The 55,697-nt window shown below is 42.0% G+C and carries 63 protein-coding genes, 1 tRNA gene and 1 riboswitch (1 of these 65 running past the window's edge); of the genes, 20 read left to right on the forward strand and 44 right to left on the reverse strand.

All coding sequences use genetic code 11. From position 1 onward, the window contains the following. Positions 1–190: 190 nt before the first annotated feature. The 7 genes from QMG11_RS08565 to QMG11_RS08595 form a co-directional block, all read right to left on the reverse strand. On the reverse strand, positions 191–649 hold the full coding sequence (locus tag QMG11_RS08565) for a hypothetical protein (protein WP_281835160.1): 459 nt from the start codon (positions 647–649) through the stop codon (positions 191–193). 159 nt (positions 650–808) lie between these two features. Beyond that, a complete protein-coding gene (locus QMG11_RS08570) occupies positions 809–1,072 on the reverse strand; it encodes a putative Se/S carrier protein (protein WP_281835162.1) in 264 nt (87 codons plus the stop codon). After that, positions 1,072–1,638 carry a sulfurtransferase-like selenium metabolism protein YedF gene (gene yedF / locus QMG11_RS08575; protein ID WP_281835163.1) on the reverse strand — a complete coding sequence of 189 codons (567 nt, stop codon included), beginning with the start codon at positions 1,636–1,638 and terminating at the stop codon, positions 1,072–1,074. Before yedF ends, QMG11_RS08570 begins: the two co-directional genes overlap by 1 nt. 32 nt (positions 1,639–1,670) lie before the next feature. Beyond that, on the reverse strand, positions 1,671–3,572 hold the full coding sequence (gene selB, locus QMG11_RS08580; RefSeq protein ID WP_281835166.1) for a selenocysteine-specific translation elongation factor: 1,902 nt from the start codon (positions 3,570–3,572) through the stop codon (positions 1,671–1,673). Positions 3,573–3,635: 63 nt separating this feature from the next. Further along, positions 3,636–5,015 (reverse strand): L-seryl-tRNA(Sec) selenium transferase, encoded by a 1,380-nt coding sequence (selA, locus tag QMG11_RS08585; RefSeq protein WP_281835168.1) that lies wholly within the window; start codon positions 5,013–5,015, stop codon positions 3,636–3,638. A 5-nt stretch (positions 5,016–5,020) separates the two neighbouring features. Beyond that, a complete protein-coding gene (gene selD, locus QMG11_RS08590; protein WP_373877222.1) occupies positions 5,021–5,998 on the reverse strand; it encodes a selenide, water dikinase SelD in 978 nt (325 codons plus the stop codon). 194 nt (positions 5,999–6,192) lie between these two features. Next, a complete protein-coding gene (locus QMG11_RS08595; protein ID WP_281835172.1) occupies positions 6,193–6,705 on the reverse strand; it encodes a C-GCAxxG-C-C family (seleno)protein in 513 nt (170 codons plus the stop codon). A 226-nt stretch (positions 6,706–6,931) separates the two neighbouring features. On the opposite strand from QMG11_RS08595, the gene QMG11_RS08600 reads away from it, so the two are divergent. Both QMG11_RS08600 and QMG11_RS08605 read left to right on the forward strand, forming a co-directional pair. Next, on the forward strand, positions 6,932–7,381 hold the full coding sequence (locus QMG11_RS08600) for a GNAT family N-acetyltransferase (protein WP_281835174.1): 450 nt from the start codon (positions 6,932–6,934) through the stop codon (positions 7,379–7,381). Between the two features lie 290 nt (positions 7,382–7,671). Beyond that, entirely contained in the window at positions 7,672–8,331 is a 660-nt protein-coding gene (locus QMG11_RS08605; protein ID WP_281835175.1) for a Crp/Fnr family transcriptional regulator, read from the forward strand. 135 nt (positions 8,332–8,466) lie between these two features. Here QMG11_RS08605 and QMG11_RS08610 read toward each other — a convergent pair whose 3' ends face one another. The 3 genes from QMG11_RS08610 to QMG11_RS08620 all read right to left on the reverse strand — a co-directional run bounded on the left by QMG11_RS08610 (position 8,467) and on the right by QMG11_RS08620 (position 10,360). Next, positions 8,467–9,558 carry an AI-2E family transporter gene (locus QMG11_RS08610; protein ID WP_281835177.1) on the reverse strand — a complete coding sequence of 364 codons (1,092 nt, stop codon included), beginning with the start codon at positions 9,556–9,558 and terminating at the stop codon, positions 8,467–8,469. Positions 9,559–9,634: 76 nt separating this feature from the next. Beyond that, positions 9,635–10,081 carry a hypothetical protein gene (locus QMG11_RS08615; protein WP_281835179.1) on the reverse strand — a complete coding sequence of 149 codons (447 nt, stop codon included), beginning with the start codon at positions 10,079–10,081 and terminating at the stop codon, positions 9,635–9,637. Between the two features lie 63 nt (positions 10,082–10,144). Further along, on the reverse strand, positions 10,145–10,360 hold the full coding sequence (locus QMG11_RS08620; protein WP_281835180.1) for a YgdI/YgdR family lipoprotein: 216 nt from the start codon (positions 10,358–10,360) through the stop codon (positions 10,145–10,147). 207 nt (positions 10,361–10,567) lie between these two features. Here QMG11_RS08620 and QMG11_RS08625 point away from each other — a divergent pair, with 207 nt between their 5' ends. Next, positions 10,568–11,335, forward strand: a complete 768-nt coding sequence (locus QMG11_RS08625; RefSeq protein WP_281835181.1) for a MipA/OmpV family protein — start codon at positions 10,568–10,570, stop codon at positions 11,333–11,335. 210 nt (positions 11,336–11,545) lie between these two features. Here the strand turns inward: QMG11_RS08625 and QMG11_RS08630 are convergent, their stop codons facing one another. From QMG11_RS08630 to QMG11_RS08645, 4 genes are all read right to left on the reverse strand, one after another. Beyond that, entirely contained in the window at positions 11,546–12,172 is a 627-nt protein-coding gene (locus tag QMG11_RS08630; protein WP_281835183.1) for an OmpA family protein, read from the reverse strand. Between the two features lie 12 nt (positions 12,173–12,184). Then, positions 12,185–12,418: a hypothetical protein gene (locus QMG11_RS08635; RefSeq protein WP_281835186.1), complete on the reverse strand. Its 234-nt coding sequence runs from the start codon at positions 12,416–12,418 to the stop codon at positions 12,185–12,187. Between the two features lie 152 nt (positions 12,419–12,570). After that, the gene (locus QMG11_RS08640) at positions 12,571–13,074 is read right to left on the reverse strand and encodes a GNAT family N-acetyltransferase (RefSeq protein ID WP_281835188.1); all 504 of its coding nucleotides are present in this window, start codon (positions 13,072–13,074) and stop codon (positions 12,571–12,573) included. Positions 13,075–13,093: 19 nt separating this feature from the next. After that, on the reverse strand, positions 13,094–14,497 hold the full coding sequence (locus QMG11_RS08645) for an MATE family efflux transporter (RefSeq protein ID WP_281835190.1): 1,404 nt from the start codon (positions 14,495–14,497) through the stop codon (positions 13,094–13,096). Between the two features lie 152 nt (positions 14,498–14,649). Next, positions 14,650–14,747: riboswitch (SAM riboswitch) on the forward strand. Between the two features lie 94 nt (positions 14,748–14,841). On the opposite strand from QMG11_RS08645, the gene QMG11_RS08650 reads away from it, so the two are divergent. The 8 genes from QMG11_RS08650 to QMG11_RS08685 all read left to right on the forward strand — a co-directional run bounded on the left by QMG11_RS08650 (position 14,842) and on the right by QMG11_RS08685 (position 21,350). Further along, a complete protein-coding gene (locus QMG11_RS08650) occupies positions 14,842–15,384 on the forward strand; it encodes an ECF-type riboflavin transporter substrate-binding protein (protein WP_281835192.1) in 543 nt (180 codons plus the stop codon). Positions 15,385–15,387: 3 nt separating this feature from the next. Continuing rightward, on the forward strand, positions 15,388–17,076 hold the full coding sequence (locus QMG11_RS08655) for an ABC transporter ATP-binding protein (RefSeq protein WP_281835194.1): 1,689 nt from the start codon (positions 15,388–15,390) through the stop codon (positions 17,074–17,076). Then, positions 17,069–17,899 (forward strand): energy-coupling factor transporter transmembrane component T family protein, encoded by an 831-nt coding sequence (locus QMG11_RS08660; protein ID WP_281835196.1) that lies wholly within the window; start codon positions 17,069–17,071, stop codon positions 17,897–17,899. The genes QMG11_RS08655 and QMG11_RS08660 overlap by 8 nt, the downstream gene beginning before the upstream one ends. 72 nt (positions 17,900–17,971) lie before the next feature. Then, a complete protein-coding gene (gene pfkA, locus QMG11_RS08665; RefSeq protein ID WP_281835197.1) occupies positions 17,972–18,934 on the forward strand; it encodes a 6-phosphofructokinase in 963 nt (320 codons plus the stop codon). Positions 18,935–19,055: 121 nt separating this feature from the next. Beyond that, positions 19,056–19,370 carry a PadR family transcriptional regulator gene (locus QMG11_RS08670; protein WP_281835198.1) on the forward strand — a complete coding sequence of 105 codons (315 nt, stop codon included), beginning with the start codon at positions 19,056–19,058 and terminating at the stop codon, positions 19,368–19,370. Beyond that, complete coding sequence (locus QMG11_RS08675) at positions 19,363–19,971, forward strand: ABC transporter ATP-binding protein (RefSeq protein WP_281835199.1); 609 nt, start codon at positions 19,363–19,365, stop codon at positions 19,969–19,971. The genes QMG11_RS08670 and QMG11_RS08675 overlap by 8 nt, the downstream gene beginning before the upstream one ends. 1 nt (position 19,972) lies before the next feature. Further along, the gene (locus QMG11_RS08680; protein WP_281835201.1) at positions 19,973–20,761 is read left to right on the forward strand and encodes an ABC transporter permease; all 789 of its coding nucleotides are present in this window, start codon (positions 19,973–19,975) and stop codon (positions 20,759–20,761) included. Positions 20,762–20,831: 70 nt separating this feature from the next. Continuing rightward, the gene (locus QMG11_RS08685) at positions 20,832–21,350 is read left to right on the forward strand and encodes a TDE2712 family protein (RefSeq protein ID WP_281835203.1); all 519 of its coding nucleotides are present in this window, start codon (positions 20,832–20,834) and stop codon (positions 21,348–21,350) included. Positions 21,351–21,393: 43 nt separating this feature from the next. Here the strand turns inward: QMG11_RS08685 and epsC are convergent, their stop codons facing one another. Both epsC and cysK read right to left on the reverse strand, forming a co-directional pair. Beyond that, positions 21,394–21,948, reverse strand: coding sequence for a serine O-acetyltransferase EpsC (epsC, locus tag QMG11_RS08690; protein ID WP_281835205.1), 555 nt, complete (start codon positions 21,946–21,948; stop codon positions 21,394–21,396). A gap of 135 nt (positions 21,949–22,083) precedes the next feature. Next, a complete protein-coding gene (cysK, locus tag QMG11_RS08695; protein ID WP_281835207.1) occupies positions 22,084–22,995 on the reverse strand; it encodes a cysteine synthase A in 912 nt (303 codons plus the stop codon). A 217-nt stretch (positions 22,996–23,212) separates the two neighbouring features. Between cysK and QMG11_RS08700 the strand changes: the two genes are divergently transcribed. Continuing rightward, complete coding sequence (locus tag QMG11_RS08700) at positions 23,213–23,629, forward strand: META domain-containing protein (RefSeq protein WP_281835209.1); 417 nt, start codon at positions 23,213–23,215, stop codon at positions 23,627–23,629. A 39-nt stretch (positions 23,630–23,668) separates the two neighbouring features. Here the strand turns inward: QMG11_RS08700 and QMG11_RS08705 are convergent, their stop codons facing one another. The 10 genes from QMG11_RS08705 to QMG11_RS08750 form a co-directional block, all read right to left on the reverse strand. Next, positions 23,669–24,100, reverse strand: coding sequence for a hypothetical protein (locus QMG11_RS08705; protein WP_281835211.1), 432 nt, complete (start codon positions 24,098–24,100; stop codon positions 23,669–23,671). Positions 24,101–24,184: 84 nt separating this feature from the next. After that, a complete protein-coding gene (locus QMG11_RS08710) occupies positions 24,185–25,009 on the reverse strand; it encodes a mechanosensitive ion channel family protein (protein ID WP_281835213.1) in 825 nt (274 codons plus the stop codon). Positions 25,010–25,131: 122 nt separating this feature from the next. Continuing rightward, positions 25,132–25,767: a flavodoxin family protein gene (locus tag QMG11_RS08715; protein WP_281835215.1), complete on the reverse strand. Its 636-nt coding sequence runs from the start codon at positions 25,765–25,767 to the stop codon at positions 25,132–25,134. 26 nt (positions 25,768–25,793) lie between these two features. Next, positions 25,794–26,369 (reverse strand): rubrerythrin, encoded by a 576-nt coding sequence (rbr, locus tag QMG11_RS08720; RefSeq protein ID WP_281835219.1) that lies wholly within the window; start codon positions 26,367–26,369, stop codon positions 25,794–25,796. A 30-nt stretch (positions 26,370–26,399) separates the two neighbouring features. Beyond that, entirely contained in the window at positions 26,400–27,041 is a 642-nt protein-coding gene (locus tag QMG11_RS08725) for a DUF3298 and DUF4163 domain-containing protein (RefSeq protein WP_281835221.1), read from the reverse strand. Positions 27,042–27,079: 38 nt separating this feature from the next. Continuing rightward, positions 27,080–27,628, reverse strand: coding sequence for a DJ-1 family glyoxalase III (locus QMG11_RS08730; RefSeq protein ID WP_281835223.1), 549 nt, complete (start codon positions 27,626–27,628; stop codon positions 27,080–27,082). A 217-nt stretch (positions 27,629–27,845) separates the two neighbouring features. Then, positions 27,846–28,250: a hypothetical protein gene (locus QMG11_RS08735; protein ID WP_281835225.1), complete on the reverse strand. Its 405-nt coding sequence runs from the start codon at positions 28,248–28,250 to the stop codon at positions 27,846–27,848. An 84-nt stretch (positions 28,251–28,334) separates the two neighbouring features. Continuing rightward, the gene (locus QMG11_RS08740) at positions 28,335–28,775 is read right to left on the reverse strand and encodes a DUF1499 domain-containing protein (RefSeq protein ID WP_281835227.1); all 441 of its coding nucleotides are present in this window, start codon (positions 28,773–28,775) and stop codon (positions 28,335–28,337) included. Between the two features lie 22 nt (positions 28,776–28,797). Beyond that, positions 28,798–29,226 carry a threonine/serine exporter family protein gene (locus QMG11_RS08745; protein WP_281835229.1) on the reverse strand — a complete coding sequence of 143 codons (429 nt, stop codon included), beginning with the start codon at positions 29,224–29,226 and terminating at the stop codon, positions 28,798–28,800. Between the two features lie 13 nt (positions 29,227–29,239). After that, positions 29,240–29,983 carry a threonine/serine exporter family protein gene (locus QMG11_RS08750; RefSeq protein WP_281835231.1) on the reverse strand — a complete coding sequence of 248 codons (744 nt, stop codon included), beginning with the start codon at positions 29,981–29,983 and terminating at the stop codon, positions 29,240–29,242. A 539-nt stretch (positions 29,984–30,522) separates the two neighbouring features. Between QMG11_RS08750 and QMG11_RS08755 the strand changes: the two genes are divergently transcribed. Further along, positions 30,523–32,040 carry an ABC transporter substrate-binding protein gene (locus QMG11_RS08755; protein WP_281835233.1) on the forward strand — a complete coding sequence of 506 codons (1,518 nt, stop codon included), beginning with the start codon at positions 30,523–30,525 and terminating at the stop codon, positions 32,038–32,040. A gap of 169 nt (positions 32,041–32,209) precedes the next feature. Here QMG11_RS08755 and QMG11_RS08760 read toward each other — a convergent pair whose 3' ends face one another. Further along, positions 32,210–32,614: a winged helix DNA-binding protein gene (locus QMG11_RS08760; RefSeq protein WP_281835235.1), complete on the reverse strand. Its 405-nt coding sequence runs from the start codon at positions 32,612–32,614 to the stop codon at positions 32,210–32,212. 549 nt (positions 32,615–33,163) lie between these two features. Between QMG11_RS08760 and yjeM the strand changes: the two genes are divergently transcribed. Beyond that, positions 33,164–34,684, forward strand: a complete 1,521-nt coding sequence (yjeM, locus tag QMG11_RS08765) for a glutamate/gamma-aminobutyrate family transporter YjeM (RefSeq protein WP_281835237.1) — start codon at positions 33,164–33,166, stop codon at positions 34,682–34,684. 417 nt (positions 34,685–35,101) lie between these two features. Here the strand turns inward: yjeM and QMG11_RS08770 are convergent, their stop codons facing one another. From QMG11_RS08770 to QMG11_RS08780, 3 genes are all read right to left on the reverse strand, one after another. Further along, positions 35,102–36,424 carry an MATE family efflux transporter gene (locus QMG11_RS08770; protein ID WP_281835240.1) on the reverse strand — a complete coding sequence of 441 codons (1,323 nt, stop codon included), beginning with the start codon at positions 36,422–36,424 and terminating at the stop codon, positions 35,102–35,104. Further along, positions 36,411–36,863: a MarR family winged helix-turn-helix transcriptional regulator gene (locus QMG11_RS08775; RefSeq protein WP_281835242.1), complete on the reverse strand. Its 453-nt coding sequence runs from the start codon at positions 36,861–36,863 to the stop codon at positions 36,411–36,413. Before QMG11_RS08775 ends, QMG11_RS08770 begins: the two co-directional genes overlap by 14 nt. 101 nt (positions 36,864–36,964) lie before the next feature. Next, positions 36,965–37,120 (reverse strand): nucleotidyl cyclase domain-containing protein, encoded by a 156-nt coding sequence (locus QMG11_RS08780; RefSeq protein ID WP_281835243.1) that lies wholly within the window; start codon positions 37,118–37,120, stop codon positions 36,965–36,967. 183 nt (positions 37,121–37,303) lie between these two features. Here QMG11_RS08780 and QMG11_RS08785 point away from each other — a divergent pair, with 183 nt between their 5' ends. From QMG11_RS08785 to QMG11_RS08795, 3 genes are read left to right on the forward strand one after another with little or no spacing between them, the layout of a single operon-like run. Further along, positions 37,304–38,977 carry a LytS/YhcK type 5TM receptor domain-containing protein gene (locus QMG11_RS08785; protein WP_281835244.1) on the forward strand — a complete coding sequence of 558 codons (1,674 nt, stop codon included), beginning with the start codon at positions 37,304–37,306 and terminating at the stop codon, positions 38,975–38,977. Further along, positions 38,977–39,702 carry a LytR/AlgR family response regulator transcription factor gene (locus tag QMG11_RS08790; protein WP_281835246.1) on the forward strand — a complete coding sequence of 242 codons (726 nt, stop codon included), beginning with the start codon at positions 38,977–38,979 and terminating at the stop codon, positions 39,700–39,702. Before QMG11_RS08785 ends, QMG11_RS08790 begins: the two co-directional genes overlap by 1 nt. Before the next feature lie 26 nt (positions 39,703–39,728). Then, a complete protein-coding gene (locus QMG11_RS08795; protein WP_281835248.1) occupies positions 39,729–39,887 on the forward strand; it encodes a hypothetical protein in 159 nt (52 codons plus the stop codon). Positions 39,888–39,911: 24 nt separating this feature from the next. Here QMG11_RS08795 and QMG11_RS08800 read toward each other — a convergent pair whose 3' ends face one another. From QMG11_RS08800 to QMG11_RS08810, 3 genes are all read right to left on the reverse strand, one after another. After that, entirely contained in the window at positions 39,912–41,576 is a 1,665-nt protein-coding gene (locus QMG11_RS08800) for an FAD-binding protein (RefSeq protein WP_281835249.1), read from the reverse strand. 218 nt (positions 41,577–41,794) lie between these two features. Further along, positions 41,795–42,358 carry a chromate transporter gene (locus QMG11_RS08805; RefSeq protein WP_281835250.1) on the reverse strand — a complete coding sequence of 188 codons (564 nt, stop codon included), beginning with the start codon at positions 42,356–42,358 and terminating at the stop codon, positions 41,795–41,797. Next, a complete protein-coding gene (locus tag QMG11_RS08810; protein ID WP_281835251.1) occupies positions 42,358–42,924 on the reverse strand; it encodes a chromate transporter in 567 nt (188 codons plus the stop codon). Before QMG11_RS08810 ends, QMG11_RS08805 begins: the two co-directional genes overlap by 1 nt. A 192-nt stretch (positions 42,925–43,116) precedes the next feature. On the opposite strand from QMG11_RS08810, the gene QMG11_RS08815 reads away from it, so the two are divergent. Then, entirely contained in the window at positions 43,117–43,893 is a 777-nt protein-coding gene (locus tag QMG11_RS08815; protein ID WP_281835252.1) for an HAD family hydrolase, read from the forward strand. A 204-nt stretch (positions 43,894–44,097) separates the two neighbouring features. After that, positions 44,098–44,487: a hemerythrin domain-containing protein gene (locus tag QMG11_RS08820; protein ID WP_281835255.1), complete on the forward strand. Its 390-nt coding sequence runs from the start codon at positions 44,098–44,100 to the stop codon at positions 44,485–44,487. A gap of 28 nt (positions 44,488–44,515) precedes the next feature. Here QMG11_RS08820 and mgtE read toward each other — a convergent pair whose 3' ends face one another. Further along, entirely contained in the window at positions 44,516–45,844 is a 1,329-nt protein-coding gene (gene mgtE, locus QMG11_RS08825; RefSeq protein ID WP_281835257.1) for a magnesium transporter, read from the reverse strand. Positions 45,845–46,258: 414 nt separating this feature from the next. Here mgtE and QMG11_RS08830 point away from each other — a divergent pair. Further along, positions 46,259–46,352: transfer RNA gene (locus QMG11_RS08830), tRNA-Sec, on the forward strand. Positions 46,353–46,614: 262 nt separating this feature from the next. On the opposite strand, the gene QMG11_RS08835 is transcribed toward QMG11_RS08830, so the two are convergent. The 10 genes from QMG11_RS08835 to dapA form a co-directional block, all read right to left on the reverse strand. Beyond that, a complete protein-coding gene (locus tag QMG11_RS08835; protein WP_281835259.1) occupies positions 46,615–47,358 on the reverse strand; it encodes a basic amino acid ABC transporter substrate-binding protein in 744 nt (247 codons plus the stop codon). Positions 47,359–47,457: 99 nt separating this feature from the next. Then, complete coding sequence (locus tag QMG11_RS08840; protein ID WP_281835261.1) at positions 47,458–48,684, reverse strand: argininosuccinate synthase; 1,227 nt, start codon at positions 48,682–48,684, stop codon at positions 47,458–47,460. Positions 48,685–48,688: 4 nt separating this feature from the next. Next, positions 48,689–50,071, reverse strand: coding sequence for an argininosuccinate lyase (gene argH / locus QMG11_RS08845; RefSeq protein WP_281835263.1), 1,383 nt, complete (start codon positions 50,069–50,071; stop codon positions 48,689–48,691). A gap of 21 nt (positions 50,072–50,092) precedes the next feature. Beyond that, positions 50,093–50,233, reverse strand: a complete 141-nt coding sequence (locus tag QMG11_RS08850) for a hypothetical protein (protein ID WP_281835265.1) — start codon at positions 50,231–50,233, stop codon at positions 50,093–50,095. Between the two features lie 219 nt (positions 50,234–50,452). Then, positions 50,453–51,181 (reverse strand): amino acid ABC transporter ATP-binding protein, encoded by a 729-nt coding sequence (locus tag QMG11_RS08855; RefSeq protein ID WP_281835267.1) that lies wholly within the window; start codon positions 51,179–51,181, stop codon positions 50,453–50,455. Then, entirely contained in the window at positions 51,174–51,881 is a 708-nt protein-coding gene (locus QMG11_RS08860) for an amino acid ABC transporter permease (protein WP_281835269.1), read from the reverse strand. The genes QMG11_RS08855 and QMG11_RS08860 overlap by 8 nt, the downstream gene beginning before the upstream one ends. Positions 51,882–52,646: 765 nt before the next feature. Next, positions 52,647–53,786 (reverse strand): pyridoxal phosphate-dependent aminotransferase, encoded by a 1,140-nt coding sequence (locus QMG11_RS08865; RefSeq protein ID WP_281835271.1) that lies wholly within the window; start codon positions 53,784–53,786, stop codon positions 52,647–52,649. Positions 53,787–53,795: 9 nt separating this feature from the next. Continuing rightward, positions 53,796–54,503 (reverse strand): 2,3,4,5-tetrahydropyridine-2,6-dicarboxylate N-acetyltransferase, encoded by a 708-nt coding sequence (gene dapD, locus QMG11_RS08870; protein ID WP_281835273.1) that lies wholly within the window; start codon positions 54,501–54,503, stop codon positions 53,796–53,798. Positions 54,504–54,583: 80 nt separating this feature from the next. Further along, entirely contained in the window at positions 54,584–55,321 is a 738-nt protein-coding gene (gene dapB, locus QMG11_RS08875) for a 4-hydroxy-tetrahydrodipicolinate reductase (protein WP_281835275.1), read from the reverse strand. 28 nt (positions 55,322–55,349) lie between these two features. After that, on the reverse strand, positions 55,350–55,697 hold the 3' end of the coding sequence (dapA, locus tag QMG11_RS08880; RefSeq protein ID WP_281835277.1) for a 4-hydroxy-tetrahydrodipicolinate synthase. Its footprint extends 540 nt past the window's final position; the window shows 348 of its 888 coding nt (coding positions 541–888); the start codon falls outside the window, past its right edge — the gene reads right to left on this strand; its stop codon occupies positions 55,350–55,352.

Consider the following 55,697-nt stretch of genomic DNA (forward strand, 5'->3'; position numbering starts at 1 on the left):
TAGTAGTTTGAGGTATATACATTACTGGTCATATCCTTTCGAGTAGAATTTTGTGTGGTAACTCAATTATTACTCTATATTGGATATGATTTTTAATTTTTTGTGAATTACTTTTGCAACACTCTATTTCCTTAATAATAAAAAAGGTGTAGAAGCTGGGGAAGGATTCCCTAGCTTCTACACCTTTTCATTACTTTGCCCTTGCCTGGGCAATAAGCTCCTCTAAGATTGATACATAGTAGTTGACCTTCATACTGGCTCCTGCGATGGCATCAGTTGTCTTGTCCTCATTTACCTCAAAGGATATCCCCTGATTTTCAACCACGTGAGCAGCAATGGCATCTGCCTGCTCATTCCACTCCCTTCCTATGCCAGAAGCGGCCTTCATCCCATAGCTCTCTCCCATGAGCTGTTTTGTGGTAAACCCTTTGTTAAGGTCCCTGGCATCCACAGGAAAGGTGGCATCTATAATCACCTGATCTATCCTTCCCTCCTCACCTACTATCATAGTTATGAAGTTGGTGTAGGAAAACCCTCTCTTGTGAGTTGACTCCTGAGCCCCCCTATAGGTTCCCGGAATATACTCCCCTGCCATAGTCATTGAACTAACCAGTGCAAATAATGCCATTAGTTTAGATATCTTCTTCATAATTCCCCCCTTATTTTCCTACGAAGGATATTACCATATTTTTTTCACATATTATCTTAAGTTTAGCTTAATTAAAAATCACTGATAGAGGCTTGCCTCCAAGAAAAAAAGAAGCAGATAGATCCCTTGATCCTCTGCTTCTTTGGGTATTACACGTATTTACTGTATCTTCTCAACTTCCTTTTTGAGGCCCTTCTTAGTTATCCTAAAAAACTCTCCTCTGAGGTTTTCACTATCCATGTGAATTTTTATCTTTTCTCTGTCTTCCAGATCAAACTTCAGGGACAGTCCGCAGTTGGCTGTAACCTCCTTGGGAACAGGTATTATCCTTATATTGAGTCCCATCTCTAAAAATTCCTTTTCAAGCTTCATCACCACATTAGTAGACTCCAGGGCAAGAAGACCAAAAACTTCTGTTCTCATTATACTCTTATAATCCTTTCTGCTGTCATCTGCTTTTCTATTATAGAATACATATTGGTTACACTTCCCACTCCCACCTGGAGCTCATAGAAGTTTAAGCATGCTCCGCAGGTAAGTATCTCTACCCCTCTGCTCTCAAGCTCCTTAAGATCCTCTATGGAAACCGACCCCTCTGCTGTCACCTTAGCTCCGGCGTTGTAGAAAAGTATCATCTTAGGAAGGAGCTCCATCTCTGTAAGGGTATAGATAAATCCCTTTAGAAGAGTTTTCCCAAGCTCCTCATCTCCCTCTCCCATCTTGTCTGAAGCGATGACTATTACAGTGGACTTTTCTGCTGTTTTTTCCTCTACAGCCTCACTCTTGTCGATAGTCACCTTCCATATATCTCCGTCTTTTGTAGTTTCAAAGGAAAGGCCCATCTCAGATGCCATCTTTTCTAGGTTTTCCTTGGAGGTATCGTTATCCACAGCTACCTCTACCTTACCGCTCTCTACTCCCTTTAGGGCTTTCTTAGTCTTTATTATAGGCATGGGACAAGTCAGTCCTATTGCATCAACTCTTATCATCTTCTCTCCTTTCTCCTTCCGTTTCCAAGCTCCTACTTAATAACTCTGTAATCTTCCACTCTCTTGGTTACTCCCAGGGAATCCAGCTTTTCCAAGAATGCCAGAGCAAACTTTCTGCTGGTTTCCAGAGCCTCCCTCGTTTCAGCCAGGGTAATCTTCCCGCTGGATTCAGCTCTCTCTCTTATCCTCTTCTCTCCCTCATTGAAGAATCCCTTCATAAAGCAGATATCCTTTTCCAGAGGTATAAGAAGTCCGTTGTCTATAAGGAGGGTGTGCATCTCCTTAAGAGCCACCTTATCCTCTACCAGATCCTCCAGCTCACTGTACTTAGGCGGTTTGAATCCCATCTCCTTATACTTCACCAGGATGATGTCCTTTACCTTCTTCTGCTTCTTAGTGAGCTTTACCTTGAAGTCTGCAAGGGATACAAGGTTTTCATTGGCCTTTACTACCCCTCTAGCCTCCATTATCTCAAATATCTCATTGTAGTTTTTAACCTTCAGCTTCTTGGCAAAACACTTATTTTTTACCTCTGATTTATTGGCTCCAGACTTCAGCGGATTCCTCTCGTGGTACTCCTTGAGGAACTCTACAACCTTAGCCTCTGCTTCTTGTAGGTAGTTTATGTGGAAGTATCTCTTGAGCTCTATGCTTGAAAGGCAGAATACCTTTCCCTCCTCCATAAGCTTCTCTATAACCTCCACAGCAATCTCACTACCAGTTCCTATGGCGATATCCTTCATTGTAGGGAAGGCGCTGCTGTTCTCATCCAGCCACTTCTCCACCTTGTAGTCGGAACCTCCGCTCAGGAGGTTTGTAAGGGACTCGATATACTCGGTATTTTTTCTCTTTACCCTCTCACCCTTCATATTAAGGATCTTAACGCTTCCTATGGTATCCATAGGTGAGTAGTTTCTCACTACCCCTATATCTCCCGGAAGACCTACTATGGAATCCTCCAGCATAAGCTGGGCAAGACTTTCCTCTCCTCCAGCCAGTTCATCTACTCCAAATAATCTTATCCTTCCGATTACCTCTGTAGTTCCCAGGTGAAGTCTTATCCTGTGGTTGTTCTTTATCTTCTTCTTCCCCTCAAGGATGCTGAGGTTTACATCTATCCTGTCGGACATAGAGAGGCTGTCTGGAGTAGCCAGGATATCTCCTCTTGTGATCTCCTTTACATCCACTCCCCCTAAGTTCAGGGCACATCTGTTCCCAGGCTCAAGGCTCTCTACACTAACACCGTGGTTTTGTATCCCCCTTACCCTTACACTCTTCATGCTTGGGTAGAGGGTAAGGTTATCTCCCTCATAGATCTTTGTTCCGGTAGAGGTTCCAGTTACCACCGTTCCAAATCCCTTTACATTAAATACCCTGTCCACAGATAGTCTGAAGTTATTTTTCCCCTCGTCCTCATCCTCTATCTTCTCTATCTCGCTGTTCAGGAGCTCCTTCAGTGGCTTATAGCTGTCTAAATTCCCTGAATTTACCTCAAGTATCTCACACCTGTCTACAAAGCTCCCCCTGAACTCCTCTCTGATCTCTTCCCTTACCTCGGCAACTCTCTCTGGGCTTACAAGGTCTGTCTTGGTTACTACCACTACTCCCCTCTTTATTCCCAGAAGCCTGATTACATTCAAGTGCTCCCTTGTCTGGGGCATTACACCGTCATCAGCAGCTACCACAAGCATCATAAAGTCTATTCCGCTTACTCCGGCCACCATGTTCTTTATGAACTTCTCGTGTCCCGGTACATCTACCAGTCCCACTCTCTTTCCAGATTCCAGAGTAAGGTAGGTGAAGCCCAGGTTTATCGTCATTCCCCTCTTTTTTTCCTCTGGAAGAGTATCTGTATCTACACCGGTAAGATTTCTGATAAGTGTTGTTTTACCGTGGTCTATATGACCAGCTGTTCCTATTACAATATTTCTCATATCTTCCCCTTTTTTATTAAATATCTATTTCTTCCAAGCAGATTCCCCTAAATCAGAGAAGGATTACTTCATCTTCCCTGTTATCTCTGCTGCTCTCTCTGCCACTACTTCCATCTCATTCTCCTGAATAGCCTTTACATCCAGGATAAATCTGTCGTTCCTTATCATTCCCACTATATTTGGAGTTCCCAGTCTGAAGGCCTTCTCAAGCTCCACAGAGTTCCCCTCTATGGCCACCCCGTAGCTTTCAACTGTTTCACCAGGCATAGATCCGCCACCTATGGTAGCCTCTGTTTCCATTGCTTCACACGCCACTCCCCTGTCTGTCAGAAGTTTATGGAGTCTTTCAGCCCTTGCCTCTACCTTTTCAGGAGCTTCCAGTATCATTCTCAGGGTAGGTATCTCAGCCACAGCTTCCCTCTCATCCAGGTAATATCTAAGGGTAGGCTCCAGGGCTGCAATGGTCATCTTACTTACCCTCAGGGCTCTTAGAAGCTGATTTTTCTTAAGTCTGTCTATATACTTCTTCTTACCCACTATTACTCCCAGCTGAGGTCCTCCCAGAAGCTTATCCCCGCTGAAGGTAACCAGGTCTATTCCAGAGGCTATGCTCTCCTGAACCGTAGGCTCCTTCTTCACTCCATACTTACTGAAATCCACAAGGACTCCGCTTCCAAGGTCTTCCATAGTAAGAACGTTATTCTCCCTACCTATCTCCACAAGTTCCTCATTGGTCACCGTCTTGGTGAAACCTATGATCTTATAGTTGGATGTGTGGATCTTGAGGAGCATTGAGGTGTCCTCAGTTATTGCCTTCCTGTAATCTCTGGCATGGGTTCTGTTGGTAGTTCCCACCTCAACAAGTTTTGTTCCAGAAAGCTCCATGATATCAGGCACCCTAAAGGATCCCCCTATCTCCACAAGCTCCCCTCTGGATACAACGGCCTCACCATTGTTTGCAAACTCATTTAGAGCCAGCATCACTGCTGCTGCATTGTTATTAGTCAGCACCGCTGCTTCAGCTCCAGTTACCTGGCAAATAAGCTCCTCTACGTGGTCATACCTGCTTCCCCTTCCTCCCTTTTCAAGGTTGTACTCAAGGTTGTTGTATGAAGTGATTACATCCACCACATTCTTGGCAGCCTTCTCAGATATAAGGGATCTTCCCAGGTTTGTATGAACTACAGTCCCCGTAGCGTTGATGACATTTTTCAGGTTAAATTGGGACCTCTTGGTAACTATCCCCCTGATCTCCTCTAGGATGTCCTCTTTTTCAAAGGTGGTTATATTCCCCTCTAATATACCCCTTCTGTATCTGTCTATTCCCTCTCTGATACCCTCTGTAAAACTAAAGTAATCTATGTTTTTAGCCAGCTCCTTCATCTCAGGCAGTTTTATTACTTCATCTACCTTTGGAAGTTTCTTAAATAATTCTTTTTTCATAGTCTCTACCCCACGTTAATTATTTTTTCGCCTCTCTTCTCAACCATACCTACAATTGCAGACTTTATTTCAAGCTTATTTAGCTCCTCTAGAACCTCTCCAGCATACTTCTCCTCTACAGAAAATAACAGCCCTCCCGATGTCTGCGGGTCAAACATTATCTCCTGCATCCAGAATGGCGTATCCCCCATATCCACATGCTTTTCCGCAAAAACTCTATTCTTCTGGCCCCCACCAGTGATATAGAACTCCTGAGCATACTCCTTAGCTTCCTCAATATATGGAATAAGGTCCCTGTGAAGGTCATAGGTTACGTCGCTGGCATCTGCCATCTCATAGGCGTGTCCTAGGAAACCAAATCCTGTGATATCTGTACAAGCTGACACTGGATATTTTTTAATTATATCCATTGCATACTTATTCAGAGTTGTCATATTTTCAACCATCTCATCTATAGCTCTCTGGCTTGCTTCCCCCACTTTATAAGCGGTTGAGATGATACCGGTACCAATCGGCTTTGTCAGTATGAGGACATCTCCCTCCTTGGAACCATAGTTTTTCATCACCTTATCTGGATGTACAAAACCAGTTACAGAGAGCCCGTATTTTATTCCATCATCGTGTACTGTATGTCCTCCGCTGAGTACTGCTCCGGCTTCTGCTATCTTTTCAGCTCCCCCTCTTAGTATCTCACCCAGTATCTCTATATCCATCTTTTCTGGAAAGCACACTATATTCATTGCAGTCTTTGGTTCTCCACCCATGGCATATACATCACTCAGGGAGTTGGCTGCTGCCACCTGTCCAAAGATATATGGGTCCTCCACCATAGGCATAAAGAAGTCCAGGGTCTGGATAAGAGCCAGCTCCTCTGAAACCTTATAAACTGCTGCATCATCTGATTTTTCATAACCTACTATCAAATTGTTATCTTCCACACTCGGAAGGTTAGAGAGTAGACCACTTAGAGCCTCCGGCCCCACTTTCCCCGCTCAGCCTCCAACTGAACAAGTATTTAGATTAATCTTTTTCATTTCACTATTCATTTCCCTCAATCTCCTCTCTAAATATTACTTTATTAGTATCTATATTAACTGCCTCTCTCCCAACTCATACCCTTAGGTCAGGGGAAAACCGACAGTTTTTAACATCATAATTTATTTTTATAAAGTGTCCGCTATTTACCTAGAATCTTCCCCAAAAGACTCTTTTTCTTCACAGGCTGGATAACCCCCTCCTCAGTTTCAACTCCTAGCTCCCTGGCTATTATTCTGGCTGTGGCCTCTGCCATGTCCCCGGTAAACCTCACACACTGCTCCATATGAACCTTTGATCCAAGCTTCATATCCTTTGTGAGTATCCTGCAGCAAAGAGTCTTGTTGTCCCTTCTGAAGATATCATGAACCTCCTTAGAAAGCTCCATAGCCTTTTCTACTTCCTTTCCCTTGGCCTTCTGCCTACCAAAGATAAGCCCCAGAGCCATCTGGGATCCTACAACTGCACCACAGGTACAACCTGCCTTTCCCATTCCAACTGGAAACCCCGATGCAAGAGCCACTACCTCATCTCCAACCTCTGGCTTAAATCTGTCCTTAAGAGTCTTTATTATAGACTCGGAGCAGTAAAATTCACCATTCTGATAGTAGTTTTCCGCTGTTTTTCTGATCTCTTTTATATTTATCTTCTCCACTATATCCACTCCTCAGATTACAAGTGTAGTATTATTTTACATAATGTAGCATTCTACTATCAAATAATACCACTTAAAGGGCTAAAACTCAATAGTTAATAATTTCTCCAGCTATTTTCTTTTACCCTATTTTTGCCCCTCTATTATACCATACTTCCATTGTATATTGTATTTATTTGGGGTATACTTCAACATGAGCATATTACTTTATTATAGGGGGATTGCGATGTTTAAGATAAAAAAATTTAAGGAACTTAGTGTTGATGAACTATATAAAATCTTAGCCCTTAGATCGGAAGTGTTTGTAGTGGAACAAAATTGTGTCTACAACGATATCGATGGGAAGGACCTCAAGTCAACCCATATGTGGATTCAGGAGAAGGGAAAGATAGTTGCATATATAAGGCTGGTTGATAGGGGAGTTTCCTACGACGAAGCTTCCATAGGGAGGGTTCTAGTGGCTAAGGATGAGAGGGGCAGAGGCCTGGCCAAGAAGATCATGAGGGAGGGGATAAAGTACCTCACTGAAAGATCCGCAGAGAAGAAGATTACAATAGGAGCCCAGGAGTACCTCAAAAGCTTCTACCAGAATCTTGGTTTTGTAGAGATCTCCGATGTCTACGATGAAGACGGCATTCCCCATCTGGATATGCAGTACAACTGTGAGTTCTTTTAATACAGAAAACTCCCTGGGCATCTGTTCCAGGGAGTTTTTTTATAGCTTTTCCATCACTTTCTTTTATCATTTTTTTGATTTTCACCCTTATCTCCACTGCTCTCTCATTGATCGAAATTTATGCAGTCTCCCTCTCCCTTTACATCTCTGGATTTTTCCTGTTGTTCCTCCCTAATTCTTAACCTAATCTTAAAAAAACTAAATAAAAACACATAGATGACGTTGAAGGAACTTTTATTTCCTGTAGAATACTTAAGTATTACCCTATTAATATCCAGGAAGGTGAAGAAATGAATAAGATCGAGAACTACTTAATGGAGAGCGGCTATGGTGCATTTCTCTCCCCAGAGGACCTCTTCGAAATTCCCCTTGAAAGGTTTCAGAATAAGAGCTCCTCTGAGATAAATGAAAATGGTGACTTTTACTTTATCATCCAGGGAGCACTGGATGTTTTCTACCCAGATAAAGATGGTAAAAACCATCTGTTAACAAGGGTCTATCCCCAGGACTACCAGCTGGGAGGGATTCCAAAATACTTCAAAAAAAAATACCACAACCTCAATGACTATGTGGCATCCTTCTCCAAGGAATCTATCCTCTATGGTATCAACAAGGATAAGGTTGAGACACTTTTAAAAACCCCCGAGTTTCTTGAGTTTACCTTTGAGAAATTCTTTAACTACTCCTCCCATGTAGTTCAGGAGAACTACTTTAAAAGTATCTTTACCCTGGAGGAGTACCTGGCCTACATCCTCTACAACCACTCCACAGACAATAAATACACAGTTAGGAGCTACTCCCTCTTTGCAAACCTACTAAAGTGCGACAGGACAAACCTCTACAGGGCCCTTTCATCCCTTCAGGAACAGGGGGTAGTAAGGAAGGAGGGAAAAACTATTCAGGTTATCTGCGAGGAGAAGCTGAGATATATCTTCGAGGAGAAACTATAAAGGCAACGTGGCGTTGCATCCTAATAATCGGTTGGAGTACCCATTATTTCATTCAGTTTTTTTATAAGCTCTATACTTTACCTTAAACAATAAAAAAACCTCCCAGAAGCTCTATGACTTCTGGGAGGTTTCTCTCTATTCTTCTATTCTTTCTTCTTCAGCTCTTCTCTGGTTCTTTTCCATTATCGCCCCGAACACCTTATATCCCAGGCAGAGGATAACAGATCCCACAAAGAGACCAATTATACCATAGGTAACCATACCACCTATAGCTCCAAGAAGTATCACAAGCATGGGTACATCCACGCCCCTTCCCAGAAGGAGCGGCTTAAGTATATTATCCAGAAGCCCCACAACTATACACCACACAAGAAATATTACCGCCGGAGTTGTACTGCTAACTGAAAATACATAGGCTGCTATGGGGAGTAAAACTAAGGTAGGAGGAAGCTGCATAATTCCAAGGATGAGTATTAGAAGGGTCCACAGTCCCACTGCAGGAACCCCCATCACAAGCATTCCTGCTCCTCCAAGTACAGCCTGTATCACCGCTATTCCTAGCACTCCCTGTACTACACTTCTTATACTACCAGCTGCTATATGAGGAAAGTCATCTACATACTCTCCCACCAGAATAGCAAAGATCTTCTCTGCTCCCTTCCCTGCAGCTTCAGCATTCATAAGAAACACCCCAGCTACTATCACCGAAATTATAAACTGGATGATCGTAACACCAAAACCTGCTATAGTTGCAAGAACCCTTGGAGCCATCTCCTTTAGCTGAGGACGAACCCTTGCAAGGACCTCCTCTATATTAGTTGCTGCCAGCTTCCAAGTATCGTGGATCTGCTGCCCCACTATAGGAAGGGATGCCACCTCATCCTTGGGAGGGTTTATCTTCAGCGTTCCCTCCTCCAAGGTCTTAGCTACTCCCTGAAGACTGTCCACAGTTGCGTTCATAAAAAGTACTGTTGGAACCACCAGTATTGCAATCCCTGCAAGGGTTATAAGGGTGGCAGAGAGCTTCTTCCTTCCCCTTAAAAACTTTGACAGCTTCTCATGGAGGGGATATATCCCTACAGCTATAATTATTCCCCAGACCACTGTAACAATGAGGGGTTTCAATATAGAGTAGCACCAGATAACAAGTAAACTTATAAAACCAATCCTAATTGCAGCATCTACCGATTTATAGATGTGTTCATTACTACCACTTCTTTCGTTCATAGGGTCACCTCACTCCTTAATCTCTTTAATATTAAATATATCATCTCTTCCTCGGTATTCCTTCTCACATTTCCTATTAAAGTTCCCTTCGGTGATCCCTTATACCATTCATTACAACTGCTCTTTCTCTTCCCTCTATCTCAAAGTGAGCGAGCATCTCCTCCACTTTTCTCTCAGAGGTGAGGTTCATGTCCTCAAATATAACTATAAACCCCTCTGTATCCCCCTGCCACTTGGAAAAAGCTACCGTCTCTGGGTTTTCCTCGGAATAGCTTTTAAAGAACTCCCTGTTCCCCTCCACTACCTGACCCTTCTCCTGGAGATCCTCTATATCCTCTTCCTCTATATGTTCATAGGCATCTGAATAGATTACCACTGTCCCGCTTTTTTCATCTATCAAAAATACGCTGTTCCTAGACCTTTCCACAGAATAGTCCCCTGCCACCTCATCATCCTTCATATTAAGTGCAGCAAAACAGATAGCTGAAACCAGAAAAAACAATCCCATAATCTTTTTTAACATATAGCCTCCATATCAATTGAAAGAAGTTATTAGATCCCCCTGTCCCTTCTAAGTTTTTTAGGCCTACATCTCCTGGATCTGAAGAACCTCAGCTGAGTTTATCTTATTTTCATTTCCTGCTGCATCCTCATACTCATAGAAACCAGTCTTCTTGTTGTAGTCAACCTCATCCCTCGTCTCTATTACCGTGTCATCCTTAAGAACTATCCTCTGAGGAGTTGAACAACCTATAAGTGCTCCTGCTACCACCATGGATAAAACTAATCTCTTTAACTTCATAACTAACCTCCTGTTTTCATATTACAAATACATTATATTTTATTCTTTTCCTAAAAACTGTTGCACAAACTACATTTTTATGGAGGGATTTCCTATAAAATAGATTCTGAGACCCATAAACTTTACTTTATCTTCCCTTTTGAAAAAGGAAAAATAAATAAAGGGGGTAATTATGTAGTATGAATACTAGAATATATGGAGGTAATTATGAATAAGAAAATTCTAGCTATAGGAGTAGGAGCTCTCCTTTCAGCGGGAGTCTATGCTCAGGACTTTAATGCAACTCTAGGTCTGGGAGCAGCAGCTGTAACGAGTCCCTATCAGGGTGTAGGTACAGTGGGAACTCCTCTTCCCTTTATTAACCTAACATATGGTGATTTCTACCTTAAGACAGGAGATGTAAACTACAGCCTCCTTTCCATAGGTTATAACTTCTGGAAGGATGATACCTGGACGCTAAGTGCATATGTAAACCCACTTGGTGGATTTGATGTGGACAGATCCGAGATGGATGATGGCTACAACAACTTAGACAGGAGAGAGTATCAGTTCGAGGGAGGACTAAAGGCTGTAGCTAAAACTGGTTGGCACGATATGAGAGTTCAGTTCCACGGTACCTATGGAGAGGAGGGGGGACACCTGGGAACAGCTGTCTTCAGACCATTTGAGGTTAATGATAAGCTTACCCTTACTCCAAGAGTTAGCCTTACATACTTTGAGAGCGACTATGTGGACTACTACTTTGGTGTAAGCCAGAGCGAAGCTAACAGAAACAGTAAGATCGATAAGAAGTACAGTCCAGACGGAGCATACTCCGCTGCCTTTGATCTGGGAGCAAGCTATGCTTTAAGGGACCACATAACCCTTACTGGATTTGCAGGAGTAGAGAAGCTCTCAAGCGAGATCGATGATTCACCGATTGTAGAAGAAGACGTTCTCTATAGAGTAGGTGTAGGATTTGCCTACAAGTTCTAAGAGGTATTTAAAACCGGGATCATATCCCGGTTTTTTATTTTAACCTTATAAAAGAGACCTCTCTCCCCTCTCTTAAGATCCTCAAACCCTGTAACTTCCAAAGCAATAAAAAATTATAGTAACGCTCCACCCCTTCTAGCCTTATTTAATAATTCTATACTTTTCTTACCAATAAAAAAGAGAGGGATAAAACCCTCTCCTTATTATCATCTATTTCTTTCTAAATAGTGTAATCTCGATTCTTCTGTTCTTCATTCTTCCCTCAGCGTCTTTATTCGAGTATCTAGGCTTTGTCTGACCCTTACCTTCAGTCTCTATTCTTGCTTCATCGATTCCCTTATCCACAAGATATGCTTCAGCACTTTCTGCTCTCTTCTTAGAAAGACTCATATTGTACTCTGCAGTACCAGTTGTATCTGTATGACCCTCTATTCTTATCTTCCCTTGAGGATATTCCATGAGTGCCTCTGCTAGAGTATCTAGCATCTCCTTAAACTCAGGTTTTATCTCAGCTGAGTTTAGGTCAAAGGTAACTGCATTTGGCATGATAAGAGTAGGAACACCATTTTCAACTACAATCTCTATTCCACTCTTACTGAATACAGATTCAGGATTCATGAAGGTATTTATAGCCTGAGCTTTTCTCTCAGCTTCATATACCTTGTCTTCAGCTGAAGCCATCATAGCTTTAGTATCAGCTAGAGCATCCATATTTTCAGTATTCATTGCCTCTACAGCAGTTAACCTGTTATCTAAGTCGTCCATCTTCGCCTTATCTGTAGAGCTACAAGCTGTTAAAAGGGCTAGGACCGATAATGCTATTAACGTTTTTTTCATTATTATCCCTCCCTATTGTGTCATAGCCTCTTTTATTTGCTCCATAGATGCGTCTAAAGTATCCAGTCTTTGGTTAAGACCTGCAGCTTCTGATTTAAGCTCCATAACTTCCTGGTTGGTAGTATTTACAGTTTGCTCTACTGAAGCTACTCTTTCCTCTAGGGTAGTCATCGGATCCTCTTTAGGTTCAGAAGATGAGCAACCTACTAATACAAGTGCTGCAGCTAATGCCATTAACTTTTTCATAAATAAACCTCCTTATATTATATGACAGTCTTTGTCTTAGTCATATAAGAGTATTCTTTTAAAAATAGGGGTTTCCTTTTTATGAGGCTGAAAAATTGGCTTATTTTTTAATTTTTTTGTTTTTTTTATAAAAATAATTTAATATCATTAAATTATAGGTCTTTTATCGTGTGGGCCATGGGAATATCAGCTTCCAGCTCTCCATCCACTCCCCTGATCCTCCCTGCAAAGCTTCCCTCCACAACAAATCCCAAACTCCTATAGAACTCTATTGCTCCCCTGTTGCTTTCACGGGCTATGAGTTCCACTCTAGATATTTCCTCCATCTCTACCTCTACTCTTTTTAGATACTCTTCAAAGAGCTCCCTTCCAAGGCCCCTCCCCTGAAGGTCCGGATCTATACAGATAGTGAGATCTGAAAGGACGTGATCAAATACCCTGAGCCCAGGTCTGTAAGCATGGAGCTCACCCGCTATCCTCCCCTCTATATCCACCACAAGAGATAACCCCCTCTCCATGGAGCTCTTTATAACCCCCTCTATATAATCCTTAGTTATCTCATCCTCATACCTGGCCAGCCCTCCGGGAATCCTGGCCACCCTCCTGTAGAGAGTGTAGATCCCCTCTATATCTTCTACCCTTGTTTTTCTTATCACCTTTCTCCCCCCTAAGCTACTACTCTTCTAAACCTATCTCCATAGTTTCCTCTATTTTACTGGAACTCTTCACCTGGAAGAACTCCCATCTCTTCACAAGCCATATAAACCATCCTACAAGGATGACTCCCTTAAGAGTCGCAGTAATACTAATACTCCACCATACGCCGTTTAGACCCAGAATCGATTCTGCTGATAGCATTAGTGCAAGGGGAATCCTCGCTGCATTTAAAGCTATACTCACTATAGATGGGGGAGTTGTCTTACCCAGACCATTAAAGGCCCCTGCTGTAAGGATCTCCATACACATAAACCACTGGGAGAAGCTGAGGATCTTGAGGTAATCTATCCCCATCCTTATACTCTCCTCCTCTGGTATAAAGATGGCAAAGATAGGTTCCGCCCCGAAATAAAGAAGAAGGGTTGTTGCTACTCCTACTACACTCATTATAAGCACCGAAATCTTATACCCCTTCTTTATCCTCTCTGGCTGCTCTGCCCCATAGTTTTGTCCCACAAAGGTAGCAAGAGCTGCCTGAAATCCAAGGGCTGTCATCCATGAAAGGGATTCTATCTGAGATCCCACCTTCTGAACTGCAATAGGTACCGGACCCCAGCTTGCTATTATCCTTGCTATTACCATGGAGAATCCCGTGAACATACCAGAGTGAAGAGCCACAGGGAACCCAAGCTTAAATAGCTCTCCCAGTACATACCTCTCTGGAAGTATTGTCATCCTAAGGTTATTTACAACTCCCCTTCCCCTACCTATATAGATAATGAAGGAGAGGGTTACCATCACCTGAGCCATCACTGTAGCCATAGCCGCCCCGGCTACCCCCATTGCCGGAACTGGTCCCCATCCGAAGATAAGGAGGGGATCCAGGATCATATTGGCAACAAGACCTATGGTATTCATGAGAAATGGAGTTTTACTGTCTCCATAACCATTGAATATCCCCGTTAATACCGGATTGGTAAAGTTAAATATCATTCCCAGGGCTATGATAACCAGGTAGGATTCTGCCATCTGGACGACTCCCTGATCCCCCAGGTTAAAGAAACCTATGAGGGCTTCCCTTCCCATATATATAGCTGCTCCATAGAGGACAGCCATAAGCAGGTTCAGCTGAATGGCATTTCTGGCATAATCCCTGGCCCTCCTCATATTCTTGGCCCCTACACTCTGAGCTACCCTGACCTCTGCTCCCACCTTGGAGATTAAGATGAAGGCAAAACTCATCCACAGGTAGAAACCTGCACTTCCCACTGCTGCCACAGCTCTGCTTCCTACCCTTCCTATCCATATCATGTCCACCAGATTGTAGGCCATCTGGAGGAAAGAGGTTCCCATTACAGGAAGGGCCATCTTATAGAGCCCCCTGCTGATACTCCCCCTTGTCATATCTATCTTTGCACCCATTATTCTCTCCTTTAATCTCTTTATCAGGAAAGAATAGCACATTTTTATACCTTTTTCCAGAAAAACTCACTAAAACAAAGGGAAATCGGGAGTAAATCAGTCAATAATCTATTAACAAAAAACAATAAATATGTTAAAATACACTTCGGAAACTCTTATCGAGAGAAGGTGGAGGGAAATGGCCCTGTGAAACCCGGCAACCCCTGTTTTAGGAAGGTGCTAAGTCCAGCGTTAATCGCAGAGATGAGGGAGGAGATGTAAGATCTAGGTTTACATACCTCTTGCTATTCATATAGTAGGAGGTTTTTTTATGAACATAACTAAATTAAAATAGGAGGATAAAGATGAAATTATCAACTAAAAGTGTAGTAGCCGTAGGAATAGGAGCGGCACTGTATGGTACCCTTTCAGCTGTGGCAATTCCAGTTGGTCCAAACACTTCATTCAGACTGGCTGTGGCTCTGCTCACTATTTTTGGGGCTATGTTTGGTCCCCTTGTGGGATTCCTTGTGGGATTTATAGGACATGCTCTAAATGACCTTATTATGTGGGGAAGTGTATGGTGGAGCTGGGTATTTCTTTCAGCAATGATAGGTCTCTTTGGAGGATTTATAAACCTCGACTCTACCTTCAGTGTAGATGAGGGAAGGATCGAGAAGAAGCACCTTGTAAAGATGTACCTCTACTCTGTAATGGGGATGATAGCTGCAGGAGCTGTAGCCTATGTGGGAGATGTATTCTTCTACGGTGAGCCTGGAGACAAGGTATGGCTTCAGATCATTCTGGCTACCATCACAAACTTTGGAGTTACTGCCCTTGTGGGAATACCAGTGGTTTCCTCTATAGCCAAAAGAAAGCAAAAACATAACAACCTGGAAGTGGAGTAAACGATGTCTGACATGATAACCTTTGAAAACTTTACATTTAAATATAGCAGCCTCTCAAAGCCTACCCTTAAAAATATCAACCTTGTGATAAAGAGGGGAGAGAAGGTACTTATTGCAGGTCCCAGCGGAAGCGGAAAATCCACCCTGGGACACTGTTTAAATGGACTTATCCCCTCTGCCTACAAGGGAAGTATAGAGGGTAAGCTCACAGTGGACGGGGTAGAACCCCATACTAAGAGTATATTTGATCTCAGCTCCCATGTGGGAACTGTTCTTCAGGATCAGGACGGACAGTTTGTGGGGCTTACTGTGGGAGAGGACGTAGCCTTCATCGACGAGAACAAAAACATCTCCCAGGAGGAGATGAGGACCCACGTCAGGGAAGCCCTGGGACTTGTGGATATGGCAGATCAGGAGGGGAAGAGCCCCCATGAACTGAGCGGAGGACAGAAGCAGAGCATTTCCCTTGCAGGAATAATGATGAACGATGCCAGTGTGCTTCTCTTTGATGAGCCCCTTGCTAACCTGGATCCTGCCAGCGGAAAGAAGGCTATGGAGCTCATCTCCGATATCCATAAAAAAACCAACAGAACCATAGTTGTAATAGAGCACAGAATAGAGGATGTACTGGAAGCTGAGTTTGACAGGGTGGTTATTGTAAATGAGGGAGAGATCGTGGCCAACGGAGCTCCAGAGGAGCTCCTTGTAAGGGACGACTTCAGAAAAAATGGTCTCAGAGAACCCCTATATATAGAGGCCCTCAAGTACGCCGGTATTGACCTTGAAAAAGAAGCAGATAAGGGAATATATAGACTTGGTGAAAAAGATATCTCTGTACTCAAAAGATGGACCGCTTCTGTGGAAGAAAAGAGGAAGGATGAAAAAGAACCCCTCCTTAAGATAGAGGACCTTACCTTCTCCTATAACCAGGGGGAAAAGATCCTTTCTGGAGTTAACCTCCACATCTCCAAGGGTGAGATTGTTGCTCTTCTGGGAAATAACGGAGCCGGTAAATCCACCCTTTCCAAAGCCATTACAGGAATTGTAAAGGGTGAGGGAAGGATCTTCCTTAACAACACCCCTATAGACAAGTGGTCTATCAGAAAGAGGGGAGAGAAGATCGGTTATGTTATGCAGAATCCAAACCACATGCTTACCCAGGAAACCCTTCTGGAAGAGGTGGAGTTTGGACTTAAGATAAGAAAGATCAAAAATTCCAGGGAGAGGGCTGAAAAAGCTCTTTCCACCTGCGGACTTCATAGATACAGGAACTGGCCCATTTCAGCTCTAAGCTATGGTCAGAAGAAGCGTCTCAGTATCGCGGCGATACTTTCCCTCGATCCTGAGATACTCATCCTCGATGAGCCCACAGCGGGACAGGATCATAAGCACTACCTTGAATTTATGGAGTTTATCAAGGAGATTGCTGCAGAGGGAGTGGGAATCCTCCTTATTACCCACGATATGCATCTGGCCCTTGAATATGCAGACAGAGCTGTGGTTCTTTCCAAGGGAGAGGTTATAGCAGACAGAGAGGTCAGCAGTATCCTAGGAGACAGGGATATTATGGAGAGAGCCAACCTGAAGGAAACATCTCTTTCAACCCTTGCTGAAAAATCGGGTATCTGCCCTGTAGACCTCATGAATACTTTTATAAACTACGATCACATAGGGGAGGTTGAACATGGCTAAGGGAGGTACTCTTTATATAGAAAGGGATTCTAGGATCCACTCCATGGACGGAAGTGTGAAGCTCCTTCTCCTAATTGTATGGACGGTGGCAGTGTTCAGCTTTATGGACCTGAGAATCTTTACACTGTTTTTTCTCGGGGGAATGACCCTTTTAAGGGCAGCAAGGATCCCATTTAAATCAGTTAAACCCCTGTTTTTCTTCGTGGTGATGTTTACTATATTTAATTCTCTCTTCCTCATAGCTGTAACCCCTCAGTTTGGGTCTGAGCTTTCAGGAAGTTATACTACAGTATTTACCCTTATGGGAAGGGAGCTTACAGCTGAAACTCTCTGGTTTGCTCTGAGTCTCTCTATGAAGTATATGGCTATCTCCCCAATAACTATGCTGTTTATCTTCACCACTCATCCCAGCAGGTTCGCAAGCAGCCTGAATAAGCTGGGTATCTCCTACAGGGTTGCCTACGCTATTAATATCGCCCTGAGATACATTCCAGATGTGAGCGAGGAGTTTAAAAATATAATGCACGCCCAGGAAGCAAGGGGAGTTGCCTTCAGAAAGGGAGAAGCTCCACTAATGGAGAGGCTGGTTAACTACAATACCATCCTTATTCCCCTGGTTCTCTCATCCCTTAACAGAGTAGAGGTGGTAACCAACGCCATGAACCTGAGAGGCTTTGGTAGAGAGAAAAAAAGAAGCTGGTACTCTGGGAGCAGATATAACTCCCTGGACTTTATAGTCATGGGATCTATGACACTGCTTCTTGTCCTGGTATTTTATCTAAAAAACAACCTTATAACAGGTTTTTGGTATCCATTCCAGTAATATGAGAAACTTCCCCCAGGGAGGTTTCTTTTTTTTGCCAAATCCGATATAATTCTATATAGGGGGTGTAAGATGAGCAAAATAAAAAGAATAGGAGTCCTCACATCTGGTGGAGATGCTCCTGGAATGAATATGGCAATAAGGGCAGTAGTGAGAGCCGGAGTTAAAGCAGGTATAGAAGTATACGGTATATATGAGGGATATAAAGGTCTCGTAGAGGGAAACTATAAAAAACTTGATCCTTCAGACTTAGATAAGAGAATTCCCCAGGGAGGAACTATGCTTTATAGTGCAAGACTTCCTGAGTTTGAGAATATAGAGGTTAGAAGAGTCGGTGTTACCAAGCTTAAGGAAGCCGGTATAGAGGCTGTAGTGGTTATAGGAGGAGACGGTTCCTACAGGGGGGCAAAAGCCCTAAGTGAGATGGGGATAAAGTGTATCGGTATCCCTGGAACTATAGATAACGACATCGTTTCCACAGACTACACAATAGGTTTCGACACAGCTCTCAACACTGCTGTGGAAGCTATCGACAGGTTAAGAGATACCTCTCACTCCCATATAAGGTGCAATATCGTAGAGCTTATGGGAAGATACTGCGGTGACCTAAGTTTATATGCTGGAATCTCAACTGGGTGCAGCATTATAGTTACCAAGGAAACAGGCTTTGACAAGGAAGATGTCATCAAAAAAGTCAAGGATCTCCACGAGAGAGGAGAGAGACACGTAATCATTGCCATCGCTGAGAAGATAACAAATGTAATAGATCTTTCAGAGGAGGTGCAGGAGAGGACTGGATATAAGACCAATCCAATGATCCTGGGACACATCCAGAGAGGAGGATCTCCAACAGCCTTTGACAGAGTTCTTGCCTCAAATATGGGAGTCTATGCTGTAAAGCTTCTTCTTGAGGGAGTAAACAGCAGGTGTATAGGAATCAGAGAAAATAAGCTGGTACACTATGATATAATCGAAGCTTTGGATCTTCCAAAGGAAAAAAATCCTCTCTATGATATAGTTGAGGACCTCAGTTAAAATTTAATATCTAACGATTAAAGGTAATTTATTAAAATTACCTTTTTTTGTTGAAAAATTTCAGGATCAATACTATAATTAAATATCGAAAAGCGATATCAACTTTAGATAAGGAGCTGCTATGAAAAATAAGATACTTAGAAAATTATTTTTAGGCTTTATACAGGTACACATCCTGGGGCATGGGGCAAGGGGAGAGTTCTACGGTTCCTGGCTCATTGAACACCTCAAGGATCATGGCTATAATATGAGTCCCGGGACCATCTACCCCATCCTCCATAAGATGGAGAAGGAGGGGCTTCTGGAAGTAGAGGAGAGAGTCGTAGAGGGAAAGAAGAGGAAGTACTACAGAAGCACTCCCCTTGGGTGTGAGGTACTGAAGGAAGCAAGGATCAAGGCCAGAGAACTGGTTAAGGGAGGAGATAGGGATGATTAGATTTGAGGATGTCTGCCTCTCCTTTGGAGGGAAGACAATATTGGATAACTTTTCCCTGGAGATAGAGGCTGGAGAGAAGATCCTATTAAATGCCCCTTCCGGCAGGGGAAAGAGCACCCTTATTAAGCTCCTTCTGGGCTTTATCAGGCCCCAGAGGGGAAGTATCTACTATAAAGGTAAGAAGCTCACTGGAGAAAGTATACACAGTATAAGAAGGGATATTGCCTGGGTGAACCAGGATATTACCCTTAGAAAGTTAAAAGTGGATGAGCTTCTGAAGGAGGTGGGAGATTTTTCAGCCAATAGGAATATCAACTTCTTTGGGAGGCTGGATGAGCTCCTGGAGGAGTTTGCCCTCTCCAGGGAGATCCTTCATAAGAATATAGACAAGCTTTCTGGGGGAGAGAGACAGAGGCTGGGACTAATTATCGCCATCCTCATGGACAGGGAGGTTCTCCTTCTGGATGAGGTAACCTCCTCCCTGGATGCTGCCATGAAGAGGAAGGTAGAGGAGTGGATAGCCTCTACCCATAAGACTGTTATCCTCATCTCCCACGACAGTCACTGGAATACAGATAACTTTAGAGTAGTGAGGTGGTAGCATGACTAAAAATATTACGTTTCTTTCCATTATGTATCTGGGAGTATTTATAATTCCCCTGCTGGCAATCCTCTACAAGCTGAAGATCAGGCTTGTTAAGGAGTCAGTAGTTTCCATAGTAAGAATGTTTATTCAGCTTTCCCTTGTGGGGATCTACCTTCAGTATATATTCCTCTGGGATAACCCCTTTATAAATATGGCATACCTTCTAATTATGATCTTTACAGCTACCTTCTCCATAGGAAGGTCTGCCCAGATCAAGTTAAGGAGGATCCTGCCCATCCTGCTGGTAACTGTGGGAGTTCCCATGGTGGTTATCCTCATCTTCTTTGGTTCCTTCCTCATAGGACTGGATAATCCCCTGGAAGCAAAGTATCTCATCCCCATAAGCGGGATGCTCCTGGGTAACACCCTAAATGGTAATATTATAACCCTGAACACCTTCTTTAAGACATTCAGGGGCAATGAGGAGGAGTACCTCTACTCCCTGGGACTTGGAGCCACCAAGTATGAAGCTCTCAGACCCTATATAAGGGAGGGGATCACCTCATCTATATCACCTACCATAGCCTACCTGGCTACCATGGGGATAGTTTCCCTACCTGGAATGATGACGGGACAAATATTAGGTGGATCACTTCCCCTGACCGCCATCAAGTATCAGATTGCTATCATGCTTGCCATACTTTCGTGCAAGTTTTTCAGCAGCTTCTCTACACTGTATATTACATCCCATGTATTTTTTGATGACTATCATATACTGGATAAGGATATATTTATCCAAAGTTGAGTTTTTCACTTGTATTTTCTTCAACTATAAAGTATCCTAATATTGACTAAACAATTATAAGGGGGACACAATGGCTAAAGTTACTATTAATCTTGAGGTTATGGAAAGTATGAACTATTTTTGGAATGCTACAAGTGACAAGGAAAAGGTTGGGGAATCTTACCTTGTAACTATTGCTGACCATCCGTCCATGAAGGTACTATACGGAGAGGAGTTTTCTGCTGACTCTGTAAGAAAGGTACTAAGTGCTATATCAAACAGGGAACCACTAAGAGGTACAAAACCTGAGATGAGATTCTGGAACAACAACATGTGGATGTTAGAGGATCTTGACTTTATGAATATGATGCTAAATCCATTAAAGACTTTAAACCTTGACGATATTGAGGTAAGAGAGGATACTGAGATAGTATTTATCCCAGGGCACATGGATGTATGCTACAAGGATGGAAACAAACTAATCGTTAACTTCTTCAATATAAAGGCTGACCTTTACAATGAAGATGTTGTAACAATCGAGGATAAAGATATGAAGGTATGGTTTGAAGAGAAGATCTGGAAGGAGTTTCCTGTACTGGGAAGAAGATAATTCCTACTCTTTAAAACTAAATAAACTACTAAAAAAAGGGGCCCTAGGCCCCTTTTTTTTCTATCTTCTCATAGACTTTAAAGGTTTTTTTTATCTTTCCAGGTATTCCCACTGCTGTGGAAAAATCAGGAATATCCTTTAGGATTACAGAGTTAGCTCCAACCTTGCTTTCCCTTCCTACTACAATATTCCCCAGCACCTTGGCTCCAGCGCCTATAACAGCTCCATCCATCACTGTAGGATGTCTCTTGCCGGTATCCTTACCTGTTCCCCCAAGGGTAACTCCGTGGTAGAGGGTTACATTATTTCCAATAACTGCTGTTTCTCCAATAACCACTCCCATACCGTGGTCTATAAAGAACCCCCTCCCTATTACCGCTCCTGGATGGATCTCTATTCCCGTGAAAAATCTCGACAGCTGAGAGATAAACCTCGCCATAAAGAAGGACTTCTTCCTATAAAGAAAGTGAGCTATTCTGTGGAAGAGCATGGCATGGATACAGGGATAGAGAAGAAATACCTCTATCCTGTTTCTCGCTGCGGGATCATTCTCCCTTATATTATCTAGATCATACATTAAGTTTTTAAACACTATCATCACCCCCAATAAATTATACCTCTATGCCTGCAATGGATGTAACTCATCAATGTAATTTTGATTTTGTTCATCTTTTTTTGCAGAACCCCCTAAAATTATAACCTCAAAACTCTACACAATTCCAAGAGGTAGAACCTATCTATAGAGATCTGTGGAAAGATACTTCTCTCCTCCGTCTGGAGAAACAGTTAAAACCTTCTTTCCCTCTCCCAGTTCCTTGGCCACCCTTATAGCTGCTGCTATATTGGCACCAGAGGATATTCCCAACAGGAGACCCTCCATGGAAGCTGTTCTCCTTGATGCTTCAAAGGCTTCCTCATCGGCAACCTTTACAACCTCATCTATAAGTTGGGTCTTGACTATCTCTGGAATAAACCCTGCACCTATTCCCTGGATCCTGTGCTTTCCAGGTCCCTCTCCCGAGAGTACCGCTGAAGTTGTAGGCTCCACTGCATATATCTTTAACTTCTGAGAGCTCTCCTTAAGCCTTCCTCCTACTCCTGTAATAGTTCCCCCAGTTCCTACTCCTGCTACAAAGGCATCCAGTTCTGGAAGGTCTGCCAGTATCTCCTCTGCTGTGGTCCTATAGTGTTTTTCCGGATTGGCTTTATTTTTAAATTGCTGGGGTACAAAGGAGTTCTCTATCTCTGTAGCCAGCTCATCTGCCTTATCAATGGCTCCCTTCATCCCCTTGGCTCCATCTGTGAGAACTATCTCAGCTCCGTAGGCCTTCAGTATGCTTCTTCTTTCGACACTCATGGTGTCTGGCATGGTAATAATTACTCTGTATCCCTTGAGTCTTCCAATAAGGGCTATAGCTATACCGGTATTCCCGCTTGTAGGTTCAATAATTACACTTCCCATCTTTACCTCTCCCAGCCTTTCAGCCTCCTCTATCATCCCAAGGGCTGCCCTGTCCTTTATACTCCCCCCGGGGTTTTTTCCCTCTAACTTTATATAGAGCTCAGCCATCCCCTCTTCCTCTAAGTGAGCCAGCCTCACAATAGGTGTTCCCCCAATCATCTCAAGTGCATTTTTATATATCATAATTCCCCTCCTGAATTCTTTATTAATATAGTCTGAAATCTTACAAGAAGAGTATAACACTAACTATACCACTTTGTCAAAAATTGTTTTATAAAGTGTTATATAGATCTTTTTGATTTTTTTTGAAATTCTCACCCTGCCATCACAAAATCCACATATTTCTTTGAGATAATCTCTGTACAAAGATACTTATATTAATTTTACGAGGAGAAAAAAGATGATGAAAAAAATACTTATGTTTGTAGTTATGGTAATGACTTTAATGGCGTGTGGGAGTAAGACGGACCTGAATGAAATGTTGGCAGGGAAGACTTTTACACTGGATGAGAAGGTTGTTTTAGAGGAACAGGGAGAAGAAGTAAGCTTCACACTTGCCTTTGAAGATGGAAGAGTCAGCGGAAGAGCACTTAACAACTTCAATGCAAACTATGAGATTGAGGGAGACAAGATTGAGATCTCGCCAATGGCTACAACTCTAATGGCTGGTCCAGAGATTCTTATGCAGAGAGAAGCAGAGTACCTGATGGATCTTACAAACGCTAAGACTATCTCACTGGAAGGAAATAAACTGACTATTACTACTGAAGAGGAAAAGGTATTAACATTTACTCAGGTAGAGGAAGTAACTGAATAGATATAAAAAAAAGTTGTCGGCACTCGACAACTTTTTTTCTTATGCTGGAAGGAAGAAGTAATCTCCACTTTTAATCATCTTATAAAAATTATCTATAGATTCTTCCTCTAAACATCCTTCTATCTTTTCTCCGCACATATTAAGTTTTTCATGGGTTCTTACAGGGAGTTCTTCATAAAAGTCATAGGCTTCCTCTAAAGTAAATGATTCCATCGGGATCCTATATCTGTGCTTCAGTGCATCATATATTACAAAAGCCCTCTCTCCCACTTCCTCAATATATACTGGATTTAATAATTTTTGCATTATATATTCCTTTTCATTGAAATATTTCATCTCACCCTCGTAGTCACCCTGTCTTTTATGGTTATTGGCCACTATATTAATAGAATGGAGTACCATCTCTAGGGTTTCAAAGTCAAACTGCCTCTTGGAAATGAGATATTCACTATATTGTTTGCACTCCTTCACAGCCATCACCTCCCTTTCTTTAGGAAGTAATACTCTATATTAGAGGAGAGAAAACTTAACTAAAAATAAATTTTTTTTTAGATTTTACTGTCCCTGCTCCAGAGACTTTGGATTAAAGTGTACATCCAGCTGCGGGAATGGTATCTCTATACCCTCTCTGTCGAAGGTATCCTTGGCCATCTCCATGGTATCAAAGTAAACATCCCAGTAATCAGATGTTTTTGCCCAGGCTCTGTAGGTTATATTTACAGAGGAATCACCAAACTCCTTTAACCTTATCTGGACCCCCGGTTCCCTTAAAACCTTTTCCTGACTGTCAGCAATCCCCCTAAGAAGATCTATTGCCTTTTTATAGTCGTTTCCGTAACTAATACCAAAATTAATATCCACCCTTCTCACATTGTTTCTGGTATAGTTTACAATGGAGTTGTTGGAAAGCTCCCCATTGGGTATGATGATTCTTCTGTTATCCACTGTATTGATTACAGTATAGAATATCTGGACTGCAGCTACACTTCCAGTATAACCAGCTGCTTCCACAAAATCCCCAACTTCAAAGGGCTTGAAGAGCACAATTAAAAATCCCCCTGCAAAGTTGGCAAGACTTCCCTGAAGAGCAAGACCTACTGCCAAGGTAGCAGCACCAAGAATTGCAACTAACGATGTCATCTGCACCCCTAGGATTGAGATCGTCACTATAAACAGGATTACATAGAAAAGAGCATTTAAGCATGAGTGGGAGAAGCTGTGGATCATAGGGTCCACCTTCTTCCTGTCCAGTGCTTTATCCACTTCCGCTACAACTCTTTTTATTACAGCTCTACCCACTAAAAATACAACTATCGCCAGCAATACCTTTGTGGCAAAGCCTATAAAGTTCACCGATATATAAGCCATTATTCCGTCCATAAAATTACCTCCTTATGTAGTATCAATATTGTTATATGAAAAACATTCTTCCATCCTCTTTTACTTCCTCGAAAGGACACTAAAAAAGACCTCCCCCGGCTCTATACCAGAGGGAGGCTCTTCTATCTGATAAAGTTAGTAAACCTTTTTCTCTCCTGCTCTGGGAGGGGAAGCTCCTTCTTCCCTAGTTCTACAGCCTTCATAAGCCAGGCCATATTTTTCCCCAGGATCCTTATAATCTGAACTCCCTCATCATCCTGAGCCACCTCTCCTGGCTTTAAGCCATGGGCAACATTCCAGTAGTTGGATGTGGGAACAAACATCTCTGAATAGTTTATGTATCTATCCAAGTTATCTATAGTGGGAATCCCCCCGCTACGCCTTACTGCAGCCAGGGATGTCCCTACCCTGTGCCTTAAGAAGTTGCCATTTACCCCTACAACGAAAAAGGCCCTGTCCAAAAAGGACTTCATGGTTCCTGCCACCCCTGAGTAGTAAACTGGTGAGCTGAGGATTATACCGTCGGCTTCCTTCATCTTCTGTATATATTCGTTTACCTCATCCTCATCTATGACACACCTTTCATTTTGGGCTTTCACACACCACATACACCCAAGACAGCCCCTTATCTTTTTATTTCCAACCTGAATAACCTCTACCTCTATACCGCTTTTTTCAAGCTCCTCTGCCATTATACCTATGGCTTCCCTGGTGTTACCATGGGCTCTGGGGCTTCCATTAAATGCTACTACCTTCATTATCTCTCCTCCCTTGGAGCCAACCTTTAAAAGTTAGCAGCCTTTATCTCAAAATATGACTGTTCCGCCCTGCAGATTGGACAGAGGATAGGTGACTTCATATCCTCATGGGTATGACCACACTTTCTACAGACCCACCTCTCGGCACTCTCTCTTGCAAAGACCTCATCCCTCTCAAGGTTTTCAATAAGCTTTCTGTATCTTCTTTCATGCTCCACCTCTACTCCGGCAATGAGTTTAAATACCGCTGCCACAGCAGGGAATCCCTCCTCTGTAGCTTTCTCAGCAAAGGCAGGATAGAGCTCTACAAACTCCTCATGCTCCCCGTCTGCAGCCATGTTAAGGTTTTTAAGGGTAGACCCCACATGCCCAGCCGGGTAAGCTGCTGTGATCTCTAGCCCCTCCCCGCCATCTAGGAATGAGAAGAACCTTTCAGCATGATACTTTTCATTTAAAGATGTCTCCATAAATATTGCAGCTATCTGCTCATACCCCTCCTCGCTGGCTTTTTCAGCAAAGTATCTGTACCTCATACTTGCCTGGGACTCCCCTGCAAAGGCCTTCAATAGATTCTTTTCAGTCTCTGTTCCTCTAAGATTCATTGCTATTCCCCCTTATATATTAAATTAAATTTAATCCTTTAAATAGTCGGATAACTCCTCCAGCGGTATTGTAAAGGTCAGTATTCCGCTCTCATAGGGACCTATCTCATAGGGATTAAAGATTATAACAAGGTTATCCTCTGAAAAGTAAAACTTAAACTCCCTCTCCTCAACTACTATATTCTCATAGTACATGGAGGGGTCTCCCTCTATTATAATCTCCTCTACCTTATTCCTTAGGAGCCTTCTGTAATTCACCTCATCCTTAAAGAGGGATCCCAGGGTTACCTCCCGGCCCTTCCTGAAGTTATATGGAGTCTCCAGCACCATCCCGTGCTCCCTCCCTGCGTAGTAGTAGGTCTTCACTACATAGCTGTCTATTCCCACCTTATTCTCTACCTTGGAGTAATCGGATTTCAGCACAAAGGGGTTTCCCTCCTTGTTCCCTAGCTCTCTAAAGTGTCTCCTGCTCTCCATCCTCACAACCTCATCAAGGATCTTAAAGGTATCCACCGCCTTTTCAGATAGCAGCTGACCCCTATGCTTAAAGACCGGAACCCTTCCGCTTATTATAGTATTTCCGTCCCTGTAGCTGAAGTTCTTCTCCTCTGCCTCCACTCCCAAAACTATGGTAGTCAGAATTAAACACAGGCAAAACAATATCTTTTTCATAATCTTCTCCTCATTTCCTTCCTCTTCCTATAAAAAAATTACAGGAGGGTCATACCTTTCTTAACTTTTTCTAGTACCTCCCTGGAGGTGAGAGCCTCTCCAAGAGCCAGGGAAAACTCCAGGGATCTACCGGCTCCAGTAGAGGTAATAAGATTCTCATCTACAACAACCTTCTCATCTACATAATCCACTTCTCCAAGAAGCTCCCTTACAGTAAAGTGACTGGTAACCCTTCTTCCCTTGAGAAGCCCTGCCTTGGCTAGGGCTGAGGGGGCACCGCATATGGCTCCCAGAACCTTCCCCTCTTCAAGATAGTACTTAGCAAGGTCCATAACTCCCAGATGCTTCCCTATATTTTCATATCCAGGGTATCCCCCAGGAAGGACAAGTAGGTCTCCATCCCTGAATTTCTCATCCTCAAAGAACCTATCTGCCCTGACTGTTACCCCCTGGCTGGAGGTAACCTCTAATTTTTCTCCAATGGAAAGGGTCTCAACATCAACCCCGCACCTCTTAAGCACATCTACCGGTGTCATTGCCTCTATCAACTCAAATCCCTCTGCCAGAACTACATATGCTCTCTTCATCCTCTCCTCCTTTAAACCATCTTCTCTTCATTGGCTGACTGCCCCCCTTCCTGGAGAACTCTTCTATACTCCTGCTATTAATCTATCCTCTATTATACTCAACCTTCCTGCCGAACTCAAACTTTTAAAGAAAATATGAGGTTTTAAAGTCTAACTCCTTAAGTCAGCTTCCCATTTAACTCCAAAAGAAAAAGCCCTCTTTCAGGGCTTCAACTTGTTATTTTGCCAACTTATAGGCCCCTCTGTTCAGGGCATCCTTTATAGCCGATCTCACCTTATTGGATCTTATGGTAGCTCCAGCCATCTCTATCTCCCCTGGAGTATAAAGATCGTCTAGGGATTCATCTATATTTTTCCCCACAAGGTGAGTCAGAAGAGCCTCATGCTCATCCCTTATCTGGGCAACCCTCTCCTCTTTAAGGTAGTCCACTCCCCTGTAGGTAAGTCCCCTGTATTTAGCAGAAGTTACAATATCATCCTTCAGCTTAAACTCCACCGTTACCTGATTTTCCCCCCTGTCTATGAAGTTACCCCTATAGGTCCCGTCACGATAGGTTGAAGCAAGTACTGTAAGACTCAAACTCATACCCAAGGTTAAAATCAGCGTCTTCATTCTTTTCATTGTAATCCCCCCTGTGAAATCATTATTGTTATTATTCCACATAAAGGAGGAGTTTTCCACCCTTGATCTATCTAAGAGGACTATTTACCGCTCTCTAGCTTCAAATCTTTCCCTTATCCTCTCCACTCTCTTCCTGTTTACGCCAAAGTCACTGTAACCGCTTCTGGCAGCAGATCTAAAGTGGATACCCCTTTCATCCTCTGGAAGGTAGAGCTCCAGATCATCTATAAACTTAAAGAATCCAGATCTAAAGATCACATGGATATAATCTTCCCTTTCAGTAACTATCTCATAGTTCTTTTCCATCTTTACAGCTTCCAAGATGTCAGCCACTGCTTCCTCTCTGCTTCCCCTGTAACCTATCTCCTCTAAGTAGTGCTTCCCCTCTCTCTCCTCCAGGGAGGATACGCAGTTTGGAGATGCAGGGCAGGCACCCAGGCTCACTCCGTCAAAGGTAGGTCCCTTCTTCACACTGGAACACCCGGTAAATAATACTACAAACATCAATAAAACTAAACTCTTCATAACTCTCCTCCTCTAATGTAAGCTACCCACGTTGAAACTTCTTTATCGTCTTCACCAGGGAGGTTACAAATACTATTCCCATAGCCAGAGCCCCTGCTGCTGATATGGTAGCCAGCCCCCTTGTAAAGGATCCCATAAGGTTGTGTCCTATGACATTGTTCATGGTAAAGTACATCCCTCCTCCTGGTACCAGTGGTATAAGTCCACATATGAGGATAGAGGTTACTGGAGTCTTCAGGTATCTTGCCCCCATCTCTGAAAAGACTGAAAGTGCCACAGCAGAGTAGAAATACGCCGCTGTTTCACTGGCCCCTGCCTGCTGGGTGTATAAAAATGTGGCCCATCCCAGACTCCCTGCTATAGAGGTACATATAAGCTTTCTTCCCCTTATGTTAAAAAGTATTCCAAAGCAGTAAGTGGCGATAAAGGCGAAATAAATTTGATACATCATCTTAAAACTCCCCCTAATTTAACATTGTAGACAGGGCTATACCTGAACCAGTAGCTAGGCAGGTTGCTATAATGAGAGCCTCTGCCCCTCTGGCCATACCTGCAACAAGATCCCCTGCTATGATGTCCCTTATGGCGTTTGTTATTGCCATTCCAGGTACCAGAAGCATTATAGATCCGATGGTTGTTGTGTCTACACTTGTAATTAAATCTATCCTAGAAAATAAAATTGCCGAAACCGAGGCTAAACACCCACCTGCAGAGTACATCAAATATGGATTCAGCTCCATCTTTTCCGAGAGACCCTTTAGAAAGTATATTAGTCCTCCTATAATAAAGGCTCCCATAAAATCCCTGGGGGTTCCTCCAAACATTCCAGCAAAGGATGCAGCTCCCAGGCAGTGGGCAATGAATACCTTTATCTCCGAGTAGATGGATCCATTGTCTATCCTTCTAAAGAGGGCCATGAGCTCATCTGTAGAGAAGTTACTGATCTCCCTTGCCACAGCATTTATCTTATGTATCTTATCCAGGTTTGTAGTCCTTGTAGTTATTCTTTCTGTTAAGGAGACCGGGATTCCATCCTTATTCTTCACAGAGGAGATTATTCCTGTGATTGTAGCAAAACACTGGGCTTCAAAACCATATGCTTCGCATATTCTACAAACTGTATCCTCCACTCTATAGGTTTCACCACCATTTTCCAGTATAATTCTTCCGGCATAGGTAGCTACCTCTAAAACCTTGCTAGCTTTCATAATACCCCCTTTCTATTACTTCCTTGAAGATTATATACAAAATACGAACATTTTTCAATGTTTTTTATACATGAAACAAAAAAAGAACAATAGTGTAATTTCAACTTTCTGTTTCAAAATAGATTACACTAATTATTTATTGAATATATTAAAAATAGTATCTCTAACCTCTATCAAACTAAATATAAAACATTAGAATTTTATTATGATGGGTGTCTATCATAGATATAACTGGATCTATACAACTATATTTATACAGAAAATCATGCAGTTCCTGTTAAGTGTGAAGAAAATATAGGGCTAATATGTCTGAAGATTATTTCTCTGAATATTTCTTAAGAAGAGGGACACCCTCTCTGGGGATTTTTTCCTATTCTTTCCCCTTAACTCCCTGCTATCTCTTTTAGATCAATCAATAAAGGTGTTATATATTGCTACAATCGTCTAACTAAACTTAATTTTTTAAAGGAGTTTTAAGTTATGAAAGTGTTAACAAAAAGAATATACTCATAACATAATTTTGTTACGGGAGGATTGAGATGAAAAAGAAGGCATTGATATTGGGAGCTTCACTCCTGGCCCTTACAGCCTGCGGCGGAAGCGGAGAAACTACAACAAAAAGCACAGAGAGGGATACCCTGGTAGCTGCTCAGTCAGCTGAGCTGAGGACCCTGGATCCCCATCAGGCTACAGATGTATATTCCAGAAGGCTCCTGGCAAATATCTTCGACAGACTTATAGAAAAAAACGAGGAGATGGAGCTGGTTCCCGGGCTGGCTGAGAGCTGGAAGTACCTAAGCGATACCAGTGTAGAGTTCAAGCTCAGGGAGGGGGTATTATTCCAGAATGGTAGCGAGCTAACCTCTGAGGATGTTAAGTATACCCTAGAGCTTGCCAAGAAATCTCCAATGGTGGGAATGTTATATGAAGCTATAGATGAGGTAGAGGTAGTGGACAAGTATACCCTAATTGTAAAAACTGCAGAGCCTTTTGGTCCCCTGCTCCACCACCTGAGTCACATTACAGCCTCCATTATGAATAAGGAATACAATGAATCCACAGAGGAGTACAACATTAAGCCCATGGGTACAGGTCCATATATGATGGAGAGATGGGTAGCTGGAGACAGGGTTATCCTCAAGTCCCACAAGGACTACTTCAGAGGAGAAGCTCCCATTGAAAATGTCATAGTTAGAAATATTCCCGAGGAGAACAGCAGGGTTATAGGATTGGAGACTGGAGAGGTTCACCTTTCTCAGGACATCCTTTCAATCTCAAGGATGTCCATCCTAAATGATCCAGGCTTGGAGCTTCAGGAGATGAGTGCTCTGGGGATCTCATACATGGGATTCAACGTGCAAAGGGGAGTACTTCAGGATAAAAGGGTAAGACAGGCTATCGCCTATGCCATAAACAGAGATGAGATAATCGACACGATACTCATGGGATCTGTGGAGAAGGCCAACGGCCTCTTTGGTCCTGGAGTATTTGGATACTCAGAGGAAGCTGAAACCATAGGCTACGACCTGGAAAAAGCAAAATTCCTTCTGGCTGAGGCTGGATATCCCAATGGAGGAATCGACCTTCTGGTAACCACAAGTGGAAGTGAAACCAATACCCAGATCATGACCATAGTCCAGGCTCAGCTGAAAGAGATCGGTATAAACCTCAACCTCCAGCAACTGGAGTGGGGTGCTTTCCTAAACTCCACAGCCAACGGGGAAACCGACCTCTTCTATATGGGATGGTCCAACTCTTCAGCTGACGGAGACTATGGAATGTCTGCCCTTCTTCACGGAGATCTCATGGGAGCCAGCGGTAACAGAAGCTTCTATAAAAATGAGAGACTGGATGAGCTTTTGGGAATGGGACGTAGGGAACTGGATGAAGACCTTAGAAGGAGTTACTATGCTGAAGCTATGGATATTGTAAATGATGAGGTTCCAATCTATCCATTTAGCTTTGCCCTGGCAAATGCAGGATACCAGGGGAGCGTAAAGGGGTATGAGCAGTCACCACTAAACAACCCTAACTTCTTCAAGCTCTCCTTTGAATAGAATTAATAAAAAGGAGCGTGACGCTCCACCCCTTATAAAATTGTGCAATAAATTTTTATGATACACTAATCTATAATTCTATACTTTACCTTAATAATGAAAAAGCGGAATCAATCAGTCCGCTTTTTTTAATCTTTACAAAATTAAGATTATTTCTTATTAAAGGGGATTAATTTAATATAGGAACCATCTTCTCTCTGAACTCCCTTAACCTTTTCAGAAGTTCCTCACCCTCGGTATAAAGTTCAGGGTAATGCTTTTTAAACTCCCTTACCCCCTCCTTAAGAACCTCTACCATCTTCTCTCCCTCACTGGTGAGAGTATAGTTGGCTTTCTTCCCTGACTTCTCCTTTGCCACAAGGTCCATCTCCTCCAGCTTCTTTAAGCTCCTATAGACCTGAGCAGGATCTTGATCCAGGATATCAGCTAGAAGGTAGGGGGATCCTGCAGATGAATAAACAAAGTAGAGAAGAACTGCCTCATTGTGGTTGAGAGGGGTATTTCCTCCATATTTAAAGTCCTTCTTAATTACCTTCAGACAGAGCATTATCTCCCTGATAAATTCATAATACATATATCCTCCTAGATACAAAATAAACAATATATAATAAGCCTAAAAATCAAACTCTATCCAATTTTCCACAAATTATATTTTACTTTAAAAGCCCTATATCGTCAAAATATACAGCAGCCGATTATATCTACAGATAATTTCATAAAATCTTCCCACTTACCTCTCATGTTCACTAATTATAGGCTACCGAGGTCCCACCCTTACCCTAGGAAAGGGCACCTCATAACTTTTATATAGAATTTTAAGTTTAATTTAAGTTTTTTCGTGTGTATTATTTCACAACTAAAACAGATAAAATTCACTTAGTCCACTTCTTCAAGAACCACTATATTCCTTTATTTATAAGGAGTTACAATATTCTTTAAAGTTTTTCACTGATCACTAAAGGAACAATCATCTATGACTTTTTACTATTTCCGTATCGCACTCTGTGAAATAAAGTTATTGTTAAATTTCACTTAAAATGCTACAATACCTGCACATCGGTAGAAAACCGTAAAAAGTATTAAAAAATAGTACAGATAATTTAAAAAGTTACAGGAGGAAAACATGGCAACAAACGCTAAAATTGAAAAAAAGTTAACACTGATATCATTGATCCTGATGATATTCACATCGGTTTTTGGATTTACTAACATTCCAAGATCATTTTATCTAATGGGATATGCAGCTATCCCTTGGTACGTTGTATCAGCAGCAGCATTCTTTATTCCATATGCATTTATGATGGCAGAGTACGGAGCAGCCTTTAAGAGTGAGAAGGGTGGTATCTACTCTTGGATGGAGAGATCTGTAGGAACTAAGTATGCCTTTATCGGAACATTTATGTGGTATGCATCATATGTAGTATGGATGGTTAATGTAAGTTCAGCTATCTGGATCGTTATCTCAACAGCGCTATTTGGTAGAGACCTTACATCTAACTGGAGTCTACTGGGATTAAATTCAACTCAGACTCTGGGACTTCTTGCTGTTGGATTTATGCTGACTATTACCTTTATCGGTTCTAAGGGGCTTGAGAAGATTACTAAAGTTACATCTATCGGTGGACTTGCTGTAACTCTTATCAACCTAGTTCTTCTTGGAGGAGCTCTTCTTATCTTAGCTCTTAACGGTGGAGAGCTGGCTCAGCCTATGAAGAGTATCGGAGAAGCATTTACAACTTCACCACACCCTGGATATCAGACTTCTATTGCAGCTGTTTCATTCATGGTATTCTCTATCTTCGCCTTTGGTGGAATAGAAGTAATCGGTGGATTAGTTGATAAGACTGAAAATGCTGAGAAGACATTCCCTAAGGGAGTTACTATGGCAGCTATTATTATAGCAATTGGATATGCTATTGGAATCTTCCTATGCGGAATCTTTACAAACTGGGATGCAATCCTTTCAGATTCATCTATTCACATGGGTAACGTAGCTTATGTACTTATGGAAAATCTAGGATTCCAGCTTGGTCAGGCTATGGGAATGTCCCCTGAGCTTTCTACAACTATCGGACTATGGATGTCTAGATATATGGGAATCTCAATGGTTCTTGCTCTTACTGGCGCATTCTTTACTCTTTCATACTCGCCACTTAAGACTCTTATCGAGGGAACTCCTGCAGAGATGTGGCCTGCAAAGTTAAGAGAGAGCAAGGATGGTATGCCTGTAAATGCAATGTGGATCCAGTGCGGTATAGTAATTGTGTTCATAGTTATGATTTCCTTTGGAGGAGAGGGAGCTTCAGCATTCTTCTCAAAGCTTATCCTTATGACTAATGTAGCTATGACAATTCCATATATGTTTATTGCGGCTGCATTCCCTAAGTTTAAGGCTAAGGAGAGCATCCAGAAGCCATTTGAGATCTATAAAAGTAAGACTGCAGCTAATGTTGCAACTATATTCTGTGTAGTTACGGTAGCCTTTGCAAACCTGGCTACTATAATCGACCCTGCAACTAAGGGAGATTTCGCTTCTACAGCGTGGATGGTTGGAGGACCACTGTTCTTCACAGTCCTAGCTCTCAAAATCTACTCTAGATATGAGAAGAGAATCGCTACTGAAGCAAGAGAAAAGGTGGCATAGTTAAGATAAAAGGCTTAGAGGATGACCTCTAAGCCTTTTTTAATACTCTCTTCTATTCACTCCCTAAAAGATAAAAGAACTCTTCTATATAAATAACTTACTAGCAAATTAAAGTCGATCATAGTAATCTATACTAATAAAAACTGCACCTTTCTCTTGAAAAAAAGGTGCCTAAAGTTCAAGACTTTCGATAATAGTCTTAAGAAGTACAACTTATTTTCCGTTTCTTCTATAGGCTCTAGATAGAACCTAACCTGTATAACGAAACGAAGTAGATATAATAAGTGAAGTAGGACGACTATCTGCAGTCGGCCATTTTAAATCTAAAACCTACTAATATACCATTTAGAAAGCAAGGAGTCTTTAAACTAGCTACAACTCCACTCTTCCTTAATAAATTTCCCTGGCTGCTTTTACTTAAAATGCTATCTTCTTTAGTTGTCTTCTAAAGAGAAGAGGAGATAGTATCCCCTTTATAATACTTGTAATGGCTATACTCATCCACACCCCATTTAAACCAAACAGGTGTTCCTGGGAGAGGAAGAGGGCTATTGGTATACGAGATCCTGTAAAGATAATACTGATGGTAGAAGGGATCTTCGGCTTTCCTATTCCGCTGAAGGAACCATTGGTGATGATCTCCACACACATAAAGAGCTGAGATAATCCAATTATCCTCAGATACGCTGCCCCTGCATCTAGGGTTCCCCTGTCATCTACAAATATCCTGATGAGGAATTCCGGAAACACCACAAAGAGGAAGGTAGTTATTAATCCAACACCCAGGGCCAGCTTGAATGCAGTCTTATACCCCTCCACCATCCTCTCCTTCAGCTGAGCCCCATAGTTCTGCCCTATAAAGCTAGAAACAGCCCCATAGAGACCTCCCACAGTCATATAGGAGATGGACTCTATCTGGAGACCTATTTTCTGAGCTGCAATGGCATCTGGTCCCCAGGAAGCTATTATTCTGGCTATTACAATACCAAAACCGGTAAATAATACCCTCTGAATCCCCAAGGGAAGTCCAAGGGTAAGGATCGCCTTTATAGTTTCCACACTGTATTTAAAGTGCTCCTTTAGTATAAAGAACTCCCTTGACCTTTTTACAAAGAGGAGGGTTACAAGAGCCTGGGATATGAAGGTGGCAAGAGCTGCTCCTCCTACTCCCATATTCATCCCAAAGATAAGGATGGGATCCAGCACTATATTAAGTATTACTCCCACTGAGTTTATCTTAAAGGGAAGCTTACTCTCCCCGAAACTATTCAGTATCCTCACATAGATGAAGTTGGTAAACTTAAACACAAGAGAAAGACCTACAATTATCATATAGGTTTCAGCCATGGATTCCACTGCCGGATCACCCAGCTTAAAGAAACCTATGAGATCTTTTCTGAAGAAGAGAAGGGCACTTATATAGATAAGGGATACAACTGCATTTAAGATAAAGGCATTCCTGATATAATCCCTTGTGAGCTGCTCCTCCTTAGCCCCTATGGCATGGGCTATCTTTATCCCTGCCCCTGTTACAATCATGGAGTTTATAGCAAATCCAACATTTATAAAGAAGGTTGCCGTTCCTATTCCAGCTACTGCACTACTTCCCAGCCTTCCTATCCAGATCATATCGATAAGCCCATAAGCCATCTGGAGGAAAGAGGATCCCATTATGGGAATAGCCAGCCCTACAAGTATCTTCTGTATATCTCCTACGGTAAGGTTGTTACTTTTTTTCATTACAGCTCCTCTCCTTTTCAAGTACCTCTGTAAGAAGGTTTATCCCCTCAAAGATTATGTCAAATTTTTCCTTTGGAAGCTTGCACACCACCTGTCCAAAGTGCTCCATAAAAGCCTCCTTTATCTCCTGGGTTTTTACCCTTCCCAGCTCACTGAGGCTTATCCTGGTAATTCTCCTGTCGGAGTCGCAGGAGCACCTCTCTACCAGCCCAAGGTCCACCAGCTTAGATATATTCCTTGTCATAGTACTGCAGTCCAGAGCCATCCTCTGGCTTATCTCCCTCATGGATAACTCGCCATTTTCCAAAAGCTCCAGCAGGGTATAGGCCTGGGAGGAGGTAAAGCCCTTTAACTTAAAGGTACTCTTCTCCAGAATATAGGTAAGCCTAGCCAGCTTCTGTATCTCGCTTCCGCAACAGCTTTCATACTTTATCTTCATAATTCACCTCTATTATTTGTATAATACAACTACTTAGATAGTATAGTACAATTTTTAGAAATTTGCAAAGAAAAAAGCTCCCCTCCCGAGGGGGGAAAAGCTCACATCTTACACCTGTTTTTTCCAAGTTTTTTGGCCCTGTAGAGAAGGGCAGCAACTCTGGAAATGAGCTCCTCTACGGACATTGAAGGACCATGCTCAGCTACACCTATACTTATTGTAGGGGATTTCAAGGAATCTATCTCAAGGTCTGCCACTCCCCCCTCGATGAACTCCTATAGTGAAAGTATACCTTAAGGTTAACCTCCAAACAAGATACAGGGTATAAGGTATAAAATATAAGGTGAATCTTATCACTATTACTAGGAGGACCTTATTATTTTTTAAAAACAGGTTTCTATGATATAATAAAAGTTGTCAAACTCAAAGGAGGAAGTAGGATGTTAGGACTTTCCAACCATTTATTGAATAATATAGGTTATATCATAGCAATCGCTTTTGGTCTGACCCATGTAAATACCTTTAAAAGAATAATCGAGAAGGAGAAATATAGTGTAAGGGACAGGGTTATACTCTCCCTTTTATTTTCAGCCATAGCGATACTGGGAACCTATGTGGGAACAGACTATAACGGAGCTATAGCCAACACCAGAAATATAGGGGTTGTTGTTGCAGGGGTAGTAGGGGGACCTATCATAGGTCTTGTTACAGGGGTCGTTGCAGGAGCCCACAGATACTTTATAGATGTGGGGGGAATCACCGCCCTTCCATGTGCCATTGCCACTGTTTTAGGGGGAATTCTCTCTGGGGGAGTATACAGAAAGATAGAACCCAAGGAAAGAAAACTCTATGGTTTATTGGCAGGGATAATAGTGGAAAACCTCAGTATGGGATTTATCCTCCTCATGAGCCGGCCCTTTGAACTGGCCAGGGATATAGTGACAAATATATATATCCCCATGGTTCTCGCCAATGGAATGGGAGCCTTTATCGTAATTGCAATAACCGAGAGTATCCTGGAGGAGAAGAAGAGGATGGCAGGGGAGCAGGCCAAGCTGATCCTGGAGGTAGCCAACAAAACCCTCCCCCACTTCAGAGACCTTACCAACAAATCCCTCATCAATGTGTGTAAGATAATCCGGGACTCTGTGGAGGCTGAGCTTGTGGCTATCACCGACAGGGAGAACATTCTGGCCAGCTACAGTTCAGAGGAGAGGTATAAGATCAACCACACTGAGATCGTGGGAATTGGAACAAAACAGGTGCTTGAAACCGGGGAGATCCTCATTGCCGATGAGCTGGAGGATGAGCTGAAGTTCAGGTGCTGCCTCAAGGACCTCAAATCAGCCATCATTGCCCCGCTAAATACAGGGCAGGGAACCACTGGTACCCTGAAGCTTTACTTCAAGGAAAACAGTTCCCTTACCTCTAGAAATAAGTATCTTGCCATAGGCCTTTCCCAGCTCATCTCCACACAGCTTGAGATAAGCAGGGTAGAGAGGCTGAAAAATGAAGCTGCTAAGGCTGAGATAAAAGCTCTCCAAGCCCAGATTAACCCGCACTTTTTATTCAATGCCCTTCACACGGTATCCTCCTTTGTGAGGATCGACCCAGCCAAGGCAAGAAAGGTCATAATCGATCTCTCAACCTATCTGAGGTACTCCATAGAAAACGGAGACAGGCTGGTAAGTATCGGTAAGGAGCTGGAGCAGGTGAGAGCCTATGTGGATATAGAAAAAGCAAGGTTTCAAAATAAGTTTATGGTACACTATGACATAGAGGAGGGGGTAGAGGAGAAAACCATCCCAAGCCTCACCATACAGCCCCTTGTGGAAAATGCTTTAAAGCACGGAATTCTAAAGAAAAATACAGGAAAAAATGTATATATAAGTGTCTGCAGAAGTGAAGAAGAGGGGATAGATATAGTAATAGAGGATGATGGTGCCGGCATCGAAGAGGAGATCATAGAAAACATCCAGAGGGACAATGTAAAGCCTGAAAAGATAGGGCTCTACAACGTTCACAGCAGGATCAAGCTTCTCTATGGAAGGGGACTTACAATAGAGAGGCTGGATAAGGGCACCAGAATTAGTTTCAATATAGGAGGAGAGTAATGAGATGCATTATTGTAGATGATGAGTTTCCATCTAGGGAGGAGCTGAAACACTTCCTTGGACAATATATGGAGATAGATATTGCAGGGGAGTTTGATGATCCCTTGAAGGCTCTGGGCTTTCTTCAGGAGACCAGTGTAGATGTGGTTTTTCTGGATATAAATATGCCTAACCTGGACGGAATGAGTCTTGGAAAGCTGATCTCCAAGTTTAAAAGGAGTCCCCAGATCATATTCATAACCGCTTATGACTCATATGCTGTGGAAGCCTTTGGAATAAGAGCATTTGATTATATAATGAAGCCCTACTCAGAGGAGAGGATCAAGGATACCCTGGACAGACTTACAAGGAGTAAGGGGGAGACCTCTCCAGGAGAAAAGGAGGTCCAACAGCAGAATAAACTCACCCTATGGAAGGGGGACAAGATGTTTGTACTTCCCCTAAAGGATATCTCCTTCTGCGAAGCCTGCGAGAGGGAGACAAAGATATTCACTCCAGGGGGAGTCTATATGTCAAAGCTGAAGATATCGGATCTAGAGGAGAAGCTTCCCAAGGGAAAGTTCTTCAGAAGCCACAGATCATATATAGTAAATCTGGATAAGATTGTGGAGATCATTCCCTGGTTCAATACTACCTACAACCTGAAGCTCAGTGATATAGATGAAAAAATACCTGTAAGCAGGAGTAAGGTAAAGGAATTTAAGAGCTTAATGGGTATAGGATAGTAAACATTCACCGGCAGGGAGGAACAATGAAGGATACGCTTACAGATTACCTGAAATTATTTTTGCTCTGGATCTTTCTCATAGCAGCCATAGACCATGCTTTCGGGGGGCACCTTATGGACAGACTTATGAAGTCTGACAAGGGTATCCCTATAGAAAAAACCTATATGATAGCAGTAAGTTAAAGGAGGGAGCCAGGCTCCCTCCTTTTATTTTTTTATATACTCTGCAGCACTCTCTCCTGCAATCCTACCAAATACCACTGAACCACTGTAGGCAGCTCTTGTATTAACAACCTCTCCAGCTGCATAGAGTCCCTCTACAATACTTCCATTCTCAAAGAATACCTCTGACTTCTCATTGGCTACTACTCCACCCTTGGTCATATGAACAGCAGATTCCACCTCTACCCCGTAGTATGGTCCCTCTGTATCCAGAGCCCTTACAATCTTTCCATAGGAATCCGATCCAGCCTCTGAATCTCTATTGTAGGCAGTCATAGTTTCCATAAAGTTATCCACATTCAATCCCAGTTTTTCAGCCAGCTCCTCAAGAGTTTCACCCCTTGTGTGCAGCCCCTTTGCCTCCTGAGATGTAAGACGATAGCTGGTATCCTTCAGAGTATTGTCATAGATATAGTAAGCTACACCATCTGTCTGATTTAATATAGCTCTACCTCTCTCTACTCCAGAGGTCCCTGCCTCCTCGATAAACCTTTCTCCCTCCACGTTTACAAGAACATACCCAGGTCCCTCTCCAGTGAGATCTCTGGTAGATGTAAGAATAAATCCAAAGATGCTCAGAACATCCAGGTTATCCACCTGAATATTATTTCTTTCAAATACAGGAAGGAAATCCCCAGTAGCTCCCGTCTGATTTGAGTGGGCAAACCCCTCTACCTCCGGGTTGTGCTCCAGTAGAAGCTCCTGATTTGCTACAAATCCTCCTGTGGCGATTACCACAGCATCTGCCATTATATTGTAGAAGTTATTTTTATTCTGCACTCTCACCCCTACAACCTTTTTGTCATCCATGATGAGATCCAGCCCCTTGGTACCTGTCCTTACATCCACTCCTAGCTCAGCTACCCTTCCTTCCATACCATCCTGGATGTGGGCACCAGCATAGGCATCGGCTTTATGCATGTGTCCAGTATCTCCCAGCCTGTGATCCAGAGTTATTCCCATCTTCCTGAACCATATATCCACAAGGGACGCTCCATTAGCCCATGCCTTCAGACGAGAGGGCGAATCCATCTTGTTGCTCTTGAGCATATCCTCATAGAGGGTGTCAGCAGTTGCTGTATATCCCTCCTCGTTCTGTACCTTGGAGTTAACTATTCCAAAAAAGTTCCTGTCATATTTACCATTTCCGCTGAGGATATCCATCTTCTCAACCAGGATAACGTCCTCTGCGCCTGCTTCCTTGGCAGAGATTGCAGCTGCAAGACCTGCTGGTCCCCCTCCAACAATAACTATATCTGTTTTTACATCCTCCAGATACTTTACAGGTTCCTCAGGTCCCTTGGTTTTCATGGTGATCCTTCCAAAATCCTTCTCTGCTTTCTTAAGAGCATCGTTGACAGCTCTCTTTACTCCAAGAGAGGTGTAGGTAGCTCCCGATACACTGTCTACAATGGGGCTCTGAGCCTCTATAATTCTTTCCTTAAGAATAGGAAATGCCCTGTCCATAATAAAGTCCGTTTCCTTGTGGGATACCACAACAATATCCTCGATCCTTTCCTCAGTTCCAATAACCTTAACAGTTATCTCCCCTGTAAATCCTCTTCCCTTCCCCTCTATTGAGTCCTGGGAACAGGCTGTGAATAAGAGAGTTAAGACAAGTAAGGCAAAGGTTTTTACAATTCTTTTCATAATTTCCTCCTGATTTCTAAGTTATTGGTTCATTATAGTTCTTTTTGTTTGTTAAAAAAACTTAAGAAAACCTAAAATTAACCCGAGGATAACTTTTAAAATCTAAAAGTAAAGGGCTCTAGGAGTAAAGAGAACCTTAAAGCAAGAAGCACCCCCTACTGAGAACCTGTGTTTTTCTGATGGTACAAATAAAAAAACCAGCCACAGCTGGTTTTAATTTAAAGGAAGACAAAGCCGAGGATTCCCGACATAAATATCATCCATATGGGGTTTATCTTGGTTTTAGTAAGGACTATAAAGGCCAGAATAAATATTCCGATGGCAGGGTAGTTCACCGAATAGTCGGAGAGAAACCTCACTATCCCGCTGGGAGGAGTCTTTATAAATGTAGCTCTTCCTATGGTATATCCTGCATAACCTATAAGTCCCACGGTAATGGGCTTCAGCCCCAGGAAGAAGGCGTCCTTATAGACATTACCCTTACACCTCATGAGGATCGTCGCCAGGATAAGGATAATAACTATAGATGGGGTAATTACCCCTGCTGTAGCTGCTATTCCTCCCCAAAATCCCAGAAGGTCGTTACCAACATAGGTAGCTGAATTTACTGCTATGGCACCGGGAGTCATCTGAGCCACCGACACCAGATCAAGAAACTCGCCTCTGGTCATCCACTCCCTCAAGAGAAGCTCCTTCTCTATTAGGGGAAGCATAGAGAGCCCCCCTCCAAAGGTAAATAATCCTATCTTAAAGAAAACTGCATAAAGCTGTATATATAACATTACTCAGCCCCCCTTCCCATAGCCCTGAGAGCCACACCAGGCAGGAGGGTATAGAGGATAAGACCAAATGCTGCCCCCATAACTATAAGTTTAATGGGAGAAAGCAGTGAGAATATTAAGCATATCATGGTAAAGATAAATATAACCACTCCCATGGGAGTATTGGCTGAACTCTTAAAGAGCCTTATGAGAGATTTAAATATCATGGCCACTACCCCTGCCCTTACTCCTGTAAGGATCTTTTTAGCCACCGGGGAGGTAAAGCTATCTGCCACAAAGTGAACTATGAAGGAGATAATAAAGAGGGACGGCAGTATAACAGCTATAGAGGCGATTATAGCCCCAGAAAGTCCTGCGGTTTTCTTCCCTACAAAGGTAGCAGCATTTATGGCAATAACTCCGGGAGTCATCTGGGAGACGGATATTACTTCCAGAAGCTCCTCCTCCTCTATCCATCCCTTATTATTTATAATCTCCCTTTCAATTAACGGGATCATGGCATACCCTCCCCCAAAGGTGAAGGCACCGATCTTAAAAAAAGTTAAAAATAAATCTAAAATCAACATTGCAAACCTCTTTTCTGTAAGTTATATAAAACTATTATATCCTATATCCCCTATAAATGCCACTCCTCTCCCCTTAGAAAAACCTTATACTGTTTCTTGACTTGCATGGTATAGAATGCTAGAATATATAGTGTTTGATAGTTGATTTAGTAAATGAAAGAGACCCCCTTAGGGGAGTTATGAGGTGATATTTTGAAGATAATTTCTTTTGATCTCGACGGTACACTCCTTAGAGATAATAAAACAGTATCTGATTTTTCCAAAAATATTCTTTTGAAGTGCAGAGAGGCTGGGAAAACACTGATCTTTAACAGTGCCAGACCCCCAAGACTGATATATGAGGTTCTTCCAGAGGAGTTCCACGGGGATATAATCATCTCCTCCAATGGCGCTCTCATCAATAAGGGAGAGGAAACAATGTTTAAAAATTTTATCTCCCCTGAGGATACAAGAGTGATAATAGAGTACCTGGAAGGCAACCATCCAAAGATTTATTTCTCTGTGGAGCAGGGAAGAGACAGCTACACCTCCTTCTACGATGAGGCCTATAACAAGGAGATGTTTGCTTTAAAGGTTGATTTCAGAGAGGTTGACCTTAAGGGAACCCCTAAGTTTCTGGTAAGGGTTGGAGCTATGACCGAGGAGGAGTTAGAAAGATTTATCCAGACCCTTCCCCCTTCATGCGCCTTCCTCAGAACAGACGGAGGAGAGTTTGCTCAGATAATGGCCAGGGGGAATACAAAGCTCAGCGGTATAAAGAAGATAGTGGATATGAAAAACTACCACATAGATGATGTTATTGCCTTTGGAGACGACCACAACGACTTTGAGATAATAAGGGATTGTGGTGTGGGAGTGGCCATGGGGAATGCCGAGACTGCCATCAAGGAGGTAGCAGATCACGTTACCCTTACCAATGAAGAGGATGGAGTAGCAAAGTTCCTCTTTGAAAATGTTATAGGAGCTTAAAAAGCAATGTGACCTTGCATCCTAATAATCGGTTGGAGCATTCATTATTTCATTTAGCTTTTTTATAAATTCTATCCCTTCCTTAATAATAAAAAAAGCAGCTTACTAAGCTGCTTTTTTCTTTGGAATATTCCCAGATCATTTAAAGGATAGGAAGAGTTTTATGGTATTAATCTATTAAGAAAATATAAAGGAGCAGGTTTTATGGGATTAATAGAGCAGCTACACAGAGAACATAATGAGATTCGACTACACCTGAAGAAGATCCAGGTAAACGATGATATTGAGATCTTAAATCAGCACTTCAGCCAGTTAAAGAGGGTGCTTATCTCCCACCTCATTACCGAGGACAATGAACTCTACCCGGCTCTCAGAAGCCTCCAGGCAACGGAAAAAATATCCAACTCCTTTGAGGAGGAGATGGGAAGGATATCAAGTGATATAATGGATTTCTATGCTAAGTATAAGTATGAGTTTAAGGGAGAAAATTTTAGAGGGGATGCCGGTGTGATAATAGATAAACTCATCTACCGGATTACCAAGGAGGAGAGGGAACTCTACCCAACCTTTAAAAGACATTTTCCAAATAAATAGAGGAGGAGCCCTACGGCCCCTCCTTTTTCTATACTAATTTTAAGAATGTCGTTGCAAAGTAGAAGTAGATCAAGAGAGATATTGTATCTACTATGGTAGTGATAAGAGGTGCTGCCATTATAGCAGGATCCAGCTTCAGTGTCTTTGCTATAATTGGAAGGGTTCCACCTATTGTTTTAGCTGTAGTAACTGTGAAAACAAGTGTGGAACACACAACCATAGCTACCATGGGATCTATCTTCTCAAAGAAAGCCAGCCTCAGAAAGTTGGCTGTAGCAAGTCCAAGTCCTACAAGGACCCCCACCCTCATCTCCTTAAAGATTATTCCTGGCAGATCCTTCTTCTCTATCTCTCCCAGGGCAAGGCCTCTTATTATAAGGGAGGAGGCCTGAGATCCTGCATTTCCCCCTGTATCCATAAGCATAGGAATAAAGGCCGCCAGAATAACTGCATTTTCAAGGACCTCTTCATACCTTCCTATTACCCTTCCAGTAAGGGTTGCTGATATCATAAGTACAAAGAGCCACACTATTCTGTGTTTTGCCAGGCTGAATATTCCTGTTTTCTTATACTCAGTTTCCATGGGTTCCACGGCATTCATCTTCTGGATGTCCTCTGTATTCTCCTCTTCTAGAGCATCGATAACGTCATCCACAGTGATAACCCCTACCATCTTTTCCTCTACATCCACCACAGCTACAAGGTCCAGGTCATACTTTTTAAAAGCCTTGATTACATCCTCCTGGTCATCTACAGTTTTTACTGTAACTGGGAACCTCTCCATGAGCTCCTCTACTACCTCATCCTCCTTGGCAAGAACTATATCCTTTAGACTCAGTACCCCTTCAAGCTTCTTGGTCCTGTCTGTAATGAAGCAGGTGTTGATACTGACACTCTCTCTACCTACAGATCTTATCACATCCAGGGCTTCCCTCACTGTCATGGACTTCTTGAGTGCCATAAACTCCACTGTCATAAGGGAGCCAGCCGAATCCTCCGGGTACTTTAAGAGCTTATTGATATTGCTTCTTCTCTCAGTTGGAGTAAGCTTCAACACCCTCTTTACTACATTGGCGGGCATCTCCTCAAGGAAATCTACCACATCATCCAGGAAGAGGCTGTTTATTACATTCTCCACTTCTCCCTCACGGATATTTTCCACCAGGTACTGCTGCCTCTCAACCTCCATATAGGAAAAGACATCTGCAGCTCTGTCCTTCTCCAGAAGTCTAAAAACAATTAAAAGATCCTCCTTATCCATCTCCTCTAGCATATTTGCTATGTCCGGCGAGTTCATCTCCTTCAGGTGATCCTTTAACTCTAAAAATCTTCTCTCATCTAATAGTCTTTTTACCATAATCTGCTCCTTCTTATGAGAAGCACGGGATCGGACCACGGCTTCTCAAATGCGTATTTTTTTCTATGGGTACTTTATCTTTGCTTCTACCGGCGCCCTCCATGGCCCTCACCTCCATTCAATAATTGTCTGTTCAGTATAATTTTAACTCTAATTCTTATTATCGCCAACTTATTTAATATTAAATATACTTAAAGTCAACTTGAAGAGTATAGCAGATTTTTTTAAGATGGAGACATTAAGTTTAACTTAGATTATTTTTAAGGTTTAAGAGAAAATGTAATTTAATGATTTCAGATTTAGTTTTTAGTATCTTTTTTGAATATTAAGATGTTTTTTTGTTTTAAATGTATTTTTATTGAAAAAACCGTTGACACCTCCTCTGAAAGGTGCTATACTCTTCATGTAAGCAATGGAAGTGGATGAGCAACTGGTGTTCTCCCCGGTCTTCAAAACCGTGTGGGCGGCGTGAGTCGTCGGTAGGTTCGATTCCTACACATTTCCGCCAAACTTAAATATAATTTACTTTGATATACAGGGATTTAATATAAAATCCCTGTATTTTTATTTTTTGACCCCCACGCTCTTCCGGTCGGTTTTTAGGCATACCGATGCTGGAGGCAGGGGTGTATTTTCACCCTTTATCTTGTTATTATTTTTAAGTAGGGATGAAATACGATAGATAAAAAAAGAGGGTTTAAAACCCTCTTCTTTACTTGTTTTTAAATTGGCTGCAACTAACTTTACTATACAGTTTTGCAATCTAAATATTATTCGTTTTCCACTATATATTTTTCAAGAAGCTCTTGGTAAAACTCGCTTCCAATAATGTTATCCAAAGCGCCATTTATCTTTTCCAGAAGCTCTGTATTCTCCTTACTTATAGCTATAGCATACTCCTCCTTTGCAAGCTCCTTTGGTAGTATCTTCAGTTCAGGATTCTGTCCTACAAAGTTTACTGCCTGCTGATAGTCTAGGATAATAGCATCTATCTTAGAAGTGTTAAGAGCTAAGATTGCTTCATAGGCCTTATTATACTTAGTAAGGTTTATCCCCTCTATTCCCTCAGCCAGGGTATCACTTGTTGTCCCCAAAGGAACTCCCACATTCTTTCCAGGAAGGTCCTCTCCACTGGTGATACTGGTATCATCCTTCTTTACTATAATTACCTGGCTTACATTAAAGTATGCCTTGGAAAAGTTTACTGCCTTCTTTCTTTCCTCGGTCACAGACATTCCAGAAATTATCGCATCTATCTTACCTGTCTGTAAAGCCGGAAGAAGTCCTGCAAAGGCTATATCCTGAATCTCTAACTTTATTCCAGCCTGTTTTTCTATCTCCTTTGCCAGATCCACATCAAAACCTACAATTTCTCCACCTTCTCTGTACTCAAATGGAGCAAAGTCAGCACTCATCCCTACCACATAGGTCTTCTGCTCCTCTTTTTTAGTCTCTTCCTTGGTTCCACAAGCTGCTAACAACATTATCATTAATATTCCCAGTATCTTCTTCATCTTTCTCCCTCCCTAGAGCTAACCTCAATAAAATTTATTGCGGCACTCTTCTCTAATAAAAAACGTTATCTTCTTGCCAAAACTTTTAAACCTTTATACTTATAAACCTTTTTTCTGCTTCATCATTGCATTTATCTTGCTAGGCAGTGAGAATAACTTTATGAACCCCTCTGCATCGCTGTGGTTGTAAAGATCACTTGCTCCAAAGGATGAAACCTCCTCGTCATAGAGAGCATTTTCACTCCACTTTCCTGCCACCTTTATATTTCCCTTATAGAGCTTTAGCTTTACCGTACCGCTTACACCCTCCTGAAGCTTTTCCACAAGACAGTCCATAGCTTCCTTCAATGGGCTGAACCATAGACCATTGTATGTAAGTTCTGCATACTTTAGAGCCATACTCTTTTTAAATGCCCACGACTCCTTGTCCATACAGATACTTTCCAAGTCCTCTAAAGCCTTATAAAGTATCGTTCCCCCTGGTGTTTCATAGACCCCTCTGGATTTCATTCCTACCAGTCTGTTTTCCACAATATCTATAATTCCTATACCGTTTCTTCCCCCTATCTCATTTAGCTTAGACACCAACTCTACCGCTCCTAACTTCTCTCCATTTACCGCCACTGGAGTTCCCTTATAGAACTCTACCTCCACATACTCCTCTACATCTGGAGCATCCTTAGGTGGTGTGGTCATCATATAGAAGTCCTCCTCCATATGTTCATTTCCAAGGCCCTCTATCTCTCCCCCCTCATGGCTGATATGCCATATATTCTGGTCTCTGGAGTAGATCTTCTCCTTGGTTACGCTGAGTTTTATCCCCTTGGACTGGGCATAATCTATGGCATCCTCTCTGGATTCTATATCCCACTCTCTCCACGGAGCTATTATCTTTATTGTAGGATCAAAGGAGGCTACTCCCACTTCAAATCTTACCTGGTCGTTTCCCTTACCTGTACACCCGTGGCATATATACTTAGCCCCCTCCTTGTGGGCTATCTCTACCAGCTTCTTTGCCATAAGAGGTCTAGCATAGGCTGTTCCCAGAAGATATCTTCCCTCATACATAGCCCCGGCTTTTAGTGCCTTAAAAACATAATCTGAAAGAAACTCCTCAGTTACCTCTTCTATATATATCTTGCTTGCTCCTGAAGATATGGCTTTCTCCTTTACCTCCTCCATATCGTCGTCCTGTCCTACATTTATACAGGCTGCTATTACTTCTAGATCATAGTTTTCCTTAAGCCATGGTACGATTATAGATGTATCCAGCCCCCCTGAATATGCCAGCACTACCTTTTCTTTAACTGTATTTTTTTCATTCATTGTTTTATCCCCCTATTTTCTCTAGATATTTCTTCCCGTTATTCATCTGTACCTCAAGAGCTTTCCTCCCTGTACCACCGTAGGAATTTCTCTCCCATACACAGCTTTCCAGACTTATCTTTTTATGGATATCCTCTCCGAAGGCTTCATCAAACTCCTTGAACTCCCCTAGCTTCAGTTCAGATATCTTCCTCTTATTTACCTCACAATAAACCACTATCTCTCCTACTATTCTGTGGGCTTCCCTGAAGGGAACTCCCTTCTTAGCCAGGTAATCAGCCACATCTGTGGCATTTATGAATCCTCCCTCTAGATTTTCATACATCCTATCTGCATTTATCTTCATTGTTTCAAACATCTCTTTGAATATCACAAGGGATATCTTTATTGTATCTATAGAATCAAAGATCCCCTCCTTGTCCTCTTGGGTATCCTTATTGTAAGCAAGGGGCAACCCCTTCATCACCGTCATTATCCCCACAAGGTTTCCATATATTCTTCCGGTCTTTCCCCTTATGAGCTCTGCCACATCGGGATTTTTCTTTTGTGGCATGATGGAGGATCCAGTGGAGTAGGTATCTGCCATCTCCACAAAGGAAAACTCGGTAGTCGACCATACCACTATCTCCTCACAAAATCTCGATAGGTGCATTGAGATCATTGATATTACAAAGTTCATCTCTATGATGAAATCTCTGTCACTCACTGTGTCTATGGAGTTTTCAGTTACCTTTTCAAACCCCAGCTCCTTGGCTACAAACTCTCTGTCTATATTGTAAGTTGTCCCTGCAAGTGCTCCTGCTCCCAGTGGCAGTTCATCCATCCTTTCTATGCTTTGCTCCAGCCTTTCATAGTCCCTCTTAAACATCTGAAAGTAAGCCATAAAGTGGTGAGCTGCCGATATAGGCTGAGCTCTTTGCAGGTGAGTATAACCTGGCATTATTACCTCTTTATTTTCAATACTTTTATTCAGAATCGATCCCATAAGCTCTTCGAGAAGCTTCTTTATAAGGGTTCCCTCCTTTTTCAGATACATCCTTATATCTACAGCCACCTGATCATTTCTGCTTCTTGCTGTGTGGAGCTTCCCTCCTATCTGACCAATCTTTTCTATAAGTCTTTTTTCTATAGCCATATGGATATCTTCGTCTTCTATATGGAAGACAAAGTTTTCTGCTTCTATCTCTTCCTTTATCTCCAGGAGACCATCTTTCATAGCCCTTTGCTCCTCAGATGAAATTATACCCTGTTTAGCCAGCATCTTGCTGTGAGCTATACTTCCCTCTATATCTTCAGCATACATTCTCTTATCAAAATTTATAGATGCATTGAACTCCTCCAGTATCTTGCTGGAACCTTCAACGAATCTTCCTCCCCATAACTTCAAACTTTTCCCCCTTTCTCTACTCTATCCACCGATAAGGACACAACTACCTCCCACAAAAATTCTTCTCTGCAGGTTTCTGATACCTTTCATCTCTACACTTCCTCCACCTGGTGTAAAGATCACTGCCGTTATTACCACTAATATATTTATCATCTTTTTCATCTTTCTTCTCCATGTTGTTTTTTCCTGTTTTTCATTTATTTTCTATTTTTTTGTATAAAAAAGGAGCCTGTCATCATCCAGGCTCCTACTCCAAGATAAATTACAGTTTCCTATATCAATATTCTGTTTTTAATTCTTCCTATACCTCATCCTGTTTTTCCTCATCTTTCTTCTCCCTGTCTATTAAAATCCATATGAAAATTTCTACTACTGCTATTTTTAGTGGTTCAGTACCTTATCCAGAAACTCCTTTGTTCTCTGGCTCTTGGCATTTTCAAATATCTCTATGGGATCACCATCTTCCACTACTACCCCCTGATCCATAAACATCACTCTGTTAGCCACATTTTTAGCAAAACCCATCTCATGGGTTACAATAACCATCGTCATCCCCTCGGTGGCCAGGTCTCTCATTACATCCAGTACCTCTCTTACCATCTCTGGGTCAAGGGCACTTGTCGGCTCATCAAATAACATGATGTGTGGATCCATTGCAAGGGCTCTTGCTATGGCTATTCTCTGTTTTTGTCCCCCGCTCAACTGGTTAGGATAAGCCTTTGCCTTATCAGCCAGCCCCACTCTTTCCAGCAGACTCATAGCCTTCTCCTCCATGGCTCCCTTTCCCTGCTTCTTAACCTTCATTGGTGCCAGTGTAAGGTTTTCAAGGACATTCTTATGTGGAAAAAGGTTAAAGTGCTGAAACACCATCCCCACTCTCTGACGTAGACTATTGATATTTGTAGCCTTCTCCATAATGTCCTGACCCTCTATGAGAATGCTTCCCTTAGTGGGCTCCTCCAGCTTGTTTATACATCTTAGAAATGTTGATTTCCCAGACCCGGAAGGTCCTATTACAGCTACTACCTCTCCCTTTTCCACATGCTTATCTATCCCCTTTAATACCTCTAATTCTCCAAAACTTTTATGTAACCCCTCTATCTTAATCACTTACCTTCAACCCCCCTTCAACTTTTCTCATGAACTTTGTAAACATCGTTGTCAACATTAGATATATAAACCCCACTGCCAGAAGCGGCTCCACTCCTCTGTATGTCTGGCTGGTAATTATATTAGCTGATCTCAGCAGATCCACTCCACCAATAAATCCTACTATGGAAGTTTCCTTCAGAAGAGCTATGAACTCACTTACAAGAGCTGGCAGTATCTTTTTTACTGCCTGTGGGATTATTATCTCCTTCATTGCTGTTGGATAGTTCATTCCCAATGCTCTTGCTGCTTCCATCTGTCCCTTTGGCAGCCCCTCTATTCCCGCTCTTATTATTTCCGCTACATAGGCTCCGCTGTTCAGCCCAAAGGCTATCCCTGCCACCACAAGTATGGGCGTATTTCTAAGCTTTCCTACAAATATTATGTTGGCCAAAATCATTAGCTGCACCACTGCTGGAGTTCCTCTCACAATATCCACATACCCCAGTGCAAATCTTTCCAATGGATTTACCTTCTCCAGCTGCTTTATCCCCTTGAAGGGATAGAAGTGAGACAGCTTCATCATAGCTAGTAGAATTCCCCATACTATCCCGATGACCGCTGCAAACAGGGTTACTCCTATGGAAAACTTCAATCCCTTTAATATATACATGTATCTTGAATCTTTAAAAAATATCTCTGTCAATGTCTGTAAGTACATCTCTTCCTCCTACTTATTCTTCCAATGTTAATAAAAAAAGTCCGGCCAGCTTTTGTAACCTTATCTACAAAACGGCTGACCAGACACTCTTCCTTAAGAAAAAACAAAAGCCAGCAGGTACAATCTACCTCTGGCTTAAACTCTCTCTCTCTACTCAGTTATACTCATGGGGTATCGCTTTCCCCCAATCTTTGCAAAAGAATTTAAATGTCAATTTAAGCCTATCGAAATTAGATAAGAATTATAGTTTTGTATTCTATTTCTCCTCATTCTACTCCTTAACTTAAGCATTTGACTTCCTCCTCTTTTAAAATCTTTAACCTGCTTCATTCTTCATCAACCATATTACTTCTCAAGTTGTTTTCTTAAATTATCTTTTATTAGAAATAAGTTTACCATTATAATCCCTTTCTGTCAACATTTTTTTATTAACGTTGTACCTACATAATGTACAATCTTTGTTGGAAAAGTATCAAATCTTGCCTTCTATTAAGCTTTTTGCTATATGATAGAGAGATCCTTGCTCCTTCAATACAGCATATAGAATGCCCCCTAAAGAGCCCCTCTCACAATTAAAATATAATTTTCTATAATAAACAACTTTTGAATCTGATATTTTTCATATAAAAAAGCAACGTGACGTTGCATCCCAATAATCTGTTGGAATACTAATTACTTCATAAAAATTTTTAATAAATTCTATACTTTCCTTAATAATAAAAAAGCAGGGATCCCCCTGCTCCTTATAAGAATTTTTTATCTCTTTTAACCTTTAAAGTACTCTTCCAACTTCTTTCCTGCTTCTTCCAATACTTCAAGTTCCTGGGTGCAGGATATTCTTATGCAGTTCTCTACCCCGAAGGATTTTCCTGGTACCACTGCTACCCCTGTATCCTCTAGCAGTTTCATAGAAAAATCCAAAGAATTTAGACTGCTTAACTTTGAATAGTCAGCTAATACATAGAATGTCCCCTCAGGTTTTACCACTTCAAAGCCTATCTTTTTTAATAAGTTATATATGTATAGAGCTCTTTCCTCATACTTTCTTAAATTATCTTCTAAATTGATATCTTCTTTTAGTGCTACCAGTCCCCCGTATTGCGAAAGGGTAGAAGGGGTACTAATTGTATATTGACTTATCTTTAACAGGTGGTTTCTTAGAGTTTTGTTGGCCAATATGTAACCTACTCTCCATCCCGTCATGGAATGGGACTTAGAAAACCCATTTACCACTATCAGATTATCCCTTACTTCCTTTACTGCAGCTGGAGAGTAGAATTTATTTCCAGAAAAAATTAACTCACTGTATATTTCATCTGAAATTAAATAGATATCTTTTTCCACTGCAAGCCTTGAGATCTTTTCTACCTCTTCCTCAGATAATATTGTTCCACATGGATTTGAAGGATAGTTTAATATAATTGCCTTAGTTTTAGGAGTAATTGCCCCCTCTAAGATATCAGCACTCACCTTATAGCCATTCTCCGTACTATCTACATAAACAATCTTAGCCCCCGATAGTGTAATAAGGCCGCCATATAGTGGATAAGCTGGTTTTACAACTATCACTTCATCCTCTGGATTCAGTATTCCTCTCAGTGCTGTTGAAATCCCCTCTGTGGATCCTACCGTTACCAGCACATTATCCCTGTCATAACTGGATCCATACTGATTGTTATAAAACTTCGCTATCTCCTCTCTGAATTCTACAACTCCCCCCAATGGAGAGTAACACAGCTGAGTTTCCAGCATATATTTTGCTGATTTTTCCAAAACAATTCTTGCGGTTTTTAAATCTGGTTCTCCTATTGTTAGATTTATAGAGCCCTCTATCTCCTGGCTTTTGGCCAATACGTGTCTTATATAATTTGGCTCTAATTCCTTTAATTTAGAATTGATGTTCATAACCATCCCCTACCTTCTCAGATCCTCTACCAGCTGAGTTTTTTCTTCAGTCTTCTCATCTACTTTCTTTATTACTCTGGCAGGGCTTCCAGCTACCACTACTCCCGGCTCTACATCCTCAGTTACTATGGCACCAGCTGCTACCACAGCTCCCTTACCTATCCTTACACCTTCCAGCACCACTGCATTGGCACCTATAAGGACATCGTCTTCCACTATTACAGGAGTAGCACTAGGCGGTTCAATTACCCCGGCAAGAACTGCACCGGCCCCTATATGACAATTTTTACCTACAGTAGCTCTTCCTCCCAGTACAGCGTTCATATCTATCATTGTTCCCGGTCCGATTACCGATCCTATATTTATACTTGCACCCATCATAATTACAGCATTATCTCCGATAGTTACCTTGTCTCTTATTACACACCCAGGTTCTATCCTTGCATTTATACCCTTGAGATCCAGGGTTGGGATAGCTGAGTTTCTTCTGTCATTTTCCACTACATAATCTGTTATAGAGTCTTCATTTGCACTGATTACTTCTTTAATTACTTCCCACTCTCCGAAGATCACCCTGGAGCTTCCCTCACCAAAAACCTTACACCCTTCAAAGTTTAAACTTTCAAAGTTACCGTTCATATATACTTTTACTGGTGTTACCTTCTTCGAATCTCTTATATAGTTTATTATCTCTCTTGCATTATTTAAATTTTCCATCATTTCCCCTTTTCTTCTAAAGATTTTTTATGTTGTTTTTATCTATTCTTCATCTTATCCTAGAATTTATCATGGCTCTATTAAAGGCCCAGCACATCCTTCATGGTATATAGATTATTTCCCATATCTCTTAAAAAGTAGATCCCCTTTAGAGCTCCCCTTACAAATATCTTTTTGGACAGGGCTTCGTGCTTTATCTCCACAATTTCATCCTCTCCGGCGAAGATTACAGAGTGCTCTCCTACGATGCTTCCGCCCCTCACTGCATGAACACCTACTTCGGTTCTTTCCCTTCTTGCCATCCCCTCTCTCCCATATACAGGCGACAGTTTTTCTGGGTGGCCTTCCACCACTCTGTCCAATAAAAATTTGGCTGTTCCACTTGGGGAATCCAACTTTTTATTGTGGTGCTTTTCAATTATCTCTATGTCAAAGCCTTCTCCCAGAGCTCCTGCCATCTGCTTAACCAGCTCCCCTAAGAGATTCACTCCAAGGGATGTATTATAGGAGAAGATTATGGGAGCTTCCTTGGCTGCTTCTTCTATCCTTCCTATCTCTTCATCTGTAAATCCAGTTGTTGCTATGAGTAATGGTATCTCCTTTAATTTTACAAAGGTAAGAAGCTCCTCTAAGTTAGAGGGATGGGAAAAATCTATTATCCCCTCTATATCTTGTGGAATACTTTCTAAAGATTCATAGACCAACTCCCCTGAAGCTTTTTTGTCTATCATCCCTACAAAGTTAAATCTGTCATCTTCTATTAGACCTTCTGCTACCAATCTCCCCATAGCTCCAGCGCCATAAACTGCTATATTCATAATCCCACTCCTGTTCTTTTGAATTTTCCTACTTTATCTCTATACCTACACCTTCCATCTCCTTTACCATCTCAGCTGTAGCTTCCTGACTCATCTCACACAGGGGAAGCCTTAAAGGCCCCACACCATAGCCTGCCAGATTCATAGCTTTCTTTATTGGAATAGGGTTTGCCTCTATAAAGAGGGAGTTTACAAAACCATTTATAGCTAATTGTTCCTTTCTGGATTTATCTATCCTTCCCTCTAAATAGTCCATTACTATATCATGGGTCTTTCTGGGCTCGATATTAGCCACTACAGATATTACTCCCTTCCCTCCAAGGGACAGTACCGGCACTATCATATCGTCATTTCCAGAGTATATATCAAATTCTTC

The sequence above is a fragment of the Propionigenium maris DSM 9537 genome (assembly GCF_027925155.1).
GTDB classification, from domain to species: domain Bacteria; phylum Fusobacteriota; class Fusobacteriia; order Fusobacteriales; family Fusobacteriaceae; genus Propionigenium; species Propionigenium maris.

Bases quoted from the DNA above. Each gene is read 5' to 3' on its own strand.
- QMG11_RS08715 (WP_281835215.1), bottom strand. From the start codon at position 25,767: ATGAAGGTAGTAGCATTTAATGGAAGCCCCAGAGCCCATGGTAACACC.
- QMG11_RS08730 (WP_281835223.1), bottom strand. From the start codon at position 27,628: ATGAAGAGAGCATATGTAGTTCTGGCAGAGGGATTTGAGTTGATAGAG.
- QMG11_RS08650 (WP_281835192.1), top strand. From the start codon at position 14,842: ATGAAATTATCAACTAAAAGTGTAGTAGCCGTAGGAATAGGAGCGGCA.
- QMG11_RS08625 (WP_281835181.1), top strand. From the start codon at position 10,568: ATGAATAAGAAAATTCTAGCTATAGGAGTAGGAGCTCTCCTTTCAGCG.
- dapD (WP_281835273.1), bottom strand. From the start codon at position 54,503: ATGGAAAATTTAAATAATGCAAGAGAGATAATAAACTATATAAGAGAT.
- QMG11_RS08745 (WP_281835229.1), bottom strand. From the start codon at position 29,226: ATGATGTATCAAATTTATTTCGCCTTTATCGCCACTTACTGCTTTGGA.
- yedF (WP_281835163.1), bottom strand. From the start codon at position 1,638: ATGATAAGAGTTGATGCAATAGGACTGACTTGTCCCATGCCTATAATA.
- QMG11_RS08630 (WP_281835183.1), bottom strand. From the start codon at position 12,172: ATGAAAAAAACGTTAATAGCATTATCGGTCCTAGCCCTTTTAACAGCT.
- QMG11_RS08685 (WP_281835203.1), top strand. From the start codon at position 20,832: ATGGCTAAAGTTACTATTAATCTTGAGGTTATGGAAAGTATGAACTAT.
- QMG11_RS08755 (WP_281835233.1), top strand. From the start codon at position 30,523: ATGAAAAAGAAGGCATTGATATTGGGAGCTTCACTCCTGGCCCTTACA.
- cysK (WP_281835207.1), bottom strand. From the start codon at position 22,995: ATGATATATAAAAATGCACTTGAGATGATTGGGGGAACACCTATTGTG.
- yjeM (WP_281835237.1), top strand. From the start codon at position 33,164: ATGGCAACAAACGCTAAAATTGAAAAAAAGTTAACACTGATATCATTG.
- QMG11_RS08670 (WP_281835198.1), top strand. From the start codon at position 19,056: ATGAAAAATAAGATACTTAGAAAATTATTTTTAGGCTTTATACAGGTA.
- QMG11_RS08800 (WP_281835249.1), bottom strand. From the start codon at position 41,576: ATGAAAAGAATTGTAAAAACCTTTGCCTTACTTGTCTTAACTCTCTTA.
- QMG11_RS08770 (WP_281835240.1), bottom strand. From the start codon at position 36,424: ATGAAAAAAAGTAACAACCTTACCGTAGGAGATATACAGAAGATACTT.
- QMG11_RS08680 (WP_281835201.1), top strand. From the start codon at position 19,973: ATGACTAAAAATATTACGTTTCTTTCCATTATGTATCTGGGAGTATTT.
- QMG11_RS08635 (WP_281835186.1), bottom strand. From the start codon at position 12,418: ATGAAAAAGTTAATGGCATTAGCTGCAGCACTTGTATTAGTAGGTTGC.
- QMG11_RS08570 (WP_281835162.1), bottom strand. From the start codon at position 1,072: ATGAGAACAGAAGTTTTTGGTCTTCTTGCCCTGGAGTCTACTAATGTG.
- QMG11_RS08700 (WP_281835209.1), top strand. From the start codon at position 23,213: ATGATGAAAAAAATACTTATGTTTGTAGTTATGGTAATGACTTTAATG.
- QMG11_RS08865 (WP_281835271.1), bottom strand. From the start codon at position 53,786: ATGAACATCAATTCTAAATTAAAGGAATTAGAGCCAAATTATATAAGA.
- QMG11_RS08675 (WP_281835199.1), top strand. From the start codon at position 19,363: ATGATTAGATTTGAGGATGTCTGCCTCTCCTTTGGAGGGAAGACAATA.
- mgtE (WP_281835257.1), bottom strand. From the start codon at position 45,844: ATGGTAAAAAGACTATTAGATGAGAGAAGATTTTTAGAGTTAAAGGAT.
- QMG11_RS08565 (WP_281835160.1), bottom strand. From the start codon at position 649: ATGAAGAAGATATCTAAACTAATGGCATTATTTGCACTGGTTAGTTCA.
- QMG11_RS08850 (WP_281835265.1), bottom strand. From the start codon at position 50,233: ATGAAAAAGATGATAAATATATTAGTGGTAATAACGGCAGTGATCTTT.
- QMG11_RS08790 (WP_281835246.1), top strand. From the start codon at position 38,977: ATGAGATGCATTATTGTAGATGATGAGTTTCCATCTAGGGAGGAGCTG.
- QMG11_RS08710 (WP_281835213.1), bottom strand. From the start codon at position 25,009: ATGGACGGAATAATGGCTTATATATCGGTGAACTTTATAGGCTTTGCC.
- QMG11_RS08860 (WP_281835269.1), bottom strand. From the start codon at position 51,881: ATGTACTTACAGACATTGACAGAGATATTTTTTAAAGATTCAAGATAC.
- QMG11_RS08785 (WP_281835244.1), top strand. From the start codon at position 37,304: ATGTTAGGACTTTCCAACCATTTATTGAATAATATAGGTTATATCATA.
- QMG11_RS08820 (WP_281835255.1), top strand. From the start codon at position 44,098: ATGGGATTAATAGAGCAGCTACACAGAGAACATAATGAGATTCGACTA.
- QMG11_RS08610 (WP_281835177.1), bottom strand. From the start codon at position 9,558: ATGAACGAAAGAAGTGGTAGTAATGAACACATCTATAAATCGGTAGAT.
- selA (WP_281835168.1), bottom strand. From the start codon at position 5,015: ATGAAAAAAGAATTATTTAAGAAACTTCCAAAGGTAGATGAAGTAATA.
- QMG11_RS08810 (WP_281835251.1), bottom strand. From the start codon at position 42,924: ATGTTGATTTTAGATTTATTTTTAACTTTTTTTAAGATCGGTGCCTTC.
- QMG11_RS08795 (WP_281835248.1), top strand. From the start codon at position 39,729: ATGAAGGATACGCTTACAGATTACCTGAAATTATTTTTGCTCTGGATC.
- QMG11_RS08750 (WP_281835231.1), bottom strand. From the start codon at position 29,983: ATGAAAGCTAGCAAGGTTTTAGAGGTAGCTACCTATGCCGGAAGAATT.
- QMG11_RS08660 (WP_281835196.1), top strand. From the start codon at position 17,069: ATGGCTAAGGGAGGTACTCTTTATATAGAAAGGGATTCTAGGATCCAC.
- QMG11_RS08725 (WP_281835221.1), bottom strand. From the start codon at position 27,041: ATGAAAAAGATATTGTTTTGCCTGTGTTTAATTCTGACTACCATAGTT.
- QMG11_RS08760 (WP_281835235.1), bottom strand. From the start codon at position 32,614: ATGTATTATGAATTTATCAGGGAGATAATGCTCTGTCTGAAGGTAATT.
- QMG11_RS08775 (WP_281835242.1), bottom strand. From the start codon at position 36,863: ATGAAGATAAAGTATGAAAGCTGTTGCGGAAGCGAGATACAGAAGCTG.
- QMG11_RS08805 (WP_281835250.1), bottom strand. From the start codon at position 42,358: ATGTTATATATACAGCTTTATGCAGTTTTCTTTAAGATAGGATTATTT.
- epsC (WP_281835205.1), bottom strand. From the start codon at position 21,948: ATGATAGTGTTTAAAAACTTAATGTATGATCTAGATAATATAAGGGAG.
- QMG11_RS08735 (WP_281835225.1), bottom strand. From the start codon at position 28,250: ATGAAAAGAATGAAGACGCTGATTTTAACCTTGGGTATGAGTTTGAGT.
- QMG11_RS08840 (WP_281835261.1), bottom strand. From the start codon at position 48,684: ATGAATGAAAAAAATACAGTTAAAGAAAAGGTAGTGCTGGCATATTCA.
- QMG11_RS08835 (WP_281835259.1), bottom strand. From the start codon at position 47,358: ATGAAGAAGATACTGGGAATATTAATGATAATGTTGTTAGCAGCTTGT.
- pfkA (WP_281835197.1), top strand. From the start codon at position 17,972: ATGAGCAAAATAAAAAGAATAGGAGTCCTCACATCTGGTGGAGATGCT.
- QMG11_RS08655 (WP_281835194.1), top strand. From the start codon at position 15,388: ATGTCTGACATGATAACCTTTGAAAACTTTACATTTAAATATAGCAGC.
- QMG11_RS08600 (WP_281835174.1), top strand. From the start codon at position 6,932: ATGTTTAAGATAAAAAAATTTAAGGAACTTAGTGTTGATGAACTATAT.
- QMG11_RS08605 (WP_281835175.1), top strand. From the start codon at position 7,672: ATGAATAAGATCGAGAACTACTTAATGGAGAGCGGCTATGGTGCATTT.
- QMG11_RS08645 (WP_281835190.1), bottom strand. From the start codon at position 14,497: ATGGGTGCAAAGATAGATATGACAAGGGGGAGTATCAGCAGGGGGCTC.
- selB (WP_281835166.1), bottom strand. From the start codon at position 3,572: ATGAGAAATATTGTAATAGGAACAGCTGGTCATATAGACCACGGTAAA.
- QMG11_RS08620 (WP_281835180.1), bottom strand. From the start codon at position 10,360: ATGAAGTTAAAGAGATTAGTTTTATCCATGGTGGTAGCAGGAGCACTT.
- rbr (WP_281835219.1), bottom strand. From the start codon at position 26,369: ATGAATCTTAGAGGAACAGAGACTGAAAAGAATCTATTGAAGGCCTTT.
- dapB (WP_281835275.1), bottom strand. From the start codon at position 55,321: ATGAATATAGCAGTTTATGGCGCTGGAGCTATGGGGAGATTGGTAGCA.
- QMG11_RS08615 (WP_281835179.1), bottom strand. From the start codon at position 10,081: ATGTTAAAAAAGATTATGGGATTGTTTTTTCTGGTTTCAGCTATCTGT.
- QMG11_RS08740 (WP_281835227.1), bottom strand. From the start codon at position 28,775: ATGAAGAGTTTAGTTTTATTGATGTTTGTAGTATTATTTACCGGGTGT.